General features: G+C 29.4%; 51 protein-coding genes, 1 pseudogene and 1 other annotated feature (2 of these 53 cut by a window edge). Of the genes and pseudogenes, 20 read left to right on the plus strand and 32 right to left on the minus strand.

Going from position 1 to position 57,671, the window contains the following annotated elements; all coding sequences use genetic code 11:
* From mnmE to G324_RS0103305, 18 genes are all read right to left on the minus strand, one after another.
* Positions 1-20: the 5' portion of a tRNA uridine-5-carboxymethylaminomethyl(34) synthesis GTPase MnmE gene (mnmE, locus tag G324_RS0103220; RefSeq protein ID WP_025724963.1), read on the minus strand. The gene continues 1,327 nt to the left of window position 1, outside the view; the window shows 20 of its 1,347 coding nt (coding positions 1-20); it begins with the start codon at positions 18-20; its stop codon lies off the left edge, out of view.
* Between the two features lie 9 nt (positions 21-29).
* On the minus strand, positions 30-581 hold the full coding sequence (locus G324_RS0103225) for an MgtC/SapB family protein (RefSeq protein WP_025724964.1): 552 nt from the start codon (positions 579-581) through the stop codon (positions 30-32).
* 23 nt (positions 582-604) lie between these two features.
* Positions 605-1,546, minus strand: coding sequence for a DHH family phosphoesterase (locus G324_RS0103230; RefSeq protein ID WP_025724965.1), 942 nt, complete (start codon positions 1,544-1,546; stop codon positions 605-607).
* Entirely contained in the window at positions 1,527-2,483 is a 957-nt protein-coding gene (locus G324_RS0103235) for a DHH family phosphoesterase (protein ID WP_025724966.1), read from the minus strand. The genes G324_RS0103230 and G324_RS0103235 overlap by 20 nt, the downstream gene beginning before the upstream one ends.
* Before the next feature lie 138 nt (positions 2,484-2,621).
* Entirely contained in the window at positions 2,622-5,579 is a 2,958-nt protein-coding gene (locus G324_RS07680; RefSeq protein WP_025724967.1) for an endonuclease, read from the minus strand.
* A gap of 205 nt (positions 5,580-5,784) precedes the next feature.
* Complete coding sequence (locus G324_RS0103245; RefSeq protein WP_025724968.1) at positions 5,785-8,448, minus strand: immunoglobulin-like domain-containing protein; 2,664 nt, start codon at positions 8,446-8,448, stop codon at positions 5,785-5,787.
* A gap of 33 nt (positions 8,449-8,481) precedes the next feature.
* Positions 8,482-9,891 (minus strand): extracellular solute-binding protein, encoded by a 1,410-nt coding sequence (locus G324_RS0103250; RefSeq protein WP_025724969.1) that lies wholly within the window; start codon positions 9,889-9,891, stop codon positions 8,482-8,484.
* Between the two features lie 96 nt (positions 9,892-9,987).
* Positions 9,988-10,914, minus strand: a complete 927-nt coding sequence (locus tag G324_RS0103255) for a carbohydrate ABC transporter permease (RefSeq protein ID WP_025724970.1) — start codon at positions 10,912-10,914, stop codon at positions 9,988-9,990.
* A gap of 12 nt (positions 10,915-10,926) precedes the next feature.
* Entirely contained in the window at positions 10,927-11,835 is a 909-nt protein-coding gene (locus G324_RS0103260) for a carbohydrate ABC transporter permease (RefSeq protein WP_025724971.1), read from the minus strand.
* Positions 11,835-12,902, minus strand: a complete 1,068-nt coding sequence (locus tag G324_RS0103265) for an ABC transporter ATP-binding protein (RefSeq protein ID WP_035357300.1) — start codon at positions 12,900-12,902, stop codon at positions 11,835-11,837. Before G324_RS0103265 ends, G324_RS0103260 begins: the two co-directional genes overlap by 1 nt.
* Before the next feature lie 278 nt (positions 12,903-13,180).
* Complete coding sequence (locus tag G324_RS0103270) at positions 13,181-14,365, minus strand: thermonuclease family protein (protein ID WP_025724973.1); 1,185 nt, start codon at positions 14,363-14,365, stop codon at positions 13,181-13,183.
* A 258-nt stretch (positions 14,366-14,623) separates the two neighbouring features.
* On the minus strand, positions 14,624-15,406 hold the full coding sequence (locus G324_RS0103275; protein ID WP_025724974.1) for a DUF92 domain-containing protein: 783 nt from the start codon (positions 15,404-15,406) through the stop codon (positions 14,624-14,626).
* A gap of 17 nt (positions 15,407-15,423) precedes the next feature.
* Complete coding sequence (locus G324_RS0103280; RefSeq protein WP_025724975.1) at positions 15,424-16,281, minus strand: phytoene/squalene synthase family protein; 858 nt, start codon at positions 16,279-16,281, stop codon at positions 15,424-15,426.
* Entirely contained in the window at positions 16,281-17,768 is a 1,488-nt protein-coding gene (locus G324_RS0103285; protein WP_025724976.1) for a phytoene desaturase family protein, read from the minus strand. Before G324_RS0103285 ends, G324_RS0103280 begins: the two co-directional genes overlap by 1 nt.
* A 15-nt stretch (positions 17,769-17,783) precedes the next feature.
* Positions 17,784-18,446 carry a diacylglycerol/polyprenol kinase family protein gene (locus G324_RS0103290; protein ID WP_025724977.1) on the minus strand — a complete coding sequence of 221 codons (663 nt, stop codon included), beginning with the start codon at positions 18,444-18,446 and terminating at the stop codon, positions 17,784-17,786.
* A gap of 15 nt (positions 18,447-18,461) precedes the next feature.
* Positions 18,462-19,136: an ABC transporter ATP-binding protein gene (locus G324_RS0103295; RefSeq protein ID WP_025724978.1), complete on the minus strand. Its 675-nt coding sequence runs from the start codon at positions 19,134-19,136 to the stop codon at positions 18,462-18,464.
* A gap of 4 nt (positions 19,137-19,140) precedes the next feature.
* Complete coding sequence (locus tag G324_RS0103300; RefSeq protein ID WP_025724979.1) at positions 19,141-20,211, minus strand: ABC transporter permease; 1,071 nt, start codon at positions 20,209-20,211, stop codon at positions 19,141-19,143.
* Positions 20,212-20,228: 17 nt separating this feature from the next.
* Positions 20,229-20,711 (minus strand): glutathione peroxidase, encoded by a 483-nt coding sequence (locus G324_RS0103305; RefSeq protein WP_025724980.1) that lies wholly within the window; start codon positions 20,709-20,711, stop codon positions 20,229-20,231.
* Positions 20,712-20,801: 90 nt separating this feature from the next.
* Here G324_RS0103305 and G324_RS0103310 point away from each other — a divergent pair, with 90 nt between their 5' ends.
* Positions 20,802-21,530 carry a LytR/AlgR family response regulator transcription factor gene (locus G324_RS0103310; RefSeq protein WP_162146857.1) on the plus strand — a complete coding sequence of 243 codons (729 nt, stop codon included), beginning with the start codon at positions 20,802-20,804 and terminating at the stop codon, positions 21,528-21,530.
* 22 nt (positions 21,531-21,552) lie between these two features.
* Positions 21,553-22,884 (plus strand): GHKL domain-containing protein, encoded by a 1,332-nt coding sequence (locus G324_RS0103315; RefSeq protein ID WP_025724982.1) that lies wholly within the window; start codon positions 21,553-21,555, stop codon positions 22,882-22,884.
* Between the two features lie 5 nt (positions 22,885-22,889).
* Here the strand turns inward: G324_RS0103315 and G324_RS0103320 are convergent, their stop codons facing one another.
* The 13 genes and pseudogenes from G324_RS0103320 to rpmH all read right to left on the minus strand — a co-directional run bounded on the left by G324_RS0103320 (position 22,890) and on the right by rpmH (position 35,739).
* Positions 22,890-23,672, minus strand: coding sequence for a DUF1295 domain-containing protein (locus G324_RS0103320; RefSeq protein ID WP_025724983.1), 783 nt, complete (start codon positions 23,670-23,672; stop codon positions 22,890-22,892).
* 3 nt (positions 23,673-23,675) lie between these two features.
* Complete coding sequence (locus tag G324_RS0103325) at positions 23,676-25,451, minus strand: DegV family protein (protein WP_025724984.1); 1,776 nt, start codon at positions 25,449-25,451, stop codon at positions 23,676-23,678.
* Complete coding sequence (locus G324_RS0103330; RefSeq protein WP_162146858.1) at positions 25,448-25,852, minus strand: DUF2177 family protein; 405 nt, start codon at positions 25,850-25,852, stop codon at positions 25,448-25,450. Before G324_RS0103330 ends, G324_RS0103325 begins: the two co-directional genes overlap by 4 nt.
* A 164-nt stretch (positions 25,853-26,016) precedes the next feature.
* Positions 26,017-27,393 (minus strand): deoxyribodipyrimidine photo-lyase, encoded by a 1,377-nt coding sequence (locus tag G324_RS0103335; protein WP_025724986.1) that lies wholly within the window; start codon positions 27,391-27,393, stop codon positions 26,017-26,019.
* Positions 27,394-27,405: 12 nt separating this feature from the next.
* Positions 27,406-28,671, minus strand: a complete 1,266-nt coding sequence (locus tag G324_RS0103340; RefSeq protein ID WP_025724987.1) for a hypothetical protein — start codon at positions 28,669-28,671, stop codon at positions 27,406-27,408.
* Between the two features lie 17 nt (positions 28,672-28,688).
* Positions 28,689-30,080 carry an asparagine--tRNA ligase gene (gene asnS, locus G324_RS0103345; protein ID WP_025724988.1) on the minus strand — a complete coding sequence of 464 codons (1,392 nt, stop codon included), beginning with the start codon at positions 30,078-30,080 and terminating at the stop codon, positions 28,689-28,691.
* A gap of 335 nt (positions 30,081-30,415) precedes the next feature.
* On the minus strand, positions 30,416-31,543 hold the full coding sequence (locus tag G324_RS07225; protein ID WP_162146859.1) for a DNA recombination protein RmuC: 1,128 nt from the start codon (positions 31,541-31,543) through the stop codon (positions 30,416-30,418).
* 9 nt (positions 31,544-31,552) lie between these two features.
* Positions 31,553-32,464, minus strand: coding sequence for a hypothetical protein (locus G324_RS0103355; RefSeq protein WP_162146860.1), 912 nt, complete (start codon positions 32,462-32,464; stop codon positions 31,553-31,555).
* A 171-nt stretch (positions 32,465-32,635) separates the two neighbouring features.
* Positions 32,636-32,852, minus strand: a pseudogene (gene heR, locus G324_RS08155) (heliorhodopsin HeR); the annotation flags it as partial.
* A gap of 208 nt (positions 32,853-33,060) precedes the next feature.
* Positions 33,061-33,681, minus strand: a complete 621-nt coding sequence (jag, locus tag G324_RS0103365) for an RNA-binding cell elongation regulator Jag/EloR (RefSeq protein ID WP_025724991.1) — start codon at positions 33,679-33,681, stop codon at positions 33,061-33,063.
* Positions 33,682-33,696: 15 nt separating this feature from the next.
* The gene (locus tag G324_RS07685) at positions 33,697-35,157 is read right to left on the minus strand and encodes a YidC/Oxa1 family membrane protein insertase (RefSeq protein ID WP_025724992.1); all 1,461 of its coding nucleotides are present in this window, start codon (positions 35,155-35,157) and stop codon (positions 33,697-33,699) included.
* The gene (gene rnpA / locus G324_RS0103375) at positions 35,150-35,506 is read right to left on the minus strand and encodes a ribonuclease P protein component (RefSeq protein ID WP_025724993.1); all 357 of its coding nucleotides are present in this window, start codon (positions 35,504-35,506) and stop codon (positions 35,150-35,152) included. The genes G324_RS07685 and rnpA overlap by 8 nt, the downstream gene beginning before the upstream one ends.
* Positions 35,507-35,604: 98 nt before the next feature.
* Complete coding sequence (gene rpmH, locus G324_RS0103380) at positions 35,605-35,739, minus strand: 50S ribosomal protein L34 (RefSeq protein ID WP_025724994.1); 135 nt, start codon at positions 35,737-35,739, stop codon at positions 35,605-35,607.
* Between the two features lie 362 nt (positions 35,740-36,101).
* Between rpmH and dnaA the strand changes: the two genes are divergently transcribed.
* The 10 genes from dnaA (at position 36,102) to G324_RS0103430 (ending at position 50,930) form a co-directional block, all read left to right on the plus strand.
* Positions 36,102-37,463, plus strand: coding sequence for a chromosomal replication initiator protein DnaA (dnaA, locus tag G324_RS0103385; RefSeq protein WP_025724995.1), 1,362 nt, complete (start codon positions 36,102-36,104; stop codon positions 37,461-37,463).
* Positions 37,464-37,593: 130 nt separating this feature from the next.
* On the plus strand, positions 37,594-38,724 hold the full coding sequence (gene dnaN / locus G324_RS0103390; protein WP_025724996.1) for a DNA polymerase III subunit beta: 1,131 nt from the start codon (positions 37,594-37,596) through the stop codon (positions 38,722-38,724).
* A gap of 213 nt (positions 38,725-38,937) precedes the next feature.
* Positions 38,938-39,144: an RNA-binding S4 domain-containing protein gene (locus G324_RS07235; RefSeq protein WP_162146861.1), complete on the plus strand. Its 207-nt coding sequence runs from the start codon at positions 38,938-38,940 to the stop codon at positions 39,142-39,144.
* A complete protein-coding gene (gene recF, locus G324_RS07240; protein WP_035357265.1) occupies positions 39,141-40,166 on the plus strand; it encodes a DNA replication/repair protein RecF in 1,026 nt (341 codons plus the stop codon). The genes G324_RS07235 and recF overlap by 4 nt, the downstream gene beginning before the upstream one ends.
* A 14-nt stretch (positions 40,167-40,180) precedes the next feature.
* Entirely contained in the window at positions 40,181-42,088 is a 1,908-nt protein-coding gene (gyrB, locus tag G324_RS0103405; RefSeq protein WP_025724998.1) for a DNA topoisomerase (ATP-hydrolyzing) subunit B, read from the plus strand.
* Positions 42,089-42,108: 20 nt separating this feature from the next.
* Positions 42,109-44,709: a DNA gyrase subunit A gene (gene gyrA / locus G324_RS0103410; RefSeq protein ID WP_025724999.1), complete on the plus strand. Its 2,601-nt coding sequence runs from the start codon at positions 42,109-42,111 to the stop codon at positions 44,707-44,709.
* A 189-nt stretch (positions 44,710-44,898) separates the two neighbouring features.
* On the plus strand, positions 44,899-47,205 hold the full coding sequence (locus G324_RS0103415; protein WP_025725000.1) for an ABC transporter ATP-binding protein/permease: 2,307 nt from the start codon (positions 44,899-44,901) through the stop codon (positions 47,203-47,205).
* 16 nt (positions 47,206-47,221) lie between these two features.
* Positions 47,222-47,426 (plus strand) — a binding site (T-box leader).
* 48 nt (positions 47,427-47,474) lie between these two features.
* Positions 47,475-48,746: a serine--tRNA ligase gene (serS, locus tag G324_RS0103420; protein WP_025725001.1), complete on the plus strand. Its 1,272-nt coding sequence runs from the start codon at positions 47,475-47,477 to the stop codon at positions 48,744-48,746.
* A gap of 223 nt (positions 48,747-48,969) precedes the next feature.
* On the plus strand, positions 48,970-49,620 hold the full coding sequence (locus G324_RS0103425) for a response regulator transcription factor (protein ID WP_162146862.1): 651 nt from the start codon (positions 48,970-48,972) through the stop codon (positions 49,618-49,620).
* A gap of 62 nt (positions 49,621-49,682) precedes the next feature.
* On the plus strand, positions 49,683-50,930 hold the full coding sequence (locus tag G324_RS0103430; protein WP_025725003.1) for a sensor histidine kinase: 1,248 nt from the start codon (positions 49,683-49,685) through the stop codon (positions 50,928-50,930).
* Here G324_RS0103430 and G324_RS0103435 read toward each other — a convergent pair.
* Positions 50,914-51,330 carry an HIT family protein gene (locus G324_RS0103435; protein ID WP_025725004.1) on the minus strand — a complete coding sequence of 139 codons (417 nt, stop codon included), beginning with the start codon at positions 51,328-51,330 and terminating at the stop codon, positions 50,914-50,916. The genes G324_RS0103430 and G324_RS0103435 overlap by 17 nt on opposite strands.
* Positions 51,331-51,433: 103 nt before the next feature.
* Between G324_RS0103435 and G324_RS0103440 the strand changes: the two genes are divergently transcribed.
* From G324_RS0103440 to mfd, 8 genes are all read left to right on the plus strand, one after another.
* Positions 51,434-52,024: a phosphate propanoyltransferase gene (locus tag G324_RS0103440; RefSeq protein ID WP_025725005.1), complete on the plus strand. Its 591-nt coding sequence runs from the start codon at positions 51,434-51,436 to the stop codon at positions 52,022-52,024.
* Between the two features lie 47 nt (positions 52,025-52,071).
* A complete protein-coding gene (locus G324_RS0103445; RefSeq protein WP_025725006.1) occupies positions 52,072-53,283 on the plus strand; it encodes an HD domain-containing protein in 1,212 nt (403 codons plus the stop codon).
* On the plus strand, positions 53,273-53,809 hold the full coding sequence (gene rnmV / locus G324_RS0103450; RefSeq protein ID WP_025725007.1) for a ribonuclease M5: 537 nt from the start codon (positions 53,273-53,275) through the stop codon (positions 53,807-53,809). The genes G324_RS0103445 and rnmV overlap by 11 nt, the downstream gene beginning before the upstream one ends.
* Complete coding sequence (rsmA, locus tag G324_RS0103455) at positions 53,796-54,593, plus strand: 16S rRNA (adenine(1518)-N(6)/adenine(1519)-N(6))-dimethyltransferase RsmA (RefSeq protein WP_025725008.1); 798 nt, start codon at positions 53,796-53,798, stop codon at positions 54,591-54,593. Before rnmV ends, rsmA begins: the two co-directional genes overlap by 14 nt.
* Positions 54,594-54,734: 141 nt before the next feature.
* Positions 54,735-55,031 carry a septation regulator SpoVG gene (spoVG, locus tag G324_RS0103460; protein WP_025725009.1) on the plus strand — a complete coding sequence of 99 codons (297 nt, stop codon included), beginning with the start codon at positions 54,735-54,737 and terminating at the stop codon, positions 55,029-55,031.
* A 184-nt stretch (positions 55,032-55,215) separates the two neighbouring features.
* Positions 55,216-56,181 carry a ribose-phosphate diphosphokinase gene (locus G324_RS0103465; RefSeq protein WP_025725010.1) on the plus strand — a complete coding sequence of 322 codons (966 nt, stop codon included), beginning with the start codon at positions 55,216-55,218 and terminating at the stop codon, positions 56,179-56,181.
* On the plus strand, positions 56,181-56,756 hold the full coding sequence (pth, locus tag G324_RS0103470; protein WP_025725011.1) for an aminoacyl-tRNA hydrolase: 576 nt from the start codon (positions 56,181-56,183) through the stop codon (positions 56,754-56,756). Before G324_RS0103465 ends, pth begins: the two co-directional genes overlap by 1 nt.
* A gap of 36 nt (positions 56,757-56,792) precedes the next feature.
* On the plus strand, positions 56,793-57,671 hold the 5' portion of the coding sequence (gene mfd / locus G324_RS0103475) for a transcription-repair coupling factor (RefSeq protein WP_162146863.1). Its footprint extends 2,544 nt past the window's final position; only the first 879 of its 3,423 coding nucleotides appear in the window; its start codon is at positions 56,793-56,795; its stop codon lies off the right edge, out of view.

The following is a 57,671-nucleotide window of genomic DNA, read 5'->3' on the forward strand; positions in this document are numbered from 1 at the left end:
GCAATTGTTCTACTTTTCATAAGTCTTCCTTATTTTTTACTTTTTATAATTGTAGGTTCGTGCTTAATTTCTTCTATTGTTGGTACAAATGGATTAACTCCACGTCTAATATCTCTTAAAATGATAAATCCTGCAACAAAAACACCAAATACAATACCCTCATATAAATAACCCATACCTAGTACAATACCTAATAGCGCACTAAACCAGATTGTGGATGCGGTTGTAATTCCATGTATGATGTTATTTGAATCTTTCATAATAACGCCTGCACCAATAAACCCGATACCTGCAATGACTTGTGCAATGATACGTTGTCCTTGTGGTGCACTAATGTTATTTGTAATTTCTTGTAAATAGATTAAGCGTTGCATAATTGAAATCATGAGTGCTGATAAACCAACAAGTACGTGACTTGAAATTCCTGCAGCTTTACCTACGTTTTGTCTTTCTAACCCGATTAAAAATGTAATTGTTATGACTACAAGTGCTGGGATAATAATCATGAATAACCACTGTTCTAGCGATAGAAATGATTCAATCATTTTATATCCTTCGGGCATTTCAAATAAAATGTTCATTCGTAAATCCCCCTATTATTTTACTATAATACTTGGTGTACTGCTTCTATAAATTGGTCTAATTCATCCCAATTATTAATTACAGCACCACTAGCTTTAGCATGGCCCCCACCATTAAATTGGTTTGCTACTTTATCAATATCTGGTCCATTTGATCTTAATCTGACTCTTACTAAATCACCATCTTCGATAAATAAAGCCCATACTCTAAAACCTTGAATTCCTGATAATAAATTTACAACAGAACTTGCTTCTTCATATGATAGTTTAAATTCATTTCTAATATCATCTGTAATTGTAATATAAATGAATCCTTTGTCTGTTGTTTTAAAGTTTTGGTATACAAAACCTTTAAAACGTATCATTTCTAAAGTTTCATTTGACATTGCTTGATCAATTTCTTCAACATCAGCACCTTTAGTTAATAACATACCTGCCATTTGGTGGGTAAGTTCAGATACACCTCTATATTTAAAGCGACCTGTATCAGTTAATATACCTGTATACATTGCAACAGCACCAGCTTTTGTAATTTCAAATTCTTTAACTTGGGTTGACATATATGCAATCATTTGTGCACAAGATGGGAAGTTTGTATCTACCCACTGTATATCACCAAAGTTATCAACTGGAATATGATGGTCAATTTTAATAATTTCTTTACCTAATACATATTTTTGATTTGAGATTCTTTGTTTATTTGCAGTGTCTACAACAATTGATAAGCTACCTTCATAAAAACTATCTTCTAAATTTGATTCACCAACAATAATATCAGGTGTACCAACAAAACTTACAAAATCTGATGTTTCACCTGTAACGAATACATCTTTTGTAGGAAATGCATTTTTGATAATATTTTGTAAACCAAATTGTGCACCGTAACAATCACCATCTGGTCTAACATGTCCATAAATTATTATTCTTTGATACTTCTTAATTTTTTTAAATATTTCTTTGATCATTTTGTTCTTTCATCCTTTCGTCAAAACATTTTACAACTTCTAAACATTCTTCCCAACTAGTAAGTGTTGCACCGCATGCTTGGTTATGTCCACCGCCACCAAATTTTTTAGCAATATCAACAATTGATAAATCACGAGCTCTAAATTCTCCAATAATTTCGCCAGTTTCTTTTTCGCTAAAATTAGCCCAGATTTGAACTTCTTCAATACCAGACATTAAGTTTACTGTACCTCTTGAAATGTCAAAAAAACTTAATTTAGAGTCTTTAATAGTCTTTAAATCATTAAAGCGGTACGCTACATTATTTTTTGTAATATTAAACTCTCTAAATTGGTCTCTAGCAATGCGTCTATCTAATGTTTCTAGATTTTGGAAATCATAGATTTTTTTAATATCTACTTGATATTCCATTAAAAATGATACTGCCTTAAATGTTTCTTTAGCATTATCATTTGTAATATATTGAAATCTTCCACTATCTCCAACAATACCGGCATAAATATGTGAGGCTGCTAAATCATTTAGTTTTAGATTGCCAATCATCGCTATATCTGCAATCATTTGACTACAAGATATTAAGTTTGGTTTATGATAAAAGATTAAAGGTTTAATGTTTGTTAGATTTTGATGGTGATCAATGTTGATAAGCGTTTTACCTAATTGATATCTTTTATCTGATATTAATCTTTCATCCGCTGTATCTAAGACAAAAACTAGAGCACCATTATATGTTTCATCACTAATTTCATCCATTGTATTATCAAATGGATAGTTATGTGTATCACCAACAACATATACTAACTTTTCTTTGAAGTTTTCTTTAATTAATTCTTTTAAACCGAGTTGTGAACCATAAGCATCTAAGTCTGGAAACTTATGTCTGTGAATGATGATTGTTTCATGTTTTCTTATTTGTTCGATTATATTAATTTCCATATTTACACCTATTTATTTCATTAGAATATATTAGTATAACACAAATCGTTTATTTTTAATAAAAGAATTTATTTATCTTATAATTTTACATGATAAAAGATATCTAAGATAAGATATCTTTTATCAATTTACTTTTAATTAATTTACATAAATCATATTTGCTAGTTCAGGATGATCTATAAATGGATTTCTGTTATTTTGATGTGAGAAAATAATATTGTTTCTATTGATTTCAAATGCATCTACAGGGTCTAGTTCATGCCACTGAAGTAAAGTATTTAAGTCTCCTATTTTACTTAAATCAGTTAATGCGCCCCAACGTATATCCATGTAAAATAATATTCTTGCAACATCACCACGGTGATTATCACCTGGATACCACTGTGATCCGTAATTTCCAAATCCTCCAGCATTATATACTTGATTAATGAAGATGTTATTACTTCTAGTTGAGTTTACTGTAGTATCTGCTGCACGTAAGTTATGTAGGTCTGCATCTATACCTCTTGTTGAGTTTGATGGATCATAATTACCTGTACCAAATAAAGATTTAGCCCAAACGTGTTCTCTATTCCAAGTGGCACCACCATCCCATTTAGCAAGTGCAGGACCTTCATCAGGATATCCATTACTTACTGAACCTTTTAATGTATCTGTATAAATTAAGTATACATAATCTGTGTTGTAATCTATCCATGCATCTGTTTTTTCTAGTAGGTCTCTTGCATCACCATAGGTTGTTGTTTGATACTGTCCTGTATTGTTTAAAATACTATATAGTTCATCTACTAGATATTGGCCTTCTAGACCGGTTAATGACTGGTAATATCCTTCAAATAAAGGTATTTTAGATTTTATAATTAATTGATATGTATCTGTTTTTATAACTTCTTTATTATATTTAATTTCATAGGTGAAATTTACAGGTGTATCATCATCTTGTCTAATAATAGTACCATCATTTAATAATACATTTGTATTTGATGATGACCATATAATTGTAGCATCAAATAATAGTTTGTTTGAATCTAATAATACTAGTTTGTTTGTTATAGGACTATTAAATATTGGTAGTTCTATATTATTTAATATGATTGATGTGACTGTATTTAAATCTATTTCATCATCTAATGTGATATCTTCTGTATTTGTTATGAGTAAATAGTAATTGTTTTGATTTTGATATACAGGTGCTTTTATAGTTATACCAAGACCAGGTGTAAGGTTTGATAGTTTATTTTGAATAGATAGTTTTATTTCAGCTTTAAGGTCATTTGGTATAACCACTTCAAATGGACCTTTATCTGTTTCAAGTATATAACTTAAGCTATTGTTATCATATGATTCATGAATGAGTCCAAATAGTTGAACATATTTTGAAGGGTTTAAATTAAGTTCATCAGAATCAATATTTAGTGGTGTTATTGTAGTTTGTGTTAATAGATTAATTGAGCGAATATCATTTATTTCAACTTGGTTATTTACTGTATTTTTAGTACCTTTAATCGTAATTTCATTACCAACTAAAACGTTTGATTTATAACTTAATGGTGCTACAACATAAATACCTGAATTATTATCTTCTATAAAGAATTTTATTTCTGTTGTTGTTTCATAGAAACTAGTAATTATACCTTTAGTATAAACATAACTGTTATTTGATGTATTACGTACACTTTTTATATCTACATTATCTTCACCAACTAAAATATCAAATTCTTTAGTTGTTGTATAATCTCCATTTGTAATAGTTGCTACAAGTATAATATGTACTTGATCTGTTAATGGTAATGTAGTATCACCTGTTACTAGGTTAATTAAGTTATTATTCGTATTATTTGTATCTTTATATGACCATGTAATATCACTGTTTTTATTACCCTTTGAAACTAAATCAAGATTTGTAGGTGCAATAATATGATTTGTCAATGTTAACTGGTCCTTGTCTGATGTAGCATCTAATTCATTTTGAGGAATAAGTTCTCCTGGATTAGTAGTCCAACTAAAGTTATCTATTGTAATGTGGGCATTTACTGTTGAAGTTCCTTTAATTTTAATTGTTATTGACCAGTCGCCTAAGATTTTTAAATCTTTTTGGAGGAATTTAAAGATTGTTTGATCTTCTCCAGCACCTGTCATGGAATCTTCATAGGTAAATGTTTGATTGGTTGAAAGATCAGTTAATAAAACTTCTACTTCCCTAAAACTTCCACCTGTAAATGCTTTTCTCCAATCAAATGAAAAAGACTGAAGACCACCAGTAAAGTTTGCTTTTAAGAATGAATCACTTGCTCTGCGAAGTAATATACCATTATCGTTAATTTTATATTTACCAGTTTCTGCTATTCCAGCATTAATTGCTTGATCAAACTCCCAAGTAATACCTTGGCTTACAAACGAACCACCTCCATAGCGAGTAGTAGTTGGGGCTGTATTTGTTTCAAAATCTTCAATATAGGTTACACCTTCTCGATATTCACCTAATGGTTTTACAATAACTGTAATTGTGACAGTTGCTTCATTACCAGATAAGTCAGTTGCACTATATATTATTTGATAGGTACCTGGTAGCTCCATGTTTACGTTGTTATAAATAATTGTAACATCTAAGGTTTCATCAACATTATCTTCTACTGTAATTCCTTCTAACCAATTAGGTTCACTATCTCCCACTGTAAGATTATAGTCTTTATAACCTTTAATGATGGGTTTAGTTGTATCAGGAATGATTTCTTCTTCTTTTAAAACAACTAATGAAAAGTGTTTTGTTATTTGTTTATCATTTAATTTAAGGGTTGCACTTAATCTAACAAGTGTATCAGATAAAGGTCTTGTTACAACCCCTAAATTCCCGTTAATTACAATCGTTTCACCGTTAGATACCCATATGACTTCAACATCTTCAAAACCTTCGTATTCAGTTTTTAAAGTGATGTTTTTAGTTATTGTTTCATATGTGTTTGTAGGATTTATTTCTATTTCTACAAGTTCATAGAGAGTCTCTAGTATTTCCATAGAATCTACTTTTTGTGTATCACAAGATACAATTATGAAACTGAGTATGAGAGTAGATATAATTAATATTATTTTTTTCATTAAACAAACTCCTTCAAATTATTTAAAAATATTAAATAATTATTTTATGTAGTTCTATTATATAATTTATTGACTTATTTACAAAATTCTAAGTATTTGTTTATTGATTATTGAATATACTTTTATATTTAAATTGCCATTAAATACAAAAAAATGAGATTACATTGTGTGTAATCTCATTTTAACTATATTTTTATGTTAATTATTAACCAAATACCTTCAAGCTAGTAATAAGTGTACGTTTCTCAAATAGTAAATCTAATGTTGATGAAGCAGTTGCTAAATCAATTGTTAATGTTGCATAAGTTTGACCAATTGCAGCTTGTTTAACGCCGTTAACGCTAAATGTATCTGTAGTGCCCCACCCACGAATAGTTATTTCAATTTTTGAAACATTTTCTGCAAATGTTAATGTCATCGTTCCATTAGCACTACTGGTTCCAGTTTTAATTAGGTTTTCGTTATTCTCATCAGCACCACCACCTGAACCATTACCTTGGTAAATTTTGGCAACATTAGATGCTGATAACAGTAATGTATTGTCAGTAGATACTGAATTAAATGCAGTAACAAGATCTGTTGCGTTTGGGAATTCTACACCTTTTTTACCACTAAATTGTGTAAAATCATATGTAGCCAATAATTCAATAACTGGAGCAGGTTCACCTGTTTGTGCAAGTACTGTAAATTCAACTGTATTGTTTTCAATTACGATATCTGTTGTACCTAATTTAGCTGTATAAGTTAATGTAACTACTTCATCATTTTGTCCAACTGCTGGTCTTGTTACTGTACCATCGTTCGCAATTACATCTGTATTGCTTGATGACCAAGTAATTGTAGCACCAAAGATTGTAGTTGGTAAAGTAATATTGGAAACCACTTCTGCATTACCTGAAATCATTTCTGATTTAATAAGTGCAGCTAGTCCAACTGGATCTGCTTCTAATACTGTTACTTGAGCTTTATTAAATAATAAGACTTGAGGTGATAAGTTGTAGTGACCTACGATACCAGTTACTCTAACTTTACTTCCCGCTTTAAATTGTGCTAGAAGTTCATTAAATACTACTGCTGTTAAGTCATCAGATGATGATGAGTATAATGTATATTCAATTTCACCATTATATAGTTTAATTGTTCTACCTGTTGCATCAACTTTTACAAATCCTTCGATTGTAACAAAGCTATATACATCATCAGAATTAAGTGCTCTAGTTAGTACTGTAGCAGTAGGCGCTACAGCTTCTGCTGAAGTTTTAGTTAATACTGCACCTGTTAATTGAACTTTATTTTGATAGAATGCTACTTTACCTTCAACTTCATATTCGCTACCCACTGATAATAGTGAAGTTTGAGCGCTTGAAACTTGGTGTAAAAGAGCTATACCTGTTGCATCTTGAATGTATACAGCAGAGTTAGAAAATTTATCACTTGTCATGAATGTAACGATTCTACCCTTGATTTTTACTTCTGCATCAGCAGCCATATCATCTAAGTCAGCAATATTTGTAATTGGCATTTCACCAACAACGATATTGAATACTTTAGTCTGAGTTACTGCACCAACTGTAAGAGTTGCTGTTACTGTAACGTTCTTAGATTGTCCTGCTGTTACTGTTACCGCACCTGTTTCAACATTAAATACTGCTGCATCAGTTGTAGTCCAAGTAATTGCTGAACCATTTGCACCAGTTGCAGGTAATGTAACTGTTGTAGATTCTAAGAATAGATTTGATAATGTTAAATTGTTTTTATCAATTGTAACTTTTTGTTCATCTGTTAATGTTGCTTCATAGTGAATTACAAATATTTCAAATGATGGTAATGTACCTTCAATTGTTGAAGGTTTAACTCTATCATTACGTATTGTATATGCTACTGCATAAATTGTAACGTTATCTGTACCACTTAAAGTTACCATATCAGCATGTTTTGCACCACCATAATAACTTCTTACATATTTAGTTTCATCAAGTGGATCATGTAAAACAGTTGTATAGTTTGTTGTTGAACCATTTGCCCATTCTGGATGGTCTTTTACGTTTGCTGTGAATTTAACAAATGTATTTTTAGCTGGATCAATTTTAGCTGCTTTTTCAGCTTCTACAATTGAAGTTGGAGTTCCTGGTTCTAACCAGTAGTTAGATACTTCAAAGTCAACTGCCATAGCTAGTAATTCAGGCATTGCAACTGTTGATTTTTTAGTAAATGTAGCTTTTGAAAGTTGTGGTGAATCAAAGTTTACACCGTATTCACCAACGATTTCTCCGCGGTCTCCGACAGCAACAATTTTAGCTAAGTCTGAACCATATACAAAGATTGCGTGTTTAGATGTTGGATCAAATACTGAAACACCATTGCTTGCAACGTGAACAATTATAACGTCTGATAGTTTAATTGATGAACCTAAATCATATTCACCATTACGTACATCAGCAATTGAAACTACTTCAGATACAGGAATTGCGATAACTCTGATTGTAAAATCAACTGATTCAGAATATACTTCACCAGATGGTCCTGTCCATGTAAGTGTTGCAGTTAATTTAACTGTTTCGTTTTCAGCACCTTCAGCAGGGCGGTTAACTACAATTAAATTTTGGTTTGCAACCACTTCAAATTTTGCAAATGCATCTTTATCAGATGTCCATGTAACAGTACCACCACCAGCTATTTCTACCGGTACTGAAAAACTGTTAACAACTTGACTACGATTAGCAGTTGGTACACTGATGTCTACTAATAATAGCATTTCATCAAATGTAGCTTGCTCTTGTTCTAAGTCGAATTTTTCACCATTATCACACGCTACTAATACTAGAGCGAATAATAATACCATGAAAATAGATACTATTTTTCTTTTCATTTATTTGTTACTCTCCTTTTTTTTAAAAAACTATTAGAATGATGATTCTTCATATGCATTTTGGAATACTGTATTAATGTTTTGACCCGCAAATACATATCCAAAGATTGCGCCTACTTCTTGTCTAACTTTAGCTGATTTACTAAATACTGGTGTTGTAAAGAATGAATCACTTACTAAGTTACCCATTTCTAATACTGCAATAATTGCTTTTTGTTCAGCTTGTGCTTTATTAGCTGGATTTTCTGGTTTTGTAGCAATAAACTCTTTATATACATCAGTATCATATGAAGATTGTCTAACTGGTGAATAACCAGATTGTACTGCGAATCTTGCAGATACTTCTGGAGAAGTTAAATATTTCAAGAATAACCAAGAAGCTAATTCTTCTTGTGGATTAGATTTTCTAAATAGGTTAATATTTGGTCCTTGTTGTGCTTGACGAGGATTTTCTAAGTCAAATTGAGGAACCGGTGCAACACCAACTTCAAATGTAGATGCTTCACTACCTTCAGGAATGTTATATGTTGTACCACCTGTTGAACCAACTGCCATAAATAATTCTTGTCTAACAAACTTAGTTGAAGTATATGTGTTTCCTAATTGAGCTCTTGTTGTAAATAGACCTCTTTCATATAAATCTTTAAAGTATAGAACCATATCTTTTGCTTGTTGGTTGTTAAATAATATTGACCCACCATTTTCAGTACTTGTGTAAGGAATACCTTGTTGAATTGATGCAGTAATGAATAAGTTATCTGTTGAGTCATAACCAAAAGGTACAACAGCTGCATTATCTTTATATGCTGGCATGTTTTTAATAGTTTGAGAAACAGTTTCTACTTCTTCCCAAGTTTTTGGAACTGTTAAACCGTTTGCATCAAAGAATGTTTTGTTGTAGAACATTGCTTCTGTAGATTTAGAGAATGCAATACTATATACTGATCCTTTATCATCATACATTTTACCTTCTTCCCAATATCCAGGAACAAAGTCAGAAACTTCCTCTTCAGTTAAACCAATAACTCCACCTTTACCATCAGATTTTCTGTTGTCGATAAAGTTATTTAATGATAGTGCACGACCTGAACGCATATATCCTGCAACGTGGTCACCATAGCTTTCTACCATGTGTGGCTCTTGTCTTGCTGGAATAGCAGTTGAGACTGCAGTGTTTAATTCATTGTAACTACCATCAACTTTCTTGACAGCATCTACAGTAATATGTGGATACATTACTTTAAATTCATTAATAAATTCTCCTAGTAATGTTTCGTTACGTCCACCCATTCTGTGCCAAAATGTAATGGTCACATTTTTACTTGTATCTAATTCTAAGTTGACATCAGATCCTAGACCACCATCTCCTGTTTCATTACCACTACATGCAACAAGTACAGTAGCTAGAAATAATACGAAGATAGCACCAAGTATTTTTTTCATGTTCTTTTCTCCTTTTATTTATGTAGTTTCTTATTTTATTTTTTTTAACTACACATCAGATTGTTCATTTAAACTTTTAAAAAATTTATATGTATATTAACCTTTAATACCACTTCTTGACACACCCCTCATAATATACTTTCTAAAGAATATAAATACGAGAAGTAGCGGTATTGTAACCATGATTGTTGCAGCCATTTGATAGTTTACAGCTGAACGACCTGTAATTGGATCGATAAAGCTTCCTCTTAACCAGCTTGTGATCATTTTATAATCTTCATGAGCAACTAAGTTTGGCCATACATAAGCGTTCCATGAACCCATTACTTTTAATATTACGATTGTAATAATACTTGATTTTGCCATTGGAATCATTACTTTCCATAAATACTTCCAATCACTCGTACCATCAACTTTAGCTGCATAATATAATTCATTTGGTACTTGCTTAAATGTTTGTCTGAGTAAATAAATATGGAAAATACTGACTAAGAATGGGAAAATCATTGAATAATAGTTTTCAATGCCCGCACTACCATACCATCCAAATTGTGATACTGTAATGAAGTTTGTAATAACCATCATTTCACCAGGAATCATCATGGTTGCTAATAATATTGTAAATATTGCATTTTGACCTTTAAATTGTAGTCTAGCAAGTGCATAGGCAACCAAAATAGATGATAATGTTCCAAATAATGTGGAAACAATTGCAACAACCACTGTGTTTTTTAAGTAGCTAATCATTGTTAGGTTATTAGACCCTGAGTTAAATGCATCTACAAAGTTTTTCCATACAACGACTTTAGGAAAAATTGTTGGCGTTAAGCTTTCATTAATTTCTGCTGATGTTTTAAGTGCTGTTATAAACATCCAATAGAACGGTAAGATCATAACAAACGCCATAACTGTTAAGAATGTATAAATAAGAACTTTCCATAAAATTGATAATACTTTTTGTCTTGATAATGTTTTGTCTAATTCAGTTTTTGGAGATTTTGTAATTATATTTTCTGTATTCATGTTCATACCCTCCTAGTAGTGAACGCGACGTTTACTAACATATAAGTTAAATACTGTAAATATTAGTATGATCACGAATAATATAAACGCAGCAGCTGCACCAATTTGATATGTTGTAGAATCTTCAATCATTCGGTAAATAAACCCAACGACTGTTTGCATATCACGGTTATCTGCCCATGTTCCACCAAATACCCCAATAACTGATTCATATGTTTTAAATGATCCAATAAATGATGTAATTACAACATATGAAATAATTGGTGATAATAAAGGTATTGTAATGCGAGTTAGAACACGCCATTTAGGCGTTGCATCAATACGAGCAGCATCATAATATTGTTTTCCAATATTTTGTAAACCACCAATAAAGATTAAAATCTTAAATGGTAATGCGTTCCATATAATGTAGGTATGTAATACAAATCGTTTAGACCATGGGTCTGCGCCAATTCCTACCCAATCTTTACTTAAACCAAAGATGTGGTTAATAATACCATTACTTATGACATCTCCACCCGGTCCACTGTTAAATGAGAATAAGACCGCAAATACCATACCAATAGCGATTGTATTGGTTACATATGGCATGAAGAATATCGTTTGAAATAATTTTTGTAAAGGTTTAATTGAGTTGAGTGCAACAGCAATTAAAAGTGCAATAACAGTTGATGCTGGCACTGTTATAAAAACAATTAATAATGTATTACCTAAAACATTCATAAATGATGGATGTTGGAATAATCTTTGGAAGTTATATAAACTTAGGTCAAAATACATTCTATCAATACTTGCATCATAAGATTTATCAAATGATATAAGGACTGTTTTAATGATAGGATAAAATGTAAATATAATTAGTAGTATCAGTGGAATGGCCATGTATAGCCATGCATGATAATCTTTTTTACGTTCAAGCATTACAGTATCCTCTCACCTGTTTCTTTATTGAATAGAAACACTTTCTCCTTCACCACGTCAAAGTTTATTGTTTCAGGTGTGATTTTTGATGGATCATTTAGTATGATTCTAAATGTTGGTAGAATAGAATCTTTATGGTTAGCAACAATTGCTAAGTCTCTACCAATACTTTCAACAAAGGTGTAAGGTATTGTTAATTTTCCTTCTTTATTTGGTATATAACCTTCTGGTCTAATACCAACAACAACTTCTTGATTGATATCTTTAAGTTTTGAATTAGTAAATAACAGTGTATTACCAATAAATACTTGATTTTTATTTACACGGCCATTATAAAGGTTAATAGGTGGCGTACCTAAGAATTGTGCAACAAATTGATTTGCAGGATTATCGTATACAGCCTGTGGTACATCATCTTGTTGATTCTTACCAAAGTTCATAACAAAAATCTTGTCACTTATACTCATAGCTTCTTCTTGGTCGTGTGTAACAAAGATTGTTGTAATTCCTGTTTCTTTTTGAATACGTTTGATTTCTTCTCTTGTTTGAAGTCTTAATCTAGCATCTAAGTTTGAAAGTGGTTCATCAAGTAATAAAACTTTAGGTTTTTTAACTAATGCTCTTGCAATAGCAACTCTTTGTTGTTGCCCACCTGATAATTGACCAGGTTTTTTGTCTAATTGGTCTTCAATACCAACAAGTTTAGCTATTTTAATAACTTCAGTTTCTATGATATTCTTGTCAACTCTTAAATTTTCTAAAGGAAAAGCGATGTTTTGACGAATAGTCATATGTGGATATAAAGCATAGTTTTGGAAAACTAATCCAATTCCGCGTTTTTCAGGTGCTAATTCAGTAACATCTTCATCACCAAATAAAATTCTACCTTCAGTTGGGTCTAAAAGTCCCGCGATCATAAATAATGTTGTAGACTTTCCACAACCAGACGGACCTAAAAGACCTACCAATTGGCCAGCAGGTATAACAACATCGAAGTTATCTACCGCCCTTGTCTCACTTTTAGTTTTCACATCTGTAAATACTTTAGTAAGGTTTTTTAATGTAATTGCAACACCAGCATGGTTAACTGATTCTTTTGCAACTGCATCTGCATTACTTTCTGTAGTTTTGCTTGTATTCACTGTAAATCCTCCAATTTTTTTAAGTAAATTACTTTTTATTAAGTTTATTATTTTACATATTTTATAGTGTGAACTCTTTAAAATACATATTTTAAATAATAGTGAATTAAATACACGTCAATTATAGTATATTCTCATATAAAAATCAATTTTTGAAGGTCTTCCTTAAAAATTTTACATAAAATATACAATTGATTATTTTATTAGTTTTTCCAGTCTTGATCATTAGGATAGTGGCTACATCCCCCGGATATTAGCTCGCCTCTACCATAATCCCAACATGAATCAACTCCGCCCATAACGCCTAAATTCTTATCAGCAGCATTTGCTTGAGCTGCTAAGAGATAAGAAATGTACGGTACTTGATTATATGCAGCAGACATACTATGGATTGAGAAATCTTTACTTACTTGTGATAATCCGTTACGTACGATGACGTGATTAGATAAGATGCCATCAACCCAAACAAGTGCTAAGAATCTACCAAATGTATCTACTGTGGATAGTCCTTCTATTGTTTGTAGATAAATTTCTTTTTCTGATGTATTAGCCAGTAAGTATTGTTTATTAAAGTTACTTGCTTGCATACCCCATGGTTGAACTGTTGTGTGTGTGCCATTTACTTCTGGTGTATCTACATAAAGGTATCTAACTCTAATAGTTTCGTTATTATCAGATCTTTGGAAACTTGCTGTATCTCCATCAGCAATACTTACTAAAGTTACCTTTAATAACCCACCACCACCAATTGTTGGATCAGTTGCACTTAAGAATGGTTTATCGAATAAAGATTCATTAAACTGTGGACCATCAAGTAGTTGTTCCATTGTTTGAACTGGGAAGTTATCATTTTTTAAATATTCAAACACTTCTGGTTGATAAACAATAAAATCTCCTTCATCATAAACACTGTTTTGTTCCATACGATCTGGCATTCTAATTAATGTAGCGTCTTTTCCAAAATCAGCACTTGATAAATAATGTCCAACAACATCTAGTATTTCATCATCCGTTACTAATGCAACCATATCATTACCATTAAATAGTAAATCATTAGTGGTCATATCAGCTATTTCTAGAATCTCAGCTTTTGCATCTGGTCTAGCAATTAGATAATAACCTTTAGGTTCAATCTTTCCTTCTAATTTGATGCTGTAGTCTCTAGTTGCTGCTCCATTAGCATAGATATCTAATGTCAGATTATTAAGTTTGATTTCATCATTTCCGTTGTTATATAATTCTATGACACTATTGTTCATAGTAAGTGCTTCATAGTATTTTGAAATGACAATATCGCTGTAGTATTCTTTATTAGATACTTTGGGCCCACATGCTACTAATATTAGTGTTGTAAATAATAGTGCTAATATTGTTATTTTTTTATGCATTGTAATCTCCTTTTTGTAAATGTAAAATTCGGCATGACTGTATATTATAGCATACGAAAGTAAAACGTTTACATTTTTGATAATTTTTTTTATTTTTGTATATATATTTTAATTTTTAAAACGATATATACATCTATTACGCTTAATATTTTATCATTTAATGCCTCCTTTTTAACATTAAATGTTGCTTAGAGGCCTTAAAAAAGATAAAAGATCATATGGTATGAAAATTAACCATATGATCTATGTTTTTTGATACTAAATTATCAATATTATGTAGGTTACAATAGATATTGTAAGAACCATTATGAAGTTGACTGTGTTATTATTTACAAATTTGTTACCAGAGATTAGAATATGCTGTCCTTTGTTAGATATAAATTCAATAATTTTTCCACTTTTTAAATCCTTATATTTGGCTTGTAAGAATATACCTAAATAACTATCTAATAAACTTCCTAAAAAACCAGCTATTGATATAATAATTAAGAATTCAGAAAATAGAAATATATTAAAACTATTTTCTATAAAATAAAGCAAGTTAAATAATAAGGCGACTGCAATTGCTCCAAATAATGAAGAAATTGTACCAGTTAAACTAACCGCTCCAGATAAACCTTTTTCCATTTTTTTAAATGTTAAAATAGAAAATGTTTTTCCCTTACTCATAGCTCCTATTTCCGATGCCCATGTATCTGCTGTTGATGCTGCAATTGCTACAACTGAGACAATCAAATACGGAAGTTCATCTAGATAATAGTATAGTATTAAAAAGGTTAAAGATACCACAGAGTTTGAGATGACTTGTATAAAATTTCTACCATTTTTTTCTTTATCATCTTTATTAAATTTGGTAATAATGCTAGAACTAAAAAAGAAGAATATGAGTACAGACCAAACAACATAAGAACCGAACATAAAAAACAATGTTCCAATAATTGTAGCTGATAAAAACCCACTTAATGTTAGTGATTTTTTAATGTATGCTGTTATTGTAATTAAGAAACTTAGTGCAAACCCTATGATGCCTAGTACTAACATAAAGGTTTTCCCTCCTCTTATAGTAATGTTTTGATTATTTCTTTTTTTGTTTCATCTGAAACTATACTTCTAATGGAAAACACTTGATAGTTATTCATTCGTATACTATCTAAAATTGCTTCATAAAATTTTGATGCAAGCAGGAGTGGTTTTCTAGCATCTACTTTAAATAAGTCTATTTGATCTATTGCACTTTGGTATTTATCATGTGCATACAAAGCAAGATATTCCACCGTATTAATAAAGTTTTCATTTACAACTTCATTATATAAATCATCTTTTGAATAATTAAACTTATTCATTACATCCTTAGGTAGGTAGATTCTATTTCTTTTCTTATCTTCACCAATATCTCTTAAAATATTAGTAATTTGCATCGCCTCACCTAAATTAATAGCAACCCTATTTATTTTATCAACATCTTTTTTTTCTGCAAGTATATAGCCCAACATTTCACCAACAACACCGGCAACTTTATAACAATAATCTAAAAGTTCATTTAGTGTATTTGGCTGTGTAAAGCGGTAATCCATTTCTTGACCTATGATAAGTTCATAATATGGTTTAAAATCATATTTTATAGGGTAATAGGTTTTAATGACTTCATTTAGACTTCTAAATATGAAGTCATCAGGAATGTTTCCGTTTTTTAATGCACTAAGTTTTCTTTCATAACTTTTTAATAAATCTAAGTCTTTATATTCATCAATCGAATCATCGACAACTCTACAGTAAGCATAAATTGCATAGATTGCATATCGGTCTGCCTTACTTTTTAATGTACTAAATGCTTTATAAAATGTCTTTGAGTTGTCCTTTATGATTTGTTCACAGAGTTTAAATTCTTTTATTTGTTCTTTAGTAAGCTTTTGCATTATTTTAAATCCTTATGAAGTTCATTTACAGCCAGTTTTGCACTATTTAAAACAATTGGTACTCCTGCTCCCGGATGATTACTGCTTCCAGCTGAATATAAATTATTTAAGAATTTAAATTTGTTTTGAGGACGATAATAATTACTTTGTAAAAGGGTTGGACGTAATCCAAAAGTTGCTCCAAACTGAAGGTTAAACTGTGTTTCAAAATCATTAGGCGTATAAACTTTTAGGTATTCAATATTATCCTTAATATCTTTAAAGACCTCATGGTAAGACATCATATCTAAAATTTTGTCTGTATATGCTTTTGTTTGTTTTTCATCCCATTTTTCAGGGCTATCTGATTTATTTGGTACAGGCACTAAAACATATAATGACTCTTTACCTTCAGGTGCCATTGAACTATCAATACGACTTGGTGCATAAACATAGTATGATGGATCATCCGGTGTTTTACCATCAAAAATATCATTAATGTTTCCATTAAAATCATTTGTAAAAAAGAATGTATGAGGTTTGAGATTATAACGTTTTTTAGTTCCAATATAAAGGATAAATGAAGATGATGAATAAAGCATTTTATCAATCTTTTTAGGGGTGTATTTACCTTTGTTTTTGTTATCTTTAATCAAATTATTCATAGCCCACGGGAAATCTACATTTGATAATACTGCATCATAGTTTTCAGATATTTTTCCATTAACTTTAATGGCTTTAATATTTTTATTTTCTATAATAAATTCTTCAACATTTTGATTTAATAGTATTTTCCCACCCATTTCTAAAAATCTTTTTTCCATAGCTTTGGCCATACTATACATCCCACCTTTAATATAATAAACGCCATATAAAAGTTCAATCATTGGAATGATTGTATAAATAGATGGCCCATTATAAGGTGATATTCCTATATATAATGTTTGAAACGCTAGTGATTGTCTTAATTTTTCATTTTTTACATATTTTGAAATGGATTTATATGCCGAACTTAATGTTTTAAGTTTAAGTCCTTGATATAACATTTTAGGATTATAAAATTCACTTGGTTTTCTAAAACTTCGATCTATAAAATGATTTTTAGCGACTAAATATCTTTTATATACTTCTGCTAAGTATGCCATATAACCCTGAGCATCTTCTTCACTAACTTGTTCGTTTTCTAAAGTCATACGTACTAAGTCATTGGATGCTGTAAGTGTTGTGCGATCTCTATATTGAATTTCAAACATTGGATCTATTCTTAACATTTCAATATAGTCTTTATAATCAGCACCACTTACTTCAAATATTTCTTGATAAAGTTTAGGCATCATCACAATAGTTGGACCTACATCAAATGTAAATCCATTTTCTTTAATTTGATTCATACGGCCGCCTATTTTATCATTTTTTTCATAAATGGTGACATCATAACCTAAACTTTTTAATCTAATTGCAGATGCTAGTCCTGCTGTACCTGCACCAATAACTGCTACTTTTTTCATATTATAAATCTCCTTTTAAATAACCAGAATTAATAGATAATAAATAAGTGATGCACCAAGTGGTAGCGTTAAATTATCTAATCCCTTAGGTGTAATATATTCTATTATTGTTGATATAAAAGCAATCACAAGTGCCATATAAATATGGTTTAATCCTTCACTAAAATTTATTATTATAGCTGCAACCACTAATGATGATACAAACATAGTAATGCTTCCAATAAGTGATTTACCATTACCAATTTCTTTCTTACCATATTTTTTTCCAATTACAGCAGCTAAACCATCCCCATAGCCCATAATTAAAATACCCATTAGCCCAATCATGGTATTTTCTACAAATACGATTGAAAAAATAACTAGTATTAATAATGATATTGGAAAATATACAGTTCCTAAATTACCTTTTCCACTGCGTTCCATGGATTTAATTAGGTTCATTTTATATGATAAGTAATTTAATGCAACAAATGATATTGGTGGTATTAAAGTCCACCATATATCATTTTTGTCTTGCATAAATATAAGTACTAGAAAATACCAATTAGAGACACCTATATGTATAAATTTTCTACTTGCCTCATCACCTAATATGTTTTTCTTTTGAAGAATTGTTGAAATACCTATAATGATTCCAATGAATGCATATGAACTAAGTAAGTAATATAATATGTGCATAATTTCTTTCCTTTTTTACGTTCTTTGAGTTAAGATACCATCAACAATAACATAAACCTTATCACAATACTCCAGTAATCTTTCATCATGGGTGACCATGATGGTTGCCTTTTTTTGTTCCTTAGTTTCTTTAGCTAAAAGTTTTACAACTTCATATGCTTTATTCGTATCTAAGCTTGCTGTTGGTTCATCTGCAAATATCACGTTTGGGTTATGATATAGTGCTTTTGCAATTGCTGATCTTTGGCGTTCTCCACCTGAAAGTTCATTTGGATACTTATTCTTTAATTTATCTACACCTAGTTTTACAAATAATTCATCCATCCAAGCTTGGTTTGGTTTTGTCTTTGTAATATTATTGTATAAAACCATTTGCTCTTTTACTGTTAAAAATGGAATAAGGTTTGATGCTTGTAAGATAAAACCTATTTCATTTAATCTAATCTTTGATTTTTGATTGTTATCTAATTCAGAAAATGGTTTACCATTAATTAAAACTTTACCTGTTGTGGGTTTTTGAAGACCACCTAAAATCGTTAAAAATGTAGATTTACCACTACCAGATGGTCCAATAATAGCAATAAGTTCACCTTCATAAGCTGTAAAGTTAGTTTGTTTTAATGCACGAATAACATTATCACCTTGTAAAAAATCTTTTGATACGTTGATCATTTCAATAACTGGTTTCATATAATTAACCTCCAATTGCTTTTAGTGGATCGATTTTTAGTACAGCCTTCACTGAGAATAATGCACCTAAAAATGCAAATAAGAAGAATGCTAATGTAATCACACCATAAAATAATATATTTGTTGCAAAAGGTATAATATCTGATAAGAATATACCACTAATAATTGTAAGTCCAAGGCCTAATACAATACCTATAAGTACTAATAAGAATGTTTGTACAACTACAGAACTTGCAATATAAAAATTTGAAATACCTTGCGCTTTCATTACACCAAACATTGGTGTTTTTTGAATGGTTAAAACATAAATAAAGATACCTAAAACAAATGCAACAATAATAATTAAAAATATAATCATTGTTGAAAAGGTAAGTACTTGTGCTGTATAACCTGGTAGTGTAGAAATATAATTATCTGTTGTGTAAACTAATAATTTATCAGATACACTTTCTGTAGTACCCCTTACAATTACACCACTAAATAAATCTGGTGCATTTTCTGAGTTATATCTATATTTTTGCCATGTAGCCATTTCCATATAAATAACTGGTGCCGTTTGATAGGTTGTTTTTGAAGTGAACCCTATAATTTTAAATTGTGTGTCCGTACCTGATACACCAAGCATGTCACCAACCTTATAACCTTCTTTTTTAAGTTCTTCATCTACAACAACATCATTACCTTCAATAACTAAATCTTTTACCTCTTCTGGAATAAGAAAACTACCTTCATCTATTCCAAAAAAATAAACATTCACTCTCGTATCTAATATATTTGTTGATAAAGGATTATTAATTACTGCCGGAAATAGTCCAATTCTAGCTTTTGTACCATCAACAACAACTTGATCATAATCACTATTTGTCATAAATGACATCATTATAGAGTCATTTGCATCGACAGTCATGACAATTTCATTTGAATCCCATTTATTAACTGCATTGGTATATGATGAGGCTAATCCATATGCAAGTGATGTTAGAAAATATACTAGGTAACTAATTAATACAATAACTGAAATTATAAGTGCAAATTTACCCTTAGTATACTTAAGTTCTTTAATTGCTAAAAACATATGTTGTATCCTCCTTTTTATTTGTTATTATTAAGTAATTTTTCAATATCTTTTGCTATTTTTTCTGGTTTAACCATCGGTGCATAGCGTCTAATAACTTTTCCATTTTGATCGACTAAAAACTTAGTAAAGTTCCATTTAATTTTTTGATTAAATAATCCTTTTTCATGACGTTTTAAATAAGTAAATAAGATAGATTCATCATCCCCATTTACCTCAACTTTTTTAAAACGTTTAAACTCTGTTTGATAGTTTTTTACACAGAATTCATTAATTTCATCAATTGTGCCTTTAGCATCTTTAAAATTGTTACTTGGAAAATCTAGTATTTCAAAGCCCTTTTCTTTATATTTATTATATAAATCTTGTAGACCCTCATACTGTGGTGTAAAAAAACATGTGGTTGCTGTATTGACAATTAATAGTACTTTTCCCTTATAGGAAGATAACTCAACGATATTACTATCAATATCTTCAACTCTAATTTGATATAAACTCATTTTTTAATTCCTTTCTTATAAATTATTTTTTTGTGACTTATTTATAGTATAATAAAGATACTTAATTACTAGAAATTTGGGGTATAGACATTGATTTCAATTGCTCTTTGCGATAATGAAGATAAATACTTAAATCATTATGAATCTAAAATTAAATCATCTGCAAAAGAATTAAACTTAATGGTTGAAATCATTCGTTTTAATAGTGGTGAATCACTTCTTTTTTACTTAGAAGATCATCCAAATAAATTTGATATCATTTACTTAGATATTATGATGGGTAGAATAAACGGTATAGAAACTGCTTTAAGTATTAGAAAGTTTAATCAAGATTCTAAAATAATATTTTTAACTAGTTCTAGGGATTTTGTATATCACGCATTTGATGCAAATGCTACAAACTATCTAATTAAAGACTTACATGATACAAAGTTTGATTTAGTTTTTAAACAAACATTAAACTCTTTAAATAAATTTAAATCTAGAAACGTATTTTCCATAGAAACACCTAAAGAACAAATTATCATACCACTAGATGAAATTATATATTTCGAGAGCTTCAAAAGGTTAGTTATTTGTCATATCAATCAAAAACCAAGTATTGAGTACTACTATAAAATCAGTGATGTAACAAAAACTTTAGAGGATAAAAGTTTTGTATTAATACATCGTTCTTTTTTAGTTAATATGCAATTTATAGCCAAACTAACAAGTTCAGAAGTTGTATTAAAAAACGGAGTTGTTTTACCTATTTCACGAAATAAATATGATGATGTAAAATCTTTATTTATCAAATATTTAAATGGGATGAAATTATGATGATGTCTTAATAGGGGGATTTATGATTTATTTACATCTGTTATATGCATGTATTGCTGCAACAATTTATTCATATTTTTATATTAGAATTTACTCCAAGTTTTTTGATTTAAGAAAGTATTATTACTTGGGTTTTTTAATATTTCTAGTTACAATTTTTATTCAATTTATGACAATTAGTGTCTTAGGCATGACAATTGGATATATTGCTCTACTTTCTTTTATTACATATCCAATTGCTTTATCTATGATTTATCGTACAAATATTTTTAATATTGTCTTTTTATCATTAAATGCAATTCTTACAATTTATGTTGCTTTTATATTTTTTGCTGCAATTTATGCTTCTATCCATCAAGTTCAGTTTACGATCACATGGATTTATGTATCAAACTATTATCATCTATCGCAAGCTCACGCTTACTTAAGTTCTTTATTATTACTTATCTTTTTTGATAAATTTATATTGTCTGATAAATTGAAGGATTTTTTCTTACTTAGAAGAAACTTAATATTAATCATAGGCATTCAAACAATATTGATTATTAATATGATTTGGATAAGTGTTTCAAGAGAAAACTTACCTTTTAGTTGGTATAACACAGTATTAATTTTAATTGCTTTTAGTGTTTACGGAATTTATGTAATGCTTAGATTATTCACAGCTAATTCTACATATTTTAGTGTCTTTAAAACACATACGGAAACTCTTAAAAAACAATTAAATTTTCAAATAGAACATTACAAAAACTATGAAATGCAAACTCAAGAATATTTAAAATTTAGACATGATTATGAAAAAATTCTAAAAGGTATTACAACTTTGCTTGATCTTAATGATTATGAAGGTGTCAAACAACTTATTAAAGATTCCAATGATGAGTTTGATTCTATATCTTTTACTTACAAGAAATATTCTAATAACTTAATTATTGATGCACTACTTAATGATTATCAAAAACGGTTTAACAAAATTGGTGCAATATTCGATTCTAAAGTTTATATTCACTTGGATCAGGAGTTTTCTGATATTAACCTTATAAAACTATTTTACAATATATTAGAGAATAGTTATGAATCTTTAATAAAAGTTGATGATGCTAATATGCGTATTATGAAAATCGAAAGTGAATTAATAGATCGATATATTAAAATAAGTTTTATTAACAGTATGAACATTAAGTTTTATGATGATTCAACAAGAACATCTAAATCTGATAAACTTCGACATGGATTCGGTAAAGCAATTATTGATAATATTCTTTCATCCATTGATGGTTTTTCAAATAGATTCATTACTGAGGAAAATAATATCAGTTTTTATAATTTAGAAATATTTATCCCAATAAGTTAATTTGATTATTTTTTAGGTGGTAATGGAAAGAAAATTGAGGTTTTGGATTTATATACTTGATAGTTTGGATCATCCTTATATCTTTTTTCAAGTAGTGGTATCCCTGATACTTTTACAAGTAAGAATGTAATAATAATTGGGCTTAGTAACCCTAAAAGACCAATAAGATTTAATGTAGATACCGCTAATAGACCTATACCCCACCAAATCATAGACTCTCCAAAATAGTTAGGATGACGTGAATACTTCCAAACATTTGATTGCATTATTTGACCCTTATTCTTAGGGTCTTTTTTAAATCTTTGGAGTGAATGGTCGGCAAGTACTTCAAAGATGAATCCTAATAAAAAGACAACTATCCCAACACTTATTAAACTTATATTAATTATATTTAAAGTAGATTCTGGGTTTAGGTTCGTTAAAATAATTGGAAGTGCAATAACAAAATTAATAATAGATTGCATAAAGAATATATAAAAATATGATTTAACTTTAATACTTGTTTTCCATCTAATTTTCATATTTGTATATCTGTAATCTTCTTTTTTATTAAAATTTCTTACAAATAAATACATACTTAATCTAAGTCCCCAAATTGTAGTTAATATTGTAATAATTATGCCTATAACAGAGTAATGAGCTCCAATAATTAGGGATGATATCGCACTAATGACAATACCTAGTCCCCATGCGATATCAACTAGTCCATTATTATTTTTAACTTGAGCTACAATATACCATAGTGTAAAGAATGCTAATGATATTAAATAAATATATAAAAATTCCATAAATTAATCCTTTCTTATGTAAGCAATACCTACAGATCCTTTTCCTGAGTTCATGGCTATAATTGTTGAAATATCAGACATGTACTCTGGTTTAAATCCCGTGATATCAATTACTTTTGTTTTTATTTTTTCAGCTAATTTTAAATTATCTAAATGCACAAGCGCATATTTTTCAATACCGTGTGATTGGTGAATCTTTTTGATGTATTTAACAATTTTATTTATATTATTCTTTTGACCTATTGATTTTGATAGAACAATTCCGTTACCTTCACTATCTATAGAAACAATCGGTTTAAGGTGTAGTATTTTTCCTATTTTTCCTAAACTTTTTTTAATTCTACCGCTTCTTACCATTAAATCTAGTGTTTCTACGTGAACCAATATTTTAGTTTTATTTGTTAATTCTATTGCTTTTTTTTCTATTTGATTAAAGTCCATACCTGAATCAATTAGTTCTGCAATTTTCATGACTAATAACCCTTGAGATACACTGTTTTGTTTTGTATCTATAACTTTAATTTGAGTATCTAAAAAGCTATTAGCAATTTTATTAAATATATTGTATGTACCACTCATTTTTCCAGAAACTGTAAGTACTAATATGTGCTTATAGTGTTTAGCTAATGTAGCTAATAAAACTTCAACAGATTTGGGATTTGGTGCAAATGATTTTGGGTATGTTTTTGAATTTAGGATATATTTGAAAAATTGTTCATTATGTATGGTAAGTTTGTCATAAAATATGACATCATCAATATTAATACCTACAGGATATACATGGATTTGGTAGTGATCAATAATTTCTTTAGGTATATCTGCAATTGAGTCTGTAACGATTGCAATCTTATATTTAGGTTTTAACTGTATTTGTTGTTGCCTTAACATGTCATCAACTTTAGATTCTAATATTTGACCTAGACTTGATAGTTCATATAATACTTTTTCTGGATGATTTGTATGTATATGAATTCTTTTTAATCTTTTTGATTCACCTACTACGACTGAATCACCTAAGTTTGAAATGATTTTGGTAAGTACATCTTTACTTATTGTTGTTTGAAGTAAAACCTCTGTACAATATCTTGTGTTATCATTATGGATATGTTCTTCTTTAAAACTAAGTGTAGGTAGATCAACCTTGAATTCTTGGGCAACTATTTTATTTTCACCTATTAATCCTTCAATAAATCCTTCTACAAATAATGTAAATCCTAATGCACCAGCATCAACAACGTTGTGTTTTTTTAGGATATCTAATGTATTTTTAGTTTCTTCTAGTGCAATTTTTAGCTTTTGACTTGTTGCTAGTAAATAAGCCTTTATTGAGTCATGATTCTCTTTTTCGATTAGTAGATATTCAAGCCATTGGCGCATTAAAGTAATCATTGTTCCTTCTAATGGATTTTCTAGTGCCTCATATGCATATGAGACACCTGATTTTACTCGTTCAATTAATTTAATATCATTTGATTTTTTATCATCTTCTAATAGTGTAAATCCATAAAGAAATTGTGAGAATATTAATCCTGAATTACCTCTAGAACCTAATAGTGCAGCCTCTGATACAGATTCTAGTGTTTCACTGATTGAATTTCCTTTTTTTGTGAGTTCAATAATTGATGACATAAGCGCTGATAAATTACTTCCTGTGTCCTTATCTCTTACAGGAAACACATTTAATTCATTTAATGTTTCTTTATGTTTTATAACTGATTTTGCTGCAGTAATAATTGCTTGATACAATTGCTCATTTTCTAGTAATATTTGATCTGTCATTTAAGATACCTCCGATAGATTAAATAGGTTAATGTTGATGTAAGACTTGTAAGTAACATTCCCCACATAATGTCAATAATTACAATAGTTAGTGGAAAACCAGCCAGTGTAATATAGTTGGTTAAATCATAGGTTGAGTATGTTACTAAGCCAAATAATGCACTTAATATAACTACTTTATAAATACTTTGTTGATCTATCATTGGTTTTATTACAAATATGAAGAGCCCTATTATAAATATCATGTAAAATAAAATTATTGGTATGATAGGAAAATCTGTTTTCATTAAACTTCCTAATTCATTTTGATAAAGACTTTTAGCAATAAGTCCTAACCAAAGTCCATCGATTACTGCAAATATTAATGCTGAAATTAGTATTGTAATTATATTTTTTTTCATATTTATCACCTTTTTATTTACAACATTATTATATTTTATTAATTTTTCTATTTTTTTATGATGTAACCAAATGTTAGATTTTAGTAATCAAATGTCATAAAACTTTAGCTTAAACAAAAAAAGATGCATTTTATTAGCATCTTTTAATCTAAGGTATATTTGTTTTATAAATTATTTACGTAATCTACATAAGTTTCCATATCAAATTTTCTTTTTAATCCTGCTTCATTCATATATCTTAATGTACCAAATATACTTCTTTCTTGCCATGGTCTATCGTGTCTACCAAAACACCAAGCAATATTACTATATGAATTTGGATTTCTACCATCTATGAAGTATTTGTTATTTAAATATACGATGATTTCATAGGCACTTTCCATAGAACTTGACCATTCCATGATTTTTTTTGCCCAATACATTCTTAAATAATTAGCCATAAAACCAGTTATGATAGCTTCTTTCATGGCACTGTTAAAGTAAATATCATGTGTCTTTGCTGATTCAATTTCTTCTAAGGTGTAGATGTAGTCTCTTAAATCTTCTTTATGCGCATTCATTGTAATATATGCCCATTTTTCTGTTATATGATTAAAATCATCATAATTAGGATTGTATGTTACAAAGTTATATGCAAGCTCACGTCTAACTATTAATTGTTCAATAAAGGCTTCTGATTCTTCTTTATAGGTATGAAAATTAGGATGCTTAAATAGTTTTTTTAAGATATCTTGAACTGAAATTTGTCCAAATTGTAGATACATCGATACATATGATTGGATATGAAGTGATGCATCGGATCTATCTTTATATTTAGGTAATAAATTATCTAAAAAATCATTTAGATGTTTAATTGCCTCAACATAGCCACCTTTAAATTTGAAATATGGTTTTACATTTAAGTCTATGTTAAGTTTTTGTATGATTGAGTCTATATTTTGTATATCTACATCACTTTTGAAGTTAAGTTTTTGAATGTTTTCTAGGTTGTTTGAATATTTAAAATCAATGTACTCAAAAAACTTTTTATGTACTGATGGCCTAATAGCATATGCAGCATAGGCTAGTTTGGGATAAAGTGATTCTACCGGAATTAATACATCTGATTCGATTTGATATATGTTTAATTTAGGATTGTTTCTTTGACATAGTTCATATATTTTGTTTCTCATTTGAAGTTGTGGTTTTAAATAAGCTCTATCTGTTATGAGTGTATGTGCATTTTGAATCAGTGGTTTTAATGTATCTTCCACATGACCTAGTTTTATAATAAATTCTATATTTCTTTTTATAAAGTCAGATTGTAAGTTTTTTAATCCTTCTAACATAAAATGATAATGTCTTAAGTTAGCATCTGGATAGTTTAAAACGATATTAAATACAACAATTAGAGGAAGTTTTTTATCATTAGCTATATGAATTGCATATTCTAGTGCATGATTATAATACATACGCATAGATTGTTGCATCCAGTAGAGTATGTATTGACCTTCATTATCTTCTTGATTTGAATTTATGATTTTTATACGGTCTTTATGCATAAGTATTCTTCTTTATGTTATATTTTTTGATTGTTTGGATAATTTATATGCTTCTTCAACAGCAAATCTTATTTTTGTAACTACATCTTTTTTATTATTTGGATAAATATAGTAGGTATCATTATCGGTTGATAAAACCACAGCAGCAGCCCTTTTTTTATCACTTCTTTTATATCCAAATTCTATATGTATCGTATATAAAGAACTTGACTCTCTAAATAAATTAAGAGGTCCTTCGATGTCGTTACCAGTTAATTTAATACCTTCTTTTGTATGTATTAAATTACCTTTACCTAATGGAATAAATCCTTTAGCATTTCTTAATGATTCGATCATTACTTCATCTTCAAAGTAGTATGTGTCGTTTAATAATTGTTCTTTTGTAAATTGTCTTTGAAATTCGTACCAATCTGGTACATGATCATAAATTGTTTTTCCATTAAGGTTATTAAGTTTGCCATAGATTGATAGTTCATGTGCTGTATGACATTTTAAGCATGTGATTGTCGCACCCTTAGCCTCCATTTGGTGTTCAGTTAAGCAATTTGGACATTGATAGAGTATACGGTTTAATCCATGTGCTCTATTTTTATCTTTAATTGCTATTTTATTATCAAATTGGTATTGCCATTCATCATATTCAAATGCTTTATTTACTCTACTTTTAATTTCATCTAATGTAATAGTTTCTAAATCTATTTTAGTAATTATTTGAGTCATATCTGCTGTTAATGGTATTTTTCTTAATTTTGGCATCATATAGTTTGGTTGTGTTAAAAAGTTTCCGTGCATATTTAATACAACTACAGGATGATTAAATAGTTTAATAGCTTTATGTAGTGAATCTGGAAGTGCTGAGTTTGTTCCAGAAATTGAATATGCACTTTCAGCATAGATTGTAGTAATTAGTTTAAGTTGATCTAAACTATATTTAATGTTTCTATATAACATTTTATCTTGTGGTGTGAATTTTCTTTTTCCGATACCACCTACATTTCTAAGTAACCATTCTTTACCAATAAACCCATCAATTGCAACAACATATGTTGCTTTATGAGGAAATATAGCACGTGTTTGAACTTTAAAATCTATAAATGCATGATGTGTACATAAAAGTAAATATGGTGGTTTTAATCCATCCATATTTACTTTATTCACTTTTAATTTTCTATAATAAGTTGTTGGTAGTGAAAGTATCCATTTAATAGGGGTTAGAAACCATTTTTCTTTGACTGGCTTTTTTTGCATATCAAATGGTTTAGTATTTATCTTCTTCATTTTTCTTCTTTTAACTTTTAAAACAAGATGTTTTTAGGTGTTCTTGGGAAAGGTATAACATCTCTAATATTTTCTACACCTGTTAGATATATTAATAATCTTTCAAATCCAAGTCCAAATCCAGCGTGTTTAGCGCCGCCATAACGACGTAGGTCAACATACCAATCAAGGTCTTTAATTGGAATATTCATTTGTTCCATACGTTGTAATAATACATCTAATCTTTCTTCTCTTTGCGAACCACCCACAAGTTCTCCGGATCCTGGTACAAGTAAGTCTACAGCTGCAACTGTTTTATTATCGTCATTTAATCTCATGTAAAATGCTTTAATATCTTTTGGCCAGTCTGTTACAAATACAGGACCATTAAATGCTTTTTCTGTTAAGTATTTTTCATGTTCTTTAGCTAAATCTTGACCATGAGTTGGTGTATTAACAAATTTTTGATTTGATTTTAATAGGATATTAATTGCTTCTTCATGTGATACTCTATTAAATTTAGCGGATATTAATTTATTTAGTTTATCTAGTAAACCTTTTTCAACAAATTTATTAAAGAATTCCATTTCTTCTTTAGCATGTTCTAATACATATGAAACTACATACTTAACCATTTCTTCAATTAAAACCATATTATCGTTTAAATCAGCAAACGCTATTTCAGGTTCTATCATCCAAAACTCTGATGCATGTGTAGTTGTATTAGAGTTTTCTGCTCTAAATGTTGGACCAAATGTATATATATTTCTAAATGCCATTGCATAGGCTTCACCTTCTAGTTGACCTGTAACTGTAAGGTTGGCTTCTCTACCAAAAAAATCTTTAGAATAATCTACTTTTCCTTCTTCTGTACGTGGTGGTTTTTCCATGTCTAGTGTGGTTACTTTAAACATAGCTCCAGCACCTTCACCATCATTTGCTGTTAATATTGGTGTATGAACATAAACAAATGATTGTTCTTGGAAGAATTTGTGTATTGCAAATGATGCAATACTACGTACTCTAAATACAGCTGAAAATAAATTTGTTCTTGGTCTTAAGTGAGCTACTTCACGTAAAAACTCACGTGTATGACGTTTAGGTTGTATTGGAAAAGTCTCATCTGCATCACCTATTAAATTGATTTCTGAGGCTTTAATTTCAAATGGTTGACTACGATCAGGTGTTAATTCTAGTCTACCCTTAACCTCTATTGATGAACCAATATGTAGTTTGGTTACTTGTTCAAAGTCTTTTGTGTTTTCCTTTTCATAAACCACTTGGATATTTTCAAAAAATGTTCCATCATTTAAATTAATGAAACCAAACTCTTTTTGGTCACGGTGATTTCTAATCCAACCTTTAAGAGTTAGTTCTTGATCCTTATACTTTTTAGGATCTTGATATATTGTGCGAATTGTTAAGTCCATATTTATTTACTCCTTTTTATTTATATATAATAAAAGTCCTTAGACAAAAACTTTGCCTAAGGACGAATTTAAATATCGCGGTACCACCTTAGTTCTAAAAGAATTAATCTTTTAGCCCTCAAATATATTTGGTAACGAGGTTTTGTTCCTCGAAGCGGTTCTACTTACAATTACTTGCTTTCTTCCGTCTCTAAAGTAGGGTTATTCATTTATTTATATTTGTTAATTTTCACCGATCATTAACTCTCTTTTTTAAATATATAATAAATTACTTGTTTACTTTGTATGATTTGTATTTATTTGATTGATTCTATTGTATCATTTTATTTTATAATTCAATCACTTATGTGTTTATTTTCATTAAGTGAATCAAATTCTGCTTTTTCAATGAGGTTAACTTTCTTTTTTAATTTTTCAATCGGAATGTCAACAAGTTTAACTTGCTCATTTAAATGATTAATAATTTTATTTAGTTGAACCCAACGATCAAAGAGTCTTTTATAATCATCATTTAAATTTTTTAATTCATATAACATTTTTTCTACATTATTTTGGCGTTCAACGTGTTGTCCGATAACGAGTATCATAGTTAGCATGTATACTAAAGTATTTGGTGAGACTATCCATATTTTAGATTTTTGAGCATACTCAATTAAATCACTAAAATTTGATTGTATTTCTATAAAAACAGCTTCACTTGGTATAAACATGAGGGCTTGAAGTGAAGTTTCTCCGTCTATAATATATTTTTTAGAAATATTATCTATGTGTGTTTTTATATTGTTTCTAAATTCTTTACGTGCATTTAATCTTTCATCGTTTGTAAGATTTTCGTTATTCATGAGTGAATAATTTTCTAGTGGAAATTTTGAGTCTATAGGTATATTCCCAATTCCTTCTGGTCCATAAACTATGGCATCAACAATAACATTAGTTGATAGTTTTTTTTGTTTTTCATAAACTACTTTATTATTGGTACCTAATACATTATCTAATATTTGATAAAGTTGTGCCTCACCATACGCACCACGTAGCTGTTTATCTGATAATAATTTTGATAAATCGTCGACATTAATCGATAATTTCTCTATGTTTTTTTGAGTAGTGTCGATGATTAATAATCTTTCTGCCATCTCTTTAAATATTTTATCTGTTGTAGAAAATCCTTCTTTAAGTCTATTTTCCACCTTTTCGTTAATAGATGTAACATCGAGTGTAACTTTAGATGAAATTGCATCTTTGAAAATATTTAGTTCATTTTTAATATCACTTTTAGATTTTAAATTCATTAATTCTAGTTGGTGTGATACTTCTTGTTTTAATTTTTCTAATTGATTAAATATATCTTCGTTTTGAGGTTTTTTATTTATCTTTTTAATAATTAATAGTATAAAGATACCTATCATAACTATAATTACAATCAAACCTGCTATTAATATGATTAATTGTTTATCCGTTAACATTTAAATACCTCAAATTACATCTTCTAAATAATATATATGAATACCGTCTGATTTAGTTTCTTTATAGATTGTAATATAAATATCATCAGATAATAATATGTCATGAATTGATGGAATAAAGCCATCTTCATCAATATTATAATCGGTATCATTTACTCTATTAATATCGTTAAATGCACGTGTAATTAAATCTGAACAGTAAAATTTGTTTTTTGTATCGAATATGAATAGATAATTATAAAGTCCTCGGTCTACTTGATTCTTTCCAAAGTTAACTGCAATATCTATTTCTTCATCTTTTTTTGATTGATCTTTATATTTTAGTCTTGTAGTAAGTATTTCAGTTCTATAATATTCTCCATAATAGGGATATTCGGCGTGTGTTTCATTTCTTGTAGGTTTTAACCAGTAGTTTCTTACCTCTTGAACAGATACACCAAACTTATTTGTTTCATCATATCCACGGTGTAATATAACACTAAACATCGTTGATAAATCTAGTAAGCCATTAGATGTCATACCTGTAGATTGAATAATTTTATTATTGTCACTTACAAGTGCTGCATGTCCTCCTAACCAATATGAAATGATTGGATCGATTATAGGTATATAAGGAAATGGTGCTTGAAAGGTAAGTAAAATATCACCTTTAAGTCCTGGTTCGATTTTATTTTCATCATAAAAAACATTACGGGAATCTTCTATTTCGTAATCATAGGTTCTTTTTACTTTATGATAAAAATAAGTAGTACCATATTTTTCTTCTACTACTGTTTCATAGGCTCTTTGTTTAAATGCTTCTATTTTTTGATCTGTCTTATAATTTTCATAAATAGATTCACCAATAAAGTAGGCGACAATTAATAAAAATAGATAGCCAATTAATTTTAGTATTTTTAATCTCTTTTTTCTTTTTTTCATATGTAGATTATAACATGTATTAAAGATGTTTTTAAGTAATTAGTTTTTCATATATTAAGTGATTAGAAACACGATAAAAATTATGTGATTTATATATATTAAAATGATTAAAAGGTCTCTTTTTAAAAATGAGACCTTTTAATATGATGAGTTATTAATCTATTATTATACTTATGGTTGCATTGCACCAAATAATACCAGCCAAGCAAGAATTGATTTAGCAACAAGTGAAAGTATAATATAGGTGCGTTCACCATATAAATAATCTTTCCACTTACCAACTTTTTAAATATTGAAGTGTCATGTTTAAAGGAAATGTATTAAATGCAACAAAATATGTACCAACAATAGCCCATACAAACCATGGAACTTGATTTAGTGCAGGATTACCTTTGCTTGAATCAGATGCAAAAACCCCATAATAAAGTTAAAACGACGTAGTCTATCTAAATTATTTTCACCACGTAAAAACTGGAAAGAATTACTCATGTTTTATCCCTTTTCTTTTACTATATTCTTATATTTACTGTTGTAAAATTATAAATGAGCTCATTTATATATAAAAAACCACCATTTTTTTGGTGGTTTATGATTTATTACTTGTTTCTAGGTTTAATGATAATTGCTCTATTTTCGCCTTCACCTTCGGAATAGGTTTCAACATCACGCCACTCACTTAATTTAGAGTGTATGATTCTGCGATCAAATGCATTCATAGGATCTAGTTTAACTGCAATGCGGCTTCTAGCAACATCTTTTGCAGTCTTAGTAGCAAGTATTTCTAATTGTTTTTTTCTAGACTCATGATAATTACCAATATCTAGTGAGATGAGTAATTGCTCATCAGTAAAACTTGACAAATGATTTCTTAATAATGTTTGAAGGGCTAGAAGTGTTTTACCATCCTTACCAATTAATAATGCATTTTCATCTGTTTGAAGACGATAAAATATTGTTGATTCATCAGGGGATTGTATCTCCATTTTTACATCAATATCAAGTGCACTAATAATACCTTCAATAAATAGTTTACCTTCAGTTGTTAAATCAATATTAGGAGATGCTTCATATAATACTGAACTACCTACACCAAGGAAACCTCTTTTTTCTTTTACAACTTCTAATTTAATCTTATCTTCTGATATTCTTAATAATTCGGTTGCTTTTTTAGTTGCTTCTTGAAGTGTTTTAGCTTCAATTTCTACTTTTTTTAACATGTCTTAGTCCTTTCTTTAGATTATACTTTGAGCGGATTTTGACTTTTCATATTTCTTTTCTGATAATCTACGGTTGATAAATGATTGTCCAATTGAATATAAGTTACCAATTACCCAATAAAAACCTAACGCATTAACTGATGTAAGTGTTGTTAATACCATCATACCAATCATAACTGTTGACACAGTTTTCATTGTTTTTTCTTGTTGAAGAGCTTGTTCTGTTTTCACTTGAGTACCAGTGTTTTTTGCATAACTTGGTTTTTTAGCAGATAATCTTTGAAGTAACCACATTGTTACACCAACAATGATTGCTAAGATATAACTCCAAAAATCATCATAACCACCTTTGGTAAGGTCTATTAAACCAAATAATACTGTACGGGTTGCAACTTTATCTGTATACATACCACCTTCAACAGTTATACGATATACGGTTTGGAACATCGCAAGGAAGATTGGCATTTGAAGAATTGGAGTAAAACATCCTAGTACTGATATTTTGTGTTTTTTATAAATTTGCATCATTTCCATTTGCATTTTTTGTTGTGATGCAGGATCTTTTTTAAGTGCATATTTATTTTGAAGTTTTGTCATCTCAGGTTGTGCAAGTGCCATTTTAATTGACATATCATTAGCTTTTGCATAAATCGGCCATGCAATTGTACGCACAATGATTGTTGCAAATAAAATACCTAGTCCAAAACTACTTAATCCAAATAATGATGCAAAAAATTGCATTACAAATGAAATTGGTATGATAAATATCCAGTCCCAGACATATCCTAACCATGTATTTTCCATTTCTGTATGAATTGGTAGTTGGTTATCTGCTGGTTTAAAAGTATTATTTTTTACAGTTAATTGATTTCCATCTCTTAAATCAAATATCATGTTATGCGTATATTTCATTTTAAATACATTTTCAGCATAACCTTCTGGTTTATTTAAGAACGCTGAAGCATTTGAAACATCTACATCTTCTTGTGAGGTAGTTTCAAATGTTGCTGATAATACATTGATATTTGTTAAATTAATTTCGTTTGTAATTGGAGTAAAAAATAAGTCAGTTACATTTTTAATTTTGGTTTGTGCATCCTCAACGCCATAAGTTGGGCTTAGTGCAGCTACAGCAACAGCAGTAGGAACACTTACAGTATCTTCAAAATTATCTTCGTAAACATATACATTATATTGAAGTCCACGCACTTTGACTTCATAAATGTTAAAGTCTTTTGGAGTTACAGTTATCTCAGTTAATGGTACATCAACTTTTGTAGCTGTCTTATTTGCTTTAATTGAATAGTATTCAAAGTCATTGGCTCCAATGATTGGCCCATTAACATTGATTTCTTCTTGTGTATAAACAATTTTGTTAGCGGATAAGAATGTATCTATTTCACTTGTATCAGGAGCACAAGCAACTAGAACTAACCCAAAAACTAACACTGTAAGTAATGCTAAGATTTTACGCATTTGGTGTTTCCTCTTTCTTTAAGATGTCAGCCTTAATAAGTAGTTTTATTAAATTCGACTCTATTTCTTTATACTTTAGTTCGTTAACGCTTGGTTTAACGACAATGACAAAACTCTTATTTGATTTGATCATTTTTTGATTTTGGGAAATAATATACCTAATGCGTCTTTTAGCTTGGTTTCTTTCTACCGCATTGCCATATTTTTTTCCAATAGATAGTGCATATTTAAAATGTGGTAACAAATGATATTTTATATATATTGCAAAATATTTGTTTCCGACTGATTTTTTTTCTTTAAAAACTAAATCAATATCGGTTTGACTTTTTATTGAATACACTCTTTTCATTACATCACCTTAAATAAAATAAAGGACTACCTTAAACAAGTAACAATTGTTAATTATCTGGTAGTCCTGGTATTTATTAACTTTATTCAAATTTTTAATTAAACAGTAAGAGTTTGACGGCCTTTTGCTCTTCTTCTAGCTAGAACTTTACGTCCGTTAGCTGTTGCCATACGAGCTCTAAATCCGTGTCTTCTTTGATGTTTGATTTTACTTGGTTGATATGTTCTTTTCATAATCAATAACCACCTTTCTTATGAAACCTAGCCTTATTAATTATAAATAAAGAATGCCCAAATGTCAAACAGAAAATTAGCTTTATTTTATTTTATTTTAATTGTATTATTTATCAACAGTTTTTAAATAAAAATTGTGGATAAGTTTTCCACAAATTATCCACAATGTTCAAAAGTGGATAAAACACTAATTAGGGCTTTAAGAAGCCAACAAATTACCTAATTTTATCCACATTTACAATATTTAATGATTTTAAAGTTTAAAAGTTATCCACAAATATTGTGGGAAACTTTTTAGAAATAAACTAATTTAATATGCTATCATAGTTTTACATATATAATAATTTCTCTGGGAGGCATCAATGAGTCCAAATGATACACTATGGCAGACAATATTAAAGGATCTGGAAAAACTTTATAATGAGGAAACCTATAATGAGTTATTCTTACCATTAACTTCTACATTTAAGGATTCAAACGGTCTAATTACAATGGTCGTTGCGAATGAATTTTTAAAAAACAGAATTAATAAACTCTATATAGCAAAAATCAATGAACTCGCATCTAAATATTCACCAACAGCGGTTCGTTTTAAGTTTATTTCAGAAGACGAGGTTAAACATGATGAACCAGTTACTGATCGTCAATTAACCATAGACTATCGTCAAGGTAATTTAAATTCTACTTATACCTTTGACTCTTTTGTTGTCGGAAAATCAAATATGTTTGCTTTTCGTATGGCAATGAAGGTTGCTGACCAACCTGGAGCTGTTGCCAATCCATTCTACATTTTTGGTGATGTCGGTTTAGGTAAAACACACCTTATGCAAGCAATCGGTAACTATATATTAGATAATGATGTAGAAAAACGTATTCTTTATGTCAAAGCAGACAACTTTATTGAAGATTTCGTCTCCTTATTGTCTAGAAATAAAAATAAAACTGAAGAGTTTAATGCAAAATACAAAGATATTGATGTCATTTTAGTTGATGATATTCAAATTATGGCAAATGCTAGTAAAACTCAAATGGAATTCTTTAAATTATTTGACTATTTATATTTAAATAATAAACAAATTGTCATTACATCTGATAAACCTGCATCACAATTAACAAATATCATGCCAAGATTAACAACAAGATTTGAAGCCGGTTTATCAGTAGATATTCAAGTACCTGATTTAGATCATAGAATAAACATTTTAAAGAGAAAAACGGCTACTTTAGATGCTAATGCCGAGATTTCTGATGAAATACTAAGTTTTATAGCTACACAGTTTGCTGCAAACATTCGTGAAATGGAAGGTGCTTTAATTAGACTTGTAAGTTATGCTCAAACATTCGACTTAGAAATTACTATGAACGTTGTAGAAGATGCATTAGGTGCTGTATTAAAAACTAAAAAGAAAACCAATGAACTTACAGAAAACAATTATGATAAGATTCAAAGTGTTGTTGCCGATTACTTCCAAGTTTCATTACCAGATTTAATTGGTAAGAAAAGACACTCAAAATTTACTGTTCCAAGACATGTTGCAATGTATTTAATAAAATTAAAATACAACATACCTTATAAAACCATTGGAACTTTATTTAACGACAGAGATCACTCAACAGTACTTGCAGCTTGTGAAAAAGTAGAAAAAGATATTCGTATGGATGGTAACTTAAAATTTGCTGTAGACTCAATTGTCAAGAAATTAGATTCCGCACTACTTAAATAAAAATGTGCATAAATTGTTAACAAATATGGTAAAATAATAACTATACAAAGCGATTAAGCCTAGTTATCCACATATCCACAACACCTAATAATAACAAAATAGAAATAATAATAAATAAAAGGGGTACAAAATGAATTTTACAATTGACAGAGATATTTTATTAAATCATTTAATCCATGTACAAAAAGGATTACCAAATAAAACACCACTACCTATTTTATATGCAATTAAATTCGAAGTTTATTCAGACTACATACAACTAACAGCATCTAACTCTGATATTGCTATTCAAGTACTAGTTGATGATCCTTCACTAAAAGTACATAAAACAGGAAAAATAGCATTACCTGGTCGTTATTTTATCGATATTATTCGTAAAGTAGCTGCTAAAAGAATAGAAATAGCTCTACAGGAAGAAAGATTACTTGTAATAAAAGCCGATCGTTCTGAATTTAAACTTAAGTTAATGGATATCGAAGATTATCCAGATGTAGATTTTTTAGACTTAACAGAACCTGTTATTCTTTCATCAGATATGATAAAAGAAGTAATTAGAGCAACAAACTTCGCAACAGCAGATAATGAAAAACGCCCGATTTTAACAGGTGTTAATTTTAAATATCAAGATAATCATTTATATGCAGTAGCAACAGACTCATACCGCTTATCTCAAAAGAACTTAAGTTTAAGAACACATTCTAAAACATTTAATATTGTTATACCAAATAAATCATTAGATGAACTTTCAAAAATATTAGATCATGTTCAAGAAGATATAGAAGTATATATCAATCCAAATAAAGTTTTATTCAAAATGAACAAAATTTGGTTCCAAACAAGATTACTTGAAGGTACATATCCTGATACATTTAAAATAATTCCTACAAATTTTCCTACAATCATTACATTTAATAAAGAAGAATTATTAAATGCAGTAGACCGTGTATCTTTATTATCACCAAGAGATAGAGAATCAAATTATAACATCATTAAGTTAACTTTAAGACCAGATCAAATAATAGAAATTTCATCAACTAATAGTGAAGTTGGTGATGCAAAAGAAGAAATTATACCAACATCAGATGTAATCGGTGACTTAATAACAATCGCATTCTCATCTAAATATCTAAACGAAGCATTAAAAGCATTTAACTCATCTGAAGTTACCTTAAATTTCGCAGGAGAAATCAAACCATTTGTTGTAAAAGGTAACCAAGATCCAGACCTTCTACATCTAATTTTACCAGTTAGAATTGATTAAAAACAAAAATCCTTAAAACTAAAAATAGTTTAAGGATTTTTTTATTTGAACTAACTACAAAATTAACCATCAAATCAAAAACAGTCTTAATTTGCCAAAATTAGAGATTTTAATCATTTAGACAACTTCAACATTTATCTACACAAAAGCGCTAAAAAAACGCGCTTTTTCCTTATATTATGTTATAATATAAATAGGTATGAGGTAAAATTAATGAGTCAATTTGAACTAGAATCAGAATACATTACAATTACACAATTATTAAAGGTTTTAGATTACATCGGTTCTGGTGGAGAATCGAAGTATTTTTTATTTGAAAACAAAGTGTTACTCAATGGTAATGAAATTTATGAAAAGAAAAAGAAGATAAAAAAAGGTGATGTTGTTACGATTAACAACAATAATATTTTAATCAAATGATCAAAAAAATTGAACTCAGAAACTTTAGAAATTTAAATGAGTATCAAACAAATATTACGAAACCTTTAATTATAATCGAAGGACAAAATGGAGTTGGAAAAACCTCTATTCTAGAAGCAATATATTTTGCAGCAACAACAAAGTCTCACAGAACTAATAATGAAAAAGATATGATTACATATGATAAACCTTATGCAGCTGTTAAAGTAACTCAAGAAAACCAAATCAATGAAATCATCTTATCTAGTAGTGGTAAAAGAACATCGATTAATAAACAAGAGCTTAGAAAGATATCTGATTATATTGGTCGATTAAACGTTGTTATGTTTGCACCTGAAGATTTAATGCTCATTAAAGGTAGCCCATCAGAAAGAAGATACTTTTTAGATATGGAATTAATGCAAATATCTAAAAAATATCTAAAAAACTTAAACACATATAAAAAAATACTCAAACAAAGAAATACGTTGTTAAAGAAAAATAAAGAATTAATTGATTATACATTCTTAAACATTTTAGGTGAACAACTCTATAGTGTTGGCACCGAAATTTTTGATGATAGGCAAATATTTATAAATCAGCTAAATGAAAAGTTAAAAAAAGTCTCATCAAAATATAAAAACTTCAATATAGAAATCATCTATGATCCAAACATTAGTAAAGAAAACTGGCTTAAACATTTAAAAACAAAACAAAAGCAAGACATCTTTTATGAAACAACAACAACGGGTATACATAAAGACGACTTTAAAATACTTTATAACGGTTTAAATGCTAAAGACAATGCATCACAAGGAACTTCTAGATTAATCGTCATAGAACTGAAATTAGCGCTCTTAGAATGGATAAAAGAAGTTAGTGGTAAAGATGCTGTGCTCTTATTAGATGATGTATTAAGTGAATTAGACTTAAATAGACAAAATTTATTTTTAAGTCAACTATCTAAAAATAATCAAGTTTTCATAACAAGTGCAGTACCAATTGAAATCGAATTAGAATATCAAAAAATTGTATTACAATAAGGAGATGTATATAAATGCCAAACAACAATAACGCACATTACACAGCAGATAATATTCAAATACTTGAAGGATTAGAAGCTGTTAAAAAAAGACCAGGGATGTATATTGGTTCAACCGGTGAACGTGGACTTCACCATTTAGTATGGGAAATCGTAGATAACTCAATAGATGAGGCTTTAGCTGGTTATGCTGATGAAATCAATATAGAAATATTAAAAGGTAATATTGTTAGAGTAACTGATAATGGTCGTGGTATTCCAGTGGATATCCACCCTAAAACAGGACGTCCAGCAGTAGAAACTATTTTAACAACACTACACGCAGGTGGTAAGTTTGATAAAGGTTCATATAAAGTTTCAGGTGGACTTCATGGTGTTGGTGCATCTGTTGTTAACGGATTATCTGAATACTTTATTGTTGAAATTCATAAAGATGGTACTATCTATGAACAAAGATATGAAAGAGGTATTCCTGCATACGATCTTAAAACAATAGGTACAACTGAAAAATCAGGTACTGTAATTACTTTTTTAGCTGACCCTAAAATCTTTACAGAAACAACTGTATATAATTTAGAAACATTAAAAAATAGAATTCAACAACTTGCCTTTTTAAATAAAGGATTGAAACTTCATTTAACGGATTCAAGACCAGATGAGCCTATTGCTGAATCGTTTCACTATGAAGGTGGAATTGTCGAATATGTTAAATTTTTAAATCAATCCAAATCTAAAATACATCCAGATATTATTTATATAGATAAAGAACAAGATGGTATTACTGTTGAACTTGCACTGCAATTTGTTGATAGCTATTCACCTAACCTACATTCATTTACTAATAACATCTCAACTACAGAAGGTGGAATGCACGAAGATGGCTTTAAAATGGCATTAACACGTGTAATTTCAAAATATGCTGATGATCTAAAAATGAAAAAAGATGATAGCATTTCTGGTGAAGATACAAGAGAAGGTTTAACCGCAATTATCTCAGTTAAACACCCTGAACCACAATTTGAGGGACAAACAAAAACAAAACTAGGAAACCCAGAAGTACGTGCAATCACTTCTCAAATTACAAGTGAAGCAATTGAACGTTTCCTACTTGAAAATCCACAACAAGCAAAAATGATTGTTGAAAAAATATTACTAGCAACACGTGCACGTGTTGCTGCTAGAAAAGCTAAAGAATTAACTAGAAGAAAATCACCACTTGATGCACTAGGATTTGCATCTAAATTAGCAGACTGCCGCAGTAAAGATCCAGAAAAATCTGAAATCTATATCGTGGAAGGGGACTCTGCGGGTGGTTCAGCAAAACAAGGAAGAGATTCAGAATTCCAAGCAATCATGCCACTTCGTGGTAAGGTTTTAAACGTTGAAAAAGCACGCTTAGATAAAATGTTAAGCAACAAAGAAATTGTAAACTTAATTCAAGCAATGGGAACTGGTATTGCAGATGAGTTTGATATTACAAAAGCAAGATATCATAAAATTGTAATCATGACCGATGCTGACGTTGACGGAGCCCATATTCGTACCTTATTATTGACATTCTTATTTAGACATATGCGTCCATTAATTGATGCAGGTTATGTGTATGCAGCTCAACCACCACTCTACAAAGTAAGCTGGGGAAGAAATGAAAAGTATGCATATACTGATGAAGAATTAAATGAAATTGTTTCAGGTATTGAAACTAAACCATCTATCCAAAGATATAAAGGTTTAGGAGAAATGAATGCAGAACAATTATGGGATACCACAATGGATCCTGCAAAAAGAACACTACTTCAAATTAAACTAGAAGATGCAATAGAAGCAGATCAAGTATTTTCTATGTTAATGGGTGAAGAAGTCGAACCAAGAAAAGAATTTATTCAAAAAAATGCACAATATGCTACAGAAATTGATGCATAATTGGAAAGGATGTATAAAAAATGAGTGAAAAAACAGATAAACTTTACGATAAAATCAAAGAGATAAATATTACATCTGAGATGAAAACATCCTTCTTAAACTATGCAATGAGTGTTATTGTATCACGTGCATTACCAAATGCTAAAGACGGATTAAAACCAGTTCAAAGACGTATATTGTATGGTATGCATGAAAATAACATGTATGCTAATACAGCACATAAAAAATCAGCTAGAATCGTTGGGGATGTTATGGGGAAATACCACCCTCATGGGGATTCTTCAATTTATGATGCAATGGTACGTATGGCACAACCATTTAGTTATAGAAAACCCCTTGTTGATGGACATGGAAACTTCGGTTCAGTTGATGGTGATGGTGCAGCTGCAATGCGTTACACTGAAGCTAGATTATCTAAAATTGCCGGTGAAATGGTTAGAGATTTAGACAAAAACACAGTTGATTTTCAAGATAACTATGATGCTTCTGAAAGAGAACCAGTCGTTCTACCTTCAAGATATCCTAATTTACTTGTTAACGGATCAACAGGTATTGCTGTTGGTATGGCAACAAATATTCCGCCACACCACTTAGGTGAGGTTATTGATGGTATTTTTGCATATTTAGATAATCCTGATATTACAATATTAGAATTAATGCAATATATTAAAGGACCAGATTTTCCTACAGGTGGCCAAATCCTAGGTATAACAGGACTTCGACAAGCTTATGAAACAGGTAGAGGAATTATTGCAATTCGTGCAAAACATGAAATTGTTGAAACAAAAAACAGAACTGAATTAATTATTACTGAAATTCCATATCAAGTAAATAAAACAACATTAATTGAACGTATTGCTGATGTAGTTAAAAATAAAATTATTGAAGGTATATCCGATCTACGTGATGAGTCATCTAGAAAAGGTATGCGTATTGTAATCGAACTTAAAAAAGATACCAATCCAATGGTTACATTAAATAATTTATATAAACATACTCAACTTCAAACATCTTTTGGTATTAATATGATTGCCTTAGTTGATAATAAACCTCAACTACTTACATTAAAAGATGCACTAACACATTATATTGCACACCAAATAGACATTATTACAAGACGTACTCAATTTGACCTTGATAAAGCTGAAGCTAGAATGCATATTCTAGAAGCTTTAGTTAAGGCATTAAATGATGTAGATAATGTAATTAAAATTATTAAAGATGCTAAAACTCCTGAAGTTGCTAGAATTAATTTAATTGAAGCATATGATTTTACTGAAACTCAAGCACGTGCAATATTAACAATGCAACTACAAAGATTAACCGGTCTTGAAATTGATAAAATCAATGAAGAAGCAGGCAATTTAGAAATTAAAATAGGTGAACTTAAAGAAATATTATCTAATGAAGATCTTAAAATAGAAATTATAAGAACAGAACTTCAAGAAATTAAAGATAAATATGATGATCCTCGTCAATCTGAAATTAACCTTTATGAAGATTTAGATATTGATAATGAAGATTTAATTCCTGTAGAAGATATTGTTGTAACTGTAACAAATAATGGTTATATTAAACGCATGAATGTCGATGAATACAAACTTCAAAATCGTGGTGGAGTAGGTATGAGTGGTGTTAAACTTCATGAAGATGATTATGTAGAACATATTCTAATGACATCAACCCATGACTTCCATTTATTCTTCACAAACTTAGGTCGCGTATTTAAATTAAAAGGATATACCTTACCAATGGGATCACGTCAATCAAAAGGTGTTCCAATAGTAAACTATCTAAACTTCCAACCTGGTGAAAAGTTAGCAAGTTTCACATCTATTAGGGATTTTGATGATCCAAACCATTTCTTATTCTTTGTAACTAAAAAAGGTATCGTTAAACGTACACATATTAGTAACTACAAAAATATCAGAACAAATGGTATTATCGCATTAAACTTAAAAGAAGATGATGAGTTATTAGTTGCTAAATCAACTGATGGCAATAAACATATTTTATTAGGTGCATCAAATGGTAAAGCAATCCATTTCTTAGAAACAGATATTAGAGAAATTGGACGTACAGCAACTGGTGTACGTGGTATGGATATTCCTGATAATGAAGAAATCGTTGGATTTGCTGTTATAGATGCAAAAGAAGATGATATCTTAGTTATTACAGAAAATGGCTACGGTAAGCGAACACCGATTACAGAATACCGTGTACAAAATCGTGGTGGTAAGGGTGTGAAAACCTTAAACGTTACAGAGAAAAACGGTAAACTAGCAACCTTACGTAGAGCATCTGATGATGAAGATTTAATTGTAATATCCGATAAAGGTATAACAATACGTATGCCAATGAGTCAAATCTCACAAACAAAACGTGCAACCCAAGGTGTTAGAATTATTACACTAAAAGGTGAACAAAAAGTTGCAACAATTGCTGTTGTTCCACACCAAGAGACTGAAGAACAAGAAGATGTAGAAAATATTATCATTACACAAGAATCACTACAACTTAATAATGTTAAAAAACATGTTGAAGCTGTAGAACTTTCTGTCGAAACAAATGATGAAGAAAAAGAAGAAACAACAACTGAACAAACAAAACTTGATTTATAATTATAAGATAAACAAAGGGAACAACCAGAAATTTTGGTTGTTCCCTTTACTTTATTTCCCACGATGATAAATATTTAAGTATAATTCCAAACAAAAACAATCAAATTCGTTTATAATCATACTACTATAAATATAATTATATAATAATTAACTTTACAATTTATAACAAAGTAGAAAGGAATTATATATATGTTAAAACTCATTAATTTACATAAACACTATGTATTAGGGGAACAAAAATTTACAGCTTTAAATGGAATTAATTTAAGTTTTAGAGCACACGAGTTTGTATCAATTCTTGGTCAATCAGGTAGTGGAAAAACAACACTATTAAATTTAATAGGTGGACTAGACCGTTATAATAGTGGAGACATTATTATAGATGGTGTATCAACTAAGAACTATCAAGATAAAGACTGGGATGCATACAGAAATCACAGAGTAGGGTTTGTTTTTCAAAATTATAATTTAATTACACATCTAGATATTCTTTCAAACGTAGAACTAGCTCAAACATTATCAGGTGTTAGTAGAGAAGTTAGAAGAAAAAGAGCGATTGAAGTACTAACCCGTGTTGGATTAAAAGATCATATTAGAAAAAAACCAAATCAACTATCAGGTGGACAGCAACAAAGAGTATCAATTGCGCGTGCACTTGTTAATAATCCAACTATTATCTTAGCAGATGAACCTACAGGTGCACTAGATTCAGAAACATCTGAAGATATTATGAATCTTTTAACCGAAATATCTAAAGACAAACTTATTATCATGGTAACTCATAATGCAGACATCGCAAAAAGATTTTCAAATAGGATTGTATCATTAAAAGATGGAGAAGTTATAGGAGATACCAATCCATATACTATGGAAAAAGCTCTACCAGATAAAGTAGATACTTCTAAATCAAGTATGAACTTTTTTACAGCACTTAGATTATCATTTAAAAACATGCTTACAAAAAAGGTAAGAACAATTATTACAGCACTTGCAGGATCTATTGGAATAATTGGTGTTGCACTTGTTATGTCCTTACAATATGGCTTTACAGATTATTTAAATAAAATGGAAAAAGGCACATTTGCAGGATTACCACTAGAAATTAGCAGGTCCTATATTGATATTGGAGCATTTATTGAAGCACGACAAGATCAAGTAAATCAAAAACCTATTGAAGATGGAATTCAAGGTTATGAAAGAGAAGTACAAATTGGTCGTAAAACAAATAAAATTACACAAGAATATATTGATTACCTAGAAAACAGTGATATTAAAACACAGGGAACAATTGTTTATCAATATGGTTTCGATGCACAATATTATTATCTGGATGGAAATACTCTTAATTCAAATCCAAAACAACTATCAATGACCGGGTCAACCAACTACATAGATGAAACAGCATTCTCAATGGATTTTATCGAAGAATATTTTGATAAAGTCAGTGGAAATTATTTTAATCCAGATGAATATGAGGCATTACTTGTAGTAAATAAACAACATAAATTACCAAACCAAATTATTCAATTTTTAGGATTTGATGCAGACGAAGTTATAAGTTTTGATGAAATTATTGGAAAAGAATTTAAAATATTTACAAATAATGTAAGTTATAAATTTAATGGTACAGAGTATATATTAAAAAACCAAGTTACTGATGAAGTTGATTTAAAATCAATTTATAATGATACAAATAATCCAGAAGTTATTACTGTAAAAATATCTGGAATTATCAAATCAAACTCTGATTTTGTATCTGTATCAGAAGGCATTTATTACACACCTAAAGTAGCTCAAATAGTTATTGACTTAAACGATGTTTCAGATGTGGTTATTGCACAAAGAAATAGTTCACAATCAGTAATCCAAGGCGAAGTAATAAGTCTAAATAATACAAAAGATGACATTCTTCAAAAACTTGGAGGTATAAAATTACCTAGTTCTGTATTAATTTATCCTAATAGCTTTGATTCTAAAGAAGCTATACTAGATATATTAGATGCTTATAACGTTAATCAAGATGATGCTGATAAAGTAAATTATACAGATTCAGTAGCAGCTGCAGTTGGTATGATTAAAACTGTTATGGACTCTATTAGTGCAGTATTAATTGCATTTGCAGCAATTTCATTATTTGTATCAAGCGTCATGATAGGTATTATTACATATACATCCGTTTTAGAGCGAACCAAAGAAATTGGTGTGCTTCGATCAATTGGAGCCAGAAAAAAAGATATTTCAAGAGTCTTTAACGCAGAAGCTATATTAATAGGTTTATTTTCAGGGTTATTAGGAATATTTATTACATATTTACTAGTTCCAATTATAAATATATTATTAGAAGGACCAACAGGTACTTCTAATGTTGCACAATTGTTTTACCTACATGCAATCATACTAGTAATCATATCAATCTTACTTACATTTATTGCAGGATTAATCCCATCTAAAATTGCTGCTAGAAAAGATCCTGTTGTTGCTTTACGAAGTGAATAAAATAATGTATAATACATATAACACGTAGAAAGAGCCATTTTAAACGATATTTTAAAAAGAGAATCTGTGTTTGGTGAAAACAGATAAGTATCATTTAAAAATTCCACTCTGGAGTGGTGTTAACAGCACCCGGATTGTATCCGTTAAAAACATTTAAAGCGCTATGTATTTTTTAGTACATAGAATTAAGGTGGCACCGCGATATTAAATTCGTCCTTAAACTATTTTTAGTTTAAGGACTTTTATTATATATAAGGAGAGATTATAAAATGTTAGATTTAAAATATATTACAGAAAATAACGAAGAGGTTATTAAAAAATTAAATACTAGAGGTGGAGATTTTAGTTATTTAAGACAAATTCCTACACTTCAAGAAGAAAGAAAACAATTAATTATTGAAGTAGAAACGCTTAAAGCTAAAAGAAATGAAATATCTAAACAAATCGGACAATTTAAAAGAGAAAAAAAGGATGTTACACCACTTTTAGATAATGTTGAAATAATTAAAAATCAAATTCCAGAACTTGAAGAAAAACTTACTAAAATCGATGAAGAGTTATTAAAGATACTAATTGAAATCCCAAATATTCCAGCAGAAGATGTACCGATTGGTAAAGATGAAACAGCCAATGTAGAAATTAGAAAATGGGGCGAAATTCCTAAATTTGATTTTAAAGTTTTAGATCATACAGAACTTGGTGAAAAACTAGGAATTTTAGATTTTGAACGTGCAACTAAAATTACCGGGCCAAGATTTGTAGTAGATAAAGGATTAGGAGCAAGACTTGAACGTAGCTTAATGAGTTTTATGATGGATGTTCATACACATGAGCACGGATATACAGAAATTATTCCACCTTTTATAGTAAATGCTAAAAGTATGTTTGGTACAGGGCAATTTCCTAAATTTAAAGAAGATGCTTTTAAACTAGAGGGTAGAGATTGGTATTTAAATCCAACTGCAGAAGTACCTACAATCAACCTTTTTTCTGATGAAATTATAGATGGTAATAATTTACCAATTCACTATGTATCTTATACAACTGCATTTAGATCTGAAGCAGGTTCTGCAGGACGTGATACCAAAGGTATATTACGTCAGCATCAATTTAACAAAGTTGAGCTAATCAAATTTGTTAAACCGGAAAACTCTGAAGAAGAACATCAAAAGATGTTAGAAAACTCAGAACGTATATTACAACTTTTAAATCTACCATACCGTGTGATTGTTTTATCTACTGGAGATATGGGATTTGGTATGACAAAAACTTATGATATTGAAGTTTGGTTACCGGGTCAAAATACATACCGTGAAATCGGATCTATTTCAAATGCAAAAGACTTTCAAGCAAGACGTGCTAACATTCGATATAAAGAAACAAAGGATTCTAAAACAGAATATATTCATACATTAAACGGTTCTGGTCTTGCTATTGGTCGTACAATGATTGCAATTATTGAAAATTATCAAAACGCAGATGGTACAATTACAATTCCTGAAGTATTACTACCTTATATGAAAACTGATGTTATCAAATAAAAGTGTGAAAAACCTATGTAAAAATGGTAATATTTACAATAATTTACATAGTTTACGATAATGATTGAACAAGAAATACTTCCAAGTTATACTATAGATACTTCATTTTTCTCTCTCGAATAGCCGCCCTTTTTTAAGGCGGCTTTTCTCTTATTTCATACACAACTTAAATTATGTGATAAAATAAAGATATATTATTTTTAATAAAAACGGAGGTTTAGTTATGAAAATATATTTAGTTGAAGATGAAAAAAACTTATCAGAAATCATTAGAAAATATTTAACAAGAGAATCATATGATGTTACAGTCTTTTATGACGGCGAAACAGCAATGGAACATGTTAATGATCAAGTTGATTTATGGATACTTGATGTCATGTTAACTGGAGAAATTGATGGATTTGATTTAATGGAAGCAATCGCTAAAAATAATCCGGATACATCTGTAATCTTTACATCTGCTAGAGACCAAGCACTAGATAAAATTAGAGGACTTGAACTAGGATCAGATGATTACTTAGCTAAACCATATTCACCTAGAGAATTAATGCTTCGAGTTAAAGCTATATTAAAACGTAAAACTAAAAGACCAGGTCTAATTACTTATAGTGATTACACAATACAACTAGACTCCAGAGAAATTAAATACGGTGATAAAATTCTAGATTTAACAAATAAAGAATTTGAAATGCTACTCGTATTCTTAAAAAACAAGCAAGAACCAATCGAAAGACATTTTTTACTTGAAACGATATGGGGTAAAAATTATGTAGGCTCTGATAGAGTTGTTGATGATTTACTTAGACGCTTAAGAGCTAAAATGCCACTATTAAGAATTGAAACAATTTACGGTTACGGTTATAGACTTCTATGAATCGATTAAAACTAGGCTCCCAATTAAATATCATTTTTTCCTTTGTCACATTATTAGGGGGCATGGTTTTTTTATTTATTCTTAATTTAAGTTTCAACACAGCTTATCAAAATCAAAATAAGAATTACCTTCAAAACTTTTTTAGCGAATTAATTGATAGGTATGATGCAAATCCAACAACTTTTGAGTATGATAATCAAACACTTTATAATGATTACTTTATTATAGAAGATGGCGTAAGAACAAAGTATACCAGATACAACATTTCAGAAGAAGACTTTAATATTGTTGTCAATCAAATAATCTCAGAATATTTTGAGCAAATTAATGAACGCAACTTCATTAATGTACCCTATACAATTAGTGGCAAAATCGCATACATGGGCCGTGTAATAAAACCCATTGGAAAACCAAGATATGCTGTTTTTGTAGTATCTAATTCAGATGAGTTTATTGAAAACATGACAGGAAATATTCCTTTTTATGCAACAATTTCATTTTTAAATATATTAGTATTAGGAAATATTATTATTTGGTTATGGAGTTCGTCTACTGTAAATAAACTAAAAGATTTACAAGATGCAGTTAATAAAATGATTGAAGATGATTACCAAACCGAAGTAAAAATAGAAGATGCCGCTGAAGAAATAAGTTCACTATCATATACAATTAATAAAATGCGAATTGAAATTAAAAATAATGAAGATACAAAAAAAGAAATGATTCAAAATCTAGGACACGATTTAAAAACACCGATTGCTGTTATTAGATCTTATGCTGAAGCAATTCAAGATGGTATAGAAGATGTAACATCAACAGATTTAATCATTAAACAAGCAGATATATTAAATAATAAGGTGAAACAAATTATTGAATATAGTAAAATTGGGTATATTGAAAATGACAGAAACTTTGAAGATGTATCCTTTAAAGAAGTAGTTACACAAGTTGTTAACCACTATAAATATATTACAGATAGACAATTTATATTAGACATTGAAACTGACTGGATACATCTAATGGATAAAGAAGGTTGCTATATTGCTGTATCTAATATTGTAGATAATGCAGTCAGATATGCAAAAACTAAAATAGTCATTCAGTTAAGTACAAAAAAACTCACCATCTTTAATGATGGTGAGGCTATAGAAACCAATGTATTACCTAAAATATTTAAAGCATATGAAAAAGGTAGTAAGGGTCAATTCGGTCTAGGACTTGCCATTGTAAAAGAGACAATGGACAGATTTGGATTAAGGGTAAGTGTTGCTAACCATGCAAATGGTGTATTATTTACAATAGAGCTGTAATGATCATTTCAGCTCTTTTTTTATAGTCCTCAACATTTAAATTACTTGAGTTATTCTTAAGTTTAATATCTATCTCATTTAAATCATATCTTGGTATGATGTGTACATGATAATGAAAAACAGTTTGACCTGCTTCTATGCCATTGTTATTAAGTAAATTAATACCTAATGGATTAAAAGATTTATTGATTGCCCCACTTAATTTATGTACAACTCCAAATAAGTGTTTAAATAAATCTCTAGGTATTTCAAAAATATCTTTATATGGTGCCTTACTAACAACTAAAGTATGTCCTTTAGTCGCTTGTGTAATATCTAAGAATGCTATAACTAAATCATCTTCATACACAATGTGAGCAGGTATTTGTCTGTTCACAATCTTTGTAAAAATAGTTTCCATTAAAATCATCTCCTTATAACCTATTATAACAAATCTTTTCTTGTAGATAGTGGCATAAAGTGATATAATTTATATGAATTATTTAATAAGGAAGGAAATTAAAATGAAAAAAATCCCAGTAGGCATTTCAGGACGTCATGTCCATTTATCTAAAGAACATTTAGAAACGTTATTTGGAAAAGACTACCAATTAACGGTGTTAAAAGAATTAAGTCAACCAAATCAATATGCAGCTGAAGAAAAAGTTGATGTTGTTTCACCTCAAGGCAAAGTATTAGAAGGTGTTAGAATATTAGGACCAGTACGTCCACAATCTCAAGTGGAAATCTCACAAAGTGATGCAATTCGCTATAAATTTGTAGCTCCAGTACGTTCAAGTGGAGATGTTAAAGGTAGTGGTGCAGCTAAACTTGTAGGACCTAAAGGTGAAGTGGAAATTTCAGAAGGTGTTATTATTGCTGATAGACATATTCATTTCTCACCTGAAGAAGCTAAAGAATTTGGTGTAAAAGATAAAGATATTGTTGCTTTAAAAATTGATGGTATTAAAGCGGGTATTTTAGAAAATGTATTATGCCGCGTACATGAAAACTTCAGATTAGATTGCCACCTAGATACAGATGATGGTGCTGCATTTATGTTAAAAAACGGCGATCAAGTTACACTTGTAAAAAAATACACAATTAATGAATAAAAAGTGGCAACAGCCACTTTTTTATCATTTAATGTTAGGATAAAAGTATGGAAAAGAAAAAAAGACAACAAGTATTTAGAGATCCTCTTTATGGATACATTCATGTAGACTATGATTTAATAACTAACTTAATCGATACATCTGTTTTTCAACGTTTAAGAAGAATACGTCAGTTAAGTGGTGTACATATGGTATTTCATGCTGCAGAGCATTCTAGATTTTCACATGCACTTGGTGTTTATGAACTGGCCTATAGATTCTTACAAATTGATGAAATATATAAGAATCTAAATGAACGTGAACAATTACTATTTTTAGTATCTGCATTATTACATGATATTGGACATGGAGCATACTCACATGCATTCGAGTATGTCTTTAAAGTTAATCATGAATCAATTGGAGCTAAAATCATTACAGATCATATCGAAATAAGAACTATCCTTGATAAAGTTGATAGCAAGTTTGCTTTAGATGTTGCAAGCATTATTTTAAAAAAGGGTAGTTTTCCATTAATTGAACAACTTATCTCATCCCAACTAGATGTGGATAGATTAGACTATTTAGAAAGAGATGCATACTTTACAGGTGCTGCTTATGGTCAGATAGACTTAGATAGATTAATGAGAGTTGTTGTTGTAAGAAATAAAAAATTAGCATTTAAAGCATCAGGCATACATGCAATTGAAAACTATTTAGTAGCTAGATACCATATGTACTGGCAAGTATATTATCATCCAACCGCTAGAGCATATGAAGTAATTTTAGAAAAAATATATCTTCGCGTAAAAGACTTATTAAAATCAAACTATAAATTTAATCATGATGTATCCTCATTAAAGAAAATATTAGAAAATCCTGAAGATATGAATGCTTATTTAGAAATTGATGATTTTTATATGAATGGACTTATTGCTTTTTTCCTAAAATCCGAAGATAAAATATTAAATACATTAGCCCATGATTTTCTGAATAGAAAAATATGGAACATTATAGATGATACACCAGAAAATCAAGAACATATTAAAGAAATATTAAGTAAGAGAACTGATGAAGAATTAAAATACTATACATTACATACATCAGTCAATCAGGGTGCATATTCAGAAACAACAAATAACTTAGGTGATCATATTTTTATTTTAGATAATAAAGATGAATTAATTACATTATCAAATTATTCATCAATCGTACACTCACTTATTACATCAAGTCAAAAATCAGATCCTAAACTATTTTATAGAACCAATGAAAAATAAGTTATATGTTGTAGAAGGTATTCATGATGAAGCCCTTTTAAAAAAACTTGATGCAAACATTAAAACTATATCAGTAGGTGGTTCAGAAATTAAAAAAGATGTATTAGATTTTTTAATTACTCACCAAGATAAATTTGAAATTGTTTTAATGTTTGATCCAGATCATGCAGGCGAACGTATACGTAAAAAAATAAGCCAAAAGTTATTAAACCCCACACACATATTTATTCAAAGAGAAAAAGCAATTAGTAAAAACAATAAAAAAATTGGTGTAGAACATTTAAGTTATAAAGACTTAAAGGAAACACTAAATCATGAAATAAAATCAATAAACCAAATGCATTTAACCCTTGCATCACTTTATAATCTAGGATTGACCGGTAAAGCTGATTCAAAGGCTAAAAGAAAGATTCTAAGCCATAAACTGCATATAGGGCATACAAATTCTAAAACACTATTAGAACGCTTAAATTGGTTAGGTATTACAGAAGAAGATATAAGGAAGATACTTTATGCATCAAGCTAAAAAAAGATTTGGTCAAAACTTTTTAACAGATAAAAATCTATTAATGAAAATCGTTGATCAATCAAAAATTAAAGATAAAAACGTACTTGAAATTGGACCTGGATTAGGAGCACTTACTCAATATCTTGTACCACAAGCTAAAAAATATTTAGCTTTTGAAATTGACTACTCCTTGAAGGATAGTTTAAAAAAATTTGAAAATACACATACAAAGTTTATTTTTGAAGATTTTTTAAGTGTAGATGTTGAAACTGTTTTAAACGAATATTTTATTAATGAAGAAGTTCACCTTGTAGGTAACCTACCATACTATATTACAAGTCCAATTATTTTTAAATTTTTAGATATAAAAAATTTAAAAACTGCAACCATGATGGTACAAAAAGAAGTTGGATTAAGAATGATGGCTGATGCTAATAATAAGGTATATAATGGTTTTTCTGTAATCTTACAGTATTTTACAGATGTTAAGTTATTAATGAATGTAAATAAGAAGATGTTTAAACCTGTTCCAAAAGTTGATTCGGTTGTTATGCAATTAACTAAAAAAGATACACCACTTGATAAAACTGATCAAGCGTTATTTATTAAATTAGTAAAACTTGCATTTGCTCATAAAAGAAAAACACTATTAAATAACTTAGCAACAGGCCTAAACTTAGAAAAAAACAATATATTAGATGTACTAAAAGAACTTGACTTTAATGAAAATACTCGTGCTGAATTACTAAGTGTAAATGATTTTGTAAGATTAACTACTCATATTAAAAAGATAATTAACTAATTTATAAATAAAAATTGGTATTTTAAGAAATAAATTAAAAATATAAATAGTAAAAAAAGTTAAAATTATGATATGTAAGCGCTTGAAAATTGCTTTTTTATGCTATAATGTATTTAGTATCAAACAACCAGGAGGGGCAAAATGCAAGTAACTGACGTAAGGGTAAGATTAGTAGATAGTGAATCAAGATTAAAGGCTGTAGCTACTATCACATTTGAAAGTGCATTTGTAGTACATGATATTCGTGTGATTGAAGGGGAAAACGGTATTTTTGTTGCAATGCCAAGTAAAAAAATGCCAAATGGCGGATTTAGAGATATCGCACACCCAATTCATCAAGAAATGCGTAAGCAAATTGAAGATGCGATCGTTGAAGCATATCATAAAACAGTAGCTGAGAACCCAGAAGGTGCAGCTGGCCAATTATTAGAAGATTAACAGGGTTTTAAGAGGGTAATTAGTGCCAAAAATTAATAAAAAAAGTATTGCTTGCAGCAATATTTTTTTGCTTAATTAAAAAAACCACTATTTTTCATAAATAGTGTTTTTCTCCATGATTGAATAGTAAAGAATAATATTTAGTGATATAATGGAACTTAGAACAAATGGAGGTTTTATTAACATGACTATAGAAGAAAAGAAAGTAAAACTTTTTACCCTTTCAGCTAACAAACCTTTAGCTGAATCAATTGCTAAAAGCGCTGGAATCCCCCTTTCCAACGTAGAAGTTATAAGATTTGCAGATGGTGAAATTACTGTCAATATTGAAGAATCAGTTCGTGGTAATCACGTCTTTGTTATTCAACCAACAAGTCAACCTGCAAATGATCATTTAATGGAAGTTTTAATTCTAACAGACGCATTAAGACGTGCATCTGCATCTTCAATTACTATCTTAATGCCATATTTTGGCTATTCAAGACAAGATAGAAAAGTTAAATCACGTCAACCGATTACTGCAAAACTTGTAGCAAACCTACTAACTGTTGCAGGTGTTGATAGAGTAGTAAGTATTGATTTACACGCGGCTCAAATTCAAGGGTTCTTTGATATTCCTATTGATAATTTTCCAGCTGCACCAAGTTTGGCATCATATTTTAAAAGAAAGAAGTTTAAAAATATAGTTGTTGTTTCTCCTGATCATGGTGGTGTGACACGTGCACGTGTTTTTGCATCATTTTTTAATGCCCCACTAGCTATTATAGATAAGCGTAGACCAGAACCAAATAAAGCTGAAGTTATGAATATTATTGGGGATGTTAAAGGTGCAACATGTATTATGATTGATGATATTATTGATACTGGTGGTACTTTAATTGCTGGTGCTAACGCATTAAAAGAAGCAGGCGCTGTTGAAGTTTATGCAGCTGCAACTCACGGTGTATTTACAGGCATTGCAACTCAAAGACTTCAAGAGTCTGTAATTAATGAAATTATTATTACAGACACAATCTACTTAGACCCTGCAAAAAATCAACCTAAAATTAAACAATTATCAATTGGCTCACTATTAGGTGAGGCAATCATACACATCTTACAAGATGAACCAATCTCTCAAATATTTAACAGAATACAAGAGGAAAAATAATGAAGTTAATTGTCGGATTAGGAAATCCCGGCAAACAATATATACAAAGTAGACACAATATAGGTTTTATTGCTATTGATAAACTTACAAATTCTTTAAATCTGGATTTAAAAGTAGACTCTAAATTTAATGCTGCATATGTAAAAACCAAAATAGGTACTGAAGATGTGATTATTGCTAAACCATTAACCTACATGAATCTTTCAGGACAGGCAGTAGTAGCTCTAATGAATTATTTTAAAATAGATATTTCAAATTTATTAGTTATATTAGATGACACAGCGCTACCCTTATCTAAAGTAAGAATTAGACAAACAGGTAGTCATGGTGGACAAAATGGACTTAAAGATATAATTAATAAATTAGGAACCAAAGATTTTAAAAGAATCAGAGTAGGTATTGGTAGCCATGACCACATGGATAAAGTGGACTTTGTATTAGGAAAGTTTAGCCAGAAAGAATTAGACATATTAATACCTTCTATTCATTTAGTTGAAGATGCAATCTTAGATTGGATCAAAGAAGATAACTTCAACAACGTAATGACAAAATACAACACCCCCCAGACTACTTAAGTCTGGGCTTTCTGGGTTATAAGGTGATAAAAAATGATGCATCCAACACTCAATAAAATATATTCAGAATCTAAAGTTATAAACGCCTTAAAAGGCGATTTTAGACGTGCATCCCATACATACATTCAAACAATCTTACCACTGAGATTTGAAAAAAATAATAAACATCAAATCATTGTTCTACCAAATCTGTATGATGCTCAAAAATATTACGATACATTAAGCAACACATTAGGAGAAGAAAATGTATTATTCTATCCTATGGATCAAGTCCTAACTTCAATGATGGCACTTGGTTCACCTGAATTTAAAAATGAAAGATTATTTACTTTAAGAAAATTATTACTAAATGAACGAAATTACATAATAATAACAACCCAAGAAGGTTTACTGAAAAGACAACTAAAGCCTGAAGATTATGAACAAAGCGTTAAAACTATAAAAGCTGGTAACAACTATGATCTTAAAGATTTAACAAGAAAACTAACATACGATGGATACCATTTTAACTATACAGTTGAACGTCCGGGTGAGTTTTCATTAAGAGGTTCAATTCTAGATATTTATACACATGATCATAAAAATCCTTATCGATTGGATTTTTTTGGTGATGAACTAGAATCGATTAAAACCTTTGATGTCATCACACAAAAATCAATGGAAAAAGTAGAGTCAATTGAACTTGCACCACTTAATGAATTATTTTACACAGACCTTCAAAAACAAACAGCAATTAAAGAAATTAGAAATCATTTTGAGAATTTAGAACTATCCGAAAAAGAAAGTAAAAAATTAGAAACGGATCTTATGCATCTAGAAGAAAGAAACAGAATGGATAGTCTTGGACTATATATTCAGTTTTTTAACAAAGATAAGACGAGCATTCTAGATTTTGCGCTTAGATATGAACTTATT

Origin of the sequence: Acholeplasma granularum ATCC 19168 (genome assembly GCF_000526235.1) — a bacterium.
Taxonomy (GTDB): Bacteria; Bacillota_I; Bacilli_A; order Acholeplasmatales; family Acholeplasmataceae; genus Acholeplasma; species Acholeplasma granularum.

Excerpts from the sequence above, each read along its gene's own strand:
- G324_RS0103225 (WP_025724964.1), bottom strand. The coding sequence starts at position 581 with ATGAACATTTTATTTGAAATGCCCGAAGGATATAAAATGATTGAATCA.
- G324_RS0103230 (WP_025724965.1), bottom strand. The coding sequence starts at position 1,546 with ATGATCAAAGAAATATTTAAAAAAATTAAGAAGTATCAAAGAATAATA.
- G324_RS0103235 (WP_025724966.1), bottom strand. The coding sequence starts at position 2,483 with ATGGAAATTAATATAATCGAACAAATAAGAAAACATGAAACAATCATC.
- G324_RS07680 (WP_025724967.1), bottom strand. The coding sequence starts at position 5,579 with ATGAAAAAAATAATATTAATTATATCTACTCTCATACTCAGTTTCATA.
- G324_RS0103245 (WP_025724968.1), bottom strand. The coding sequence starts at position 8,448 with ATGAAAAGAAAAATAGTATCTATTTTCATGGTATTATTATTCGCTCTA.
- G324_RS0103250 (WP_025724969.1), bottom strand. The coding sequence starts at position 9,891 with ATGAAAAAAATACTTGGTGCTATCTTCGTATTATTTCTAGCTACTGTA.
- G324_RS0103255 (WP_025724970.1), bottom strand. The coding sequence starts at position 10,914 with ATGAATACAGAAAATATAATTACAAAATCTCCAAAAACTGAATTAGAC.
- G324_RS0103260 (WP_025724971.1), bottom strand. The coding sequence starts at position 11,835 with ATGCTTGAACGTAAAAAAGATTATCATGCATGGCTATACATGGCCATT.
- G324_RS0103270 (WP_025724973.1), bottom strand. The coding sequence starts at position 14,365 with ATGCATAAAAAAATAACAATATTAGCACTATTATTTACAACACTAATA.
- G324_RS0103275 (WP_025724974.1), bottom strand. The coding sequence starts at position 15,406 with ATGTTAGTACTAGGCATCATAGGGTTTGCACTAAGTTTCTTAATTACA.
- G324_RS0103280 (WP_025724975.1), bottom strand. The coding sequence starts at position 16,281 with ATGCAAAAGCTTACTAAAGAACAAATAAAAGAATTTAAACTCTGTGAA.
- G324_RS0103285 (WP_025724976.1), bottom strand. The coding sequence starts at position 17,768 with ATGAAAAAAGTAGCAGTTATTGGTGCAGGTACAGCAGGACTAGCATCT.
- G324_RS0103290 (WP_025724977.1), bottom strand. The coding sequence starts at position 18,446 with ATGCACATATTATATTACTTACTTAGTTCATATGCATTCATTGGAATC.
- G324_RS0103295 (WP_025724978.1), bottom strand. The coding sequence starts at position 19,136 with ATGAAACCAGTTATTGAAATGATCAACGTATCAAAAGATTTTTTACAA.
- G324_RS0103300 (WP_025724979.1), bottom strand. The coding sequence starts at position 20,211 with ATGTTTTTAGCAATTAAAGAACTTAAGTATACTAAGGGTAAATTTGCA.
- G324_RS0103305 (WP_025724980.1), bottom strand. The coding sequence starts at position 20,711 with ATGAGTTTATATCAAATTAGAGTTGAAGATATTGATAGTAATATCGTT.
- G324_RS0103315 (WP_025724982.1), top strand. The coding sequence starts at position 21,553 with ATGATTTATTTACATCTGTTATATGCATGTATTGCTGCAACAATTTAT.
- G324_RS0103320 (WP_025724983.1), bottom strand. The coding sequence starts at position 23,672 with ATGGAATTTTTATATATTTATTTAATATCATTAGCATTCTTTACACTA.
- G324_RS0103325 (WP_025724984.1), bottom strand. The coding sequence starts at position 25,451 with ATGACAGATCAAATATTACTAGAAAATGAGCAATTGTATCAAGCAATT.
- G324_RS0103330 (WP_162146858.1), bottom strand. The coding sequence starts at position 25,852 with ATGAAAAAAAATATAATTACAATACTAATTTCAGCATTAATATTTGCA.
- G324_RS0103335 (WP_025724986.1), bottom strand. The coding sequence starts at position 27,393 with ATGCATAAAGACCGTATAAAAATCATAAATTCAAATCAAGAAGATAAT.
- G324_RS0103340 (WP_025724987.1), bottom strand. The coding sequence starts at position 28,671 with ATGAAGAAGATAAATACTAAACCATTTGATATGCAAAAAAAGCCAGTC.
- asnS (WP_025724988.1), bottom strand. The coding sequence starts at position 30,080 with ATGGACTTAACAATTCGCACAATATATCAAGATCCTAAAAAGTATAAG.
- G324_RS07225 (WP_162146859.1), bottom strand. The coding sequence starts at position 31,543 with ATGTTAACGGATAAACAATTAATCATATTAATAGCAGGTTTGATTGTA.
- G324_RS0103355 (WP_162146860.1), bottom strand. The coding sequence starts at position 32,464 with ATGAAAAAAAGAAAAAAGAGATTAAAAATACTAAAATTAATTGGCTAT.
- jag (WP_025724991.1), bottom strand. The coding sequence starts at position 33,681 with ATGTTAAAAAAAGTAGAAATTGAAGCTAAAACACTTCAAGAAGCAACT.
- G324_RS07685 (WP_025724992.1), bottom strand. The coding sequence starts at position 35,157 with ATGCGTAAAATCTTAGCATTACTTACAGTGTTAGTTTTTGGGTTAGTT.
- rnpA (WP_025724993.1), bottom strand. The coding sequence starts at position 35,506 with ATGAAAAGAGTGTATTCAATAAAAAGTCAAACCGATATTGATTTAGTT.
- rpmH (WP_025724994.1), bottom strand. The coding sequence starts at position 35,739 with ATGAAAAGAACATATCAACCAAGTAAAATCAAACATCAAAGAAGACAC.
- dnaA (WP_025724995.1), top strand. The coding sequence starts at position 36,102 with ATGAGTCCAAATGATACACTATGGCAGACAATATTAAAGGATCTGGAA.
- dnaN (WP_025724996.1), top strand. The coding sequence starts at position 37,594 with ATGAATTTTACAATTGACAGAGATATTTTATTAAATCATTTAATCCAT.
- G324_RS07235 (WP_162146861.1), top strand. The coding sequence starts at position 38,938 with ATGAGTCAATTTGAACTAGAATCAGAATACATTACAATTACACAATTA.
- recF (WP_035357265.1), top strand. The coding sequence starts at position 39,141 with ATGATCAAAAAAATTGAACTCAGAAACTTTAGAAATTTAAATGAGTAT.
- gyrB (WP_025724998.1), top strand. The coding sequence starts at position 40,181 with ATGCCAAACAACAATAACGCACATTACACAGCAGATAATATTCAAATA.
- gyrA (WP_025724999.1), top strand. The coding sequence starts at position 42,109 with ATGAGTGAAAAAACAGATAAACTTTACGATAAAATCAAAGAGATAAAT.
- G324_RS0103415 (WP_025725000.1), top strand. The coding sequence starts at position 44,899 with ATGTTAAAACTCATTAATTTACATAAACACTATGTATTAGGGGAACAA.
- serS (WP_025725001.1), top strand. The coding sequence starts at position 47,475 with ATGTTAGATTTAAAATATATTACAGAAAATAACGAAGAGGTTATTAAA.
- G324_RS0103425 (WP_162146862.1), top strand. The coding sequence starts at position 48,970 with ATGAAAATATATTTAGTTGAAGATGAAAAAAACTTATCAGAAATCATT.
- G324_RS0103430 (WP_025725003.1), top strand. The coding sequence starts at position 49,683 with ATGGTTTTTTTATTTATTCTTAATTTAAGTTTCAACACAGCTTATCAA.
- G324_RS0103435 (WP_025725004.1), bottom strand. The coding sequence starts at position 51,330 with ATGGAAACTATTTTTACAAAGATTGTGAACAGACAAATACCTGCTCAC.
- G324_RS0103440 (WP_025725005.1), top strand. The coding sequence starts at position 51,434 with ATGAAAAAAATCCCAGTAGGCATTTCAGGACGTCATGTCCATTTATCT.
- G324_RS0103445 (WP_025725006.1), top strand. The coding sequence starts at position 52,072 with ATGGAAAAGAAAAAAAGACAACAAGTATTTAGAGATCCTCTTTATGGA.
- rnmV (WP_025725007.1), top strand. The coding sequence starts at position 53,273 with ATGAAAAATAAGTTATATGTTGTAGAAGGTATTCATGATGAAGCCCTT.
- rsmA (WP_025725008.1), top strand. The coding sequence starts at position 53,796 with ATGCATCAAGCTAAAAAAAGATTTGGTCAAAACTTTTTAACAGATAAA.
- spoVG (WP_025725009.1), top strand. The coding sequence starts at position 54,735 with ATGCAAGTAACTGACGTAAGGGTAAGATTAGTAGATAGTGAATCAAGA.
- G324_RS0103465 (WP_025725010.1), top strand. The coding sequence starts at position 55,216 with ATGACTATAGAAGAAAAGAAAGTAAAACTTTTTACCCTTTCAGCTAAC.
- pth (WP_025725011.1), top strand. The coding sequence starts at position 56,181 with ATGAAGTTAATTGTCGGATTAGGAAATCCCGGCAAACAATATATACAA.